The following is a 57671-nucleotide window of genomic DNA, read 5'->3' as shown; positions in this document are numbered from 1 at the left end:
TGGTCATGATCGCAAACAAGGGCAGGGGTGAAGTCTCCTACCTCGGACAACACATCCCTTAACGCCCATAGGATCATGTCAACATCCTCGGCCTCGATGGTCAGCGGTGGGCGGATTTTCAGAATGTTATCCCTGGGTCCTTCGCTGCCGATCAGGATGCGATGATCGCGCATCCGGTTTTTGACATAGCTGCAAATCTCCGTGCCTTCGCTTCCGTCGGGGTTGATCAGTTCCACGCCGAGAAATAGCCCCATACCCCGCACGTCGCCAACGCAACCAAAGTCGGCTTCGATCTGGCGCAGCCCCGCCATCAGACGATCCCCCATCAGGCGGGCATTGTCCTGCAAGCCTTCGTCGTCAACGATATCCAGCACCTCTTTGCCGATCCGGCAGGACAGGGTCGAGCCGCCAAAGGTCGAAAAGAACTCGATCCCGTTGTTGAAGCTGTCTGCAATCTCTCTGGTTGTCACCAGCACGCCCAGCGGGTGCCCGTTGCCGATTGGCTTGCCCATCACCACGATATCCGGAACCGCGCCCTGGTGCTCGAAGCCAAAGTAATATTCACCCAGACGTCCCAGACCTGTCTGCACCTCATCGGCGATGCAAACGCCCCCGGCAGCACGGATTTTCTCGTAAACCGCAGGCAGGTAGCCCTTGGGCGGAACGATCTGTCCGCCGACAGACGGGAAGGTTTCCGCGATGAAACCTGCCACGCCCTGTCCCCTGTCCCGAAGGGCCGCAATCGCCGGATCGACAAGATCAGCAAATCTTTGCGCCCGGTCCGCATCGTCACGCTTGAATGACCCGCGATAGTCATCCGCAACCTCAACCAGTTCAACCCAGTCGGCTTTCCCGATGCCGCCCGGATTGTTGAACTTGTAGGCCGAGATCGCCACCGCAGCGTTTGTGTTGCCGTGATAGCCGTGATCCGGCGTCACGATCCCTTTCGCCCCGGTATGGGCGCGGGCAAGCCGCAGGGCCAGTTCGTTGGCCTCGGTTCCCGAGTTGACGAAGAAGCAGACCTGTAGGTGATCCGGCAGCTTGGACAGGATCTTGTCGGCAAAAGCTGTCTGGGCCGGGTGCAGGTAGCGGGTGTTCGAGTTCATGCGCCTTAGCTGATCCGCAGCCACAGCCTGAATACGCGGATGGGCGTGGCCCACATGCGGGACGTTGTTGTAGGCGTCCAGATAGGGGCGGCCCCATTCGTCGAACAGGTGATGCTTCCAGCCGCGCACCAGCATGACCGGATCGTCATAGGTCAAGGACAGGTTGCCCCCGAAATGCGCCCGCCGTTTGTTCAGGATTTCCGCTTTGTCAGTGGGTTGATAGAACACCTTGTCATCCGGCAGGTTCAGCAACGCTGCCGGGTTCGGGCAGACCGCGTGCCACAGCTCCATCTCGTCCGGATCGCCGACGCCAGGCCAGTCCGCTTCCATGCCATCGGTGGTGAGCGCCAGTTGGAAATGCACATGCGGAGCCCATCCACCATTCTGGCTGGCATCACCCAACCTGGCAAACGCGGCCCCCTGTGCCACCGGGTCGCCAGGTTTCAACCGGTCACAGCATTCCGGGTCCAGATGGCCATAGAGCGTATAGAATGGGTCGCCTTCGGGCGTTTCGTGATGCAGGATGATCACCCCGCCGTAATCAAGATGCTGGTCACGGTTCTCGACCACTTCAACCCGCCCACTCATCGGCGCGTGCAGAACCGTCCCGGCGGGTGCAAACACATCCACCGCCAGATGCACCGTCCGCCTGTCCGAGGCTTTCCACGGACCCTTGCGAAACCCCGGCTCTGCATAGATCAGGCGGGGCTCGTTGTAGTAACCCAGCCACGGGTCTTGCCCGTATTCTTCACCTACACGCGCAGCCTCGGCCAAAGGCATGTGGAACGGGTTTTGGGGCCAGACGCAGTTTTCGACCGAAAGCGAGCCCATGGGCACATCGCTCAGATCCTGGCCGAACAGGTCGGCAAACTGCCCCCGATAATCCTGTAGATAGACGTGGATACGTTCAGCCCCATCAACAACCGGCAACCCGCATGCCGCCCGCAACCGCGCCGACATCAGTCCACCATTGACGGATGCGTTCTCAAGGAACCGCCAAGCGGGAGCCTGAGAGATGGTCACATAGGGATCATCCGGATTCTCGGCCGCCATCAGGGTCGAGTTGACGACCGACACGGCAAGCCGCATCCTCAGCAACGGCCAGATCAGGTCAACCTCATCCGCCCGCAGCCGGTTGGCCGCGTGATAGCCCTTTACCAACGCAGCCAAAGCCCGTTCCGGTTTGGGGTGATCCAGCACGACATAAGCGCCGGCAATCGCCAGATCGCAGATGCGCGGCGCGGCGCACATGTCACCCAGATCGATCAGGCCTGAGATCCGCCGCCGCTCGCTCAGTTCCCCTTCGACCAGAATGTTATAGTCATTGGCGTCGTTGTGGATGGCCTGTTTCGGCAGGTCCGCAAGGACGTCCGCGATTGCAGCGAACGCCTCACAGATCTCCGTTAGCAGCTCCTGTCGCGCGGGATCCGGGATTATGCCCAGCTTGTCCGCAATCCAGCCGGCCTGCATCAGATCCCATTTGAAATCAGGTCGGTGCAATCCCTCATGCTCAAACCCTTCCAAGGCCCGGTCGGTTGCCCCCAAAACGCGCCCCAGTTTCAGGATCAGCTCTTCGGATTTTGGGGCGGCCTTCGCGTAACTTTGCCCCGGCAGGCACTCCAATAGCCAAACCAACCTGCGCTGTCCTTCAGAATCGCCAATCTCGGGCAGCATTGCGCCGGTCAAATCGGGGAACACCTTGGGAAACGGCAACCCCGGTGCAGCTGTTGCGATATGCGCCAGGGCCTTGATCTGGAGATCAACCAGATCGGCATCGCATCCGGCCCGCATGGCCTTCAGCACATAGTCCTGACCATTGGTGGCGTGCACCAGAAAGTTCAGATCATATTCACCATCCAACCGCGTCAAACGGGCGTCCAGCCCCCAGAGCCGCCGCAGCGCGGCCGTCCAAAAAGCATTCAAATCGTCCATTCCCGTCTCCGCTCCGATCACGCCGGAGCCCTCTTCATCTGGCCAAAAATATCCTCGGGGGGAATCGCGCCTTGGCGCGATGGGGGGCAGACAGCCCCCCGCGTTACCCCATGGCACGCAGGCGCTTGATCAACGACGAGGTGTCCCAGCGGCCACCGCCCAGTTTCTGTACATCTTTGTAAAACTGATCGACCAGAGCGGTGACGGGCAGGGATGCACCGGTTTCATTGGCGGTATCCAGACAGATACCCAGATCCTTGCGCATCCAGTCGACGGCAAAGCCATGTTCAAACTGATCATCCAGCATGGTCTCATACCGGTTTGCCATCTGCCAGCTGCCCGCCGCGCCCTGGCTGATCACCTCGACCACGGCCCTTCCGTCCAAACCTGCCTTTTCGGCGAAGTGTAACGCTTCGCTGAGACCCTGAACCAGACCAGCGATCGCGATCTGGTTGCACATCTTGGTCATTTGGCCCGCACCGCTGTCTCCGATCCGGCGGCAGATTTTGGAGTAGACATTCATCACCGATTCAGCCGCATCATAGGCGGCCTGATCTCCGCCACACATAATTGACAGAACACCGTTTTCAGCGCCTGCCTGACCGCCCGAGATCGGCGCGTCCACAAAGGCGATACCCTGTGAATTGCCGGCAGCGCACAATTCGCGCGTGACCTTTGCAGACACCGTCGTGTGGTCGACGAAAACAGCCCCGCCGGACATGCCCTGAAATGCGCCGTCCCCGCCGGTGCAAACCATGCGCAGATCGTCGTCATTGCCGACGCAGGCCATCACAAACTCGGCGCCTGCAGCCGCGTCTTTCGGGGTGGCCGCCATCGACCCGCCATGCTGCTTCACCCAGGCTTCGGCCTTGGCGGCCGTGCGGTTATAGACAGTGACGTCATGACCTGCGCCCTGAAGATGCCCAGCCATTGGATAGCCCATGACACCCAGGCCAAGGAACGCGACTTTTGCCATTTTGTGATCCTCTCCGCTGTTCGGTCGGCATCAGCGGTGCGTGCCTGACCGAATTGTTTGGCGAAGACAAAGCAAAGCTGCGCCCAAAGGGCAACCCCAAGTCAGCCTTTCCCGCCCAGATCCTGCAGGATCGGGCAATCAGGCCGGTCATCCCCGGCGCAGGCGTCGATCAGGTGGCTCAGCGTTTCGCGCATCGCGTTCAGGTCGGCGATCTTGGCTTCGACCTGTGCCAGATGATCCCGTGCGACTTGTTTCACATCTGCGCTGGCGCGGGTTTCATCCTCGTAAAGCGCCAGCAATGTCCGGCAATCCTCGATGGTGAACCCAAGCGCCCGGGCACGGCCCAGAAAGTTCAGCTTGTGCACGTCCTGTTCGCGAAACCGGCGATAGCCGTTGTCATCGCGCAGCGGTTTGATGAGGTTGATATCTTCATAATACCGGATTGTCTTGGCAGGCAGGCCGGTGCGGGCTGACACATCTCCGATATTCATGCGTGCACCTCCTTGGCGGGCGGGATCGGGGTTTCCGGCACGCTGGCTCGGACGCGACGCAGGCGCAGCGCGTTCGAGACGACAAAGACACTGGACAGCGCCATCGCGCCAGCCGCCAGTGCCGGAGACAACAGATGGCCGCCGAACGGGTAAAGGGCGCCAGCAGCGACGGGGATCAGCAGGACGTTGTAACCAAACGCCCATCCCAGGTTCTGGCGAATGTTTCGCATTGTCCGGCGGCTGATCTCGGTCGCATTTGCAACCCCGCGCAGATCACCGGACATCAGGACGACATCGGCCGTTTCGATGGCTACATCCGTGCCCGTCCCGATGGCGATGCCGATATCAGCCGTTGCCAGCGCAGGGGCGTCGTTGATGCCGTCGCCGACGAAAGCCAGCGTGCCGAACTTGTCCCGCAAGGCGATGATCGCATCCACCTTGCCGTCGGGCAGCACTTCGGCGGTGACGTGATCGATCCCCAGCCGATCAGCCAGAGCCTGCGCGGTGCGCGCATTGTCTCCGGTGACCATGGCCACGGTCAGACCCATTTGGTGGAGCCGCTCCAGCGCCTCTTCGGTGCCGGGTTTGATCGGATCGGACACAGAAAACATGGCCGCAGCCTGCCCATCGAGCGCAACGAACAATGGTGTTGCCCCTTCGGCGGCGCGGGCCTCTGCCTCGCTTGCCAGGGGTCCAAGGTCGATCCCGCGTTGTTGCATAAGCCGGTGCGACCCGATCAACGCGTTCCGGCCTTCAACCAGCCCCTGCACGCCAAGCCCGGTCAGGGACCGGACGTCTGTCGCCTTGGGCAGCGTCGCAGGCCCGGCCCGGGTAATCGCCGAAGCTATCGGGTGTTCCGACCGCGCCTCGAGGGCGGCGGCCAGCCGTACAACCTCATCCCTGTCAAATCCGTTCGCCGTCAAAACACTGTCCAATTCCGGACGACCCAGTGTCAGGGTCCCCGTCTTGTCCAGCGCGATGACGCGTGCCTGCTGAAGCTGTTGCAGGGCATCGCCCTTGCGGAACAGAACCCCCAGCTCGGCCGCCCGCCCGGTGCCGACCATGATCGAGGTCGGCGTGGCCAGCCCCATGGCGCAGGGGCAGGCAATGATGAGCACCGAAACACCAGCGACAAGCGCCAGTGGCAGGGCCGGGCTTGGGCCGAAAATTAACCAGGCTGCGACAGTGATCACGGCAACCAGGATGACCGCTGGGACAAAGCGATATGTAATCCGATCGACCAGACCCTGGATCGGCAGCTTTGCCCCCTGTGCCTGCTGGACCATGCGGATGACCTGCGCCAGCACCGTGTCGCCCCCCACGCGCGTCGCACGAACCCGCAAGGCACCGGTGCCATTCACGGTTCCCCCGACAACCGCTGCGCCGGCTGATTTGCCAACCGGTATCGGCTCGCCCGTGATCATGCTCTCATCGACGTAAGAGGTGCCCTCGAGCACTTCGGCATCCACCGGCACACGTTCGCCCGGGCGGATGTGCAGGATATCGCCGACCGCGATCTCGGCGATAGGACGGTCTTCGATCCTGCCATCGACTTCGATCCGCGCGCTTTTGGGCTGCAGACCCACCAGCTTACGGATTGCAGCCCCGGTTTTGCCCTTGGCACGGGCCTCCAGCAGTCGGCCTAGAAGGATCAGAACGACAATTACTGCTGCGGCCTCGAAATAGACATTGGCTGTACCTTGCGGCAGCGCACCGGGGGCAAATGTGGCCGTGACCGAATACAGATAGGCCGCCCCGGTCCCCAGCGCGACCAGCGCGTTCATGTCCGGCGTGCCCCGCAGCAACGACGGGATGCCTTTGCTGTAAAATACACGACCAGGCCCCAGCAGCAGAGCCGACGTCAGTGCGAACTGAATCAACTGGCTGTTCTGCGCGCCGATGGTGGCGTGAACCCAGTGATGGAAAGCGGGAATCATGTGCCCGCCCATCTCAAGAATGAACACAGGCAGGGCGAGTACGGCAGCCAATATTGTAGTCCGGGTCAACCTTTGAATTTCGTCATCTTCGCGGTTTTCAGGTTTCGAAGCGCCTTGCAGCCGCGCCGGGTATCCGACTTCAGTTACCACCTGAGCCAGCGCCTCTGGCGTTGTTGCCCCCGCAGCGTAAGTCACTGTGGCAGTTTGAGTCGCCAGATTGACCTGCGCTTCGACCACACCGGGGCTGGCCGTCAGCGCACGCTCGATTTTGCCCACACATGACGCGCAGGTCATGCCTTCAATGCTCAGGTCCGCCCGGCTGGTCTCAGCCGGATACCCTGCGGCATCCAGGGCTTTGGTCAGGGCCGAAACCGGCCCTTCGAAAGCCACCTGCGCGGACTTGGTTGCAAAGTTGACCGAGGCCGCATCTACCCCCGGCACATCTCTCAACGCTGCTTCAACGCGGCCCACACAGGATGCGCATCCCATGCCGGTGATTTTCAGTTCTGTCAGTGCCTTTTGCCCCATGCGACTCGTCCCGGAGGTTTCTTTACGCTCCAGATGGGGGTTCCAGTGACGGGAAGGTCAAGGGCCCGGGGTAATTTTAGTGTTCTGGGTCGCGCATGTTGCGCTCCATCATGCGCTGATACAGGCGTGGCGAAAGGCGGTTGAGCCACCAGGACAGGCGCGCCACGCGGCCAACCGGGATCATGGACTGCGATTTGTCCAGCCCGCGCAGGATCGTTTCGGCTGCGGCCTCGGGGCTCATTTCGTCCATCCCGTCCTTCGCCGATCCGGGCCGCGCGGTTCCGTCCGTTTGCTCTTGCGCGTTGCCGGGGTTGGTGGCCACAAAGGACGGCGCAGCGATCTGGACCTGAACGCCATGAGGGGCTTCTTCCGAGCGTAGCGATTTGAAGAATCCCTCCAACGCATGTTTCGAGGCAGCATAGGCCGTCCGATGGTAAAGCGGAGCAAAACCGGCCACCGATGAGATGGCCAGATGTGTCCCCTTTGACGCCCGAACCGGGTGCAAAAACGCGCGGGCCATTTCAACGGCCGCAAAGTAGTTGATATCAAACAGTGATCGGTGGCTGGCCGAGTCGGACTTTTCAAAGCCCCGGATTTGCGTGACGCCAGCGTTGTAGATGACCAGATCAATACTGTCGCAAGTCGTGATCGCCCTTTGGCACGCGTTGGCAAGCTGCGCGGGGTCCGTCAGATCACACGCGATTGGAAGCTGGTTCGACCCGGAGTCCAGACCTGAAATATCGAGATCCAGCAGCACCACACGCCACCCGCGACTTTGCAGAGCATGGCTGAGGGCCTGCCCCAAACCGCCCGCTCCACCGGATATGACGGCCGTCTTCATAGCCCGGCCTGCTTTTGCCAGAGCGCGAACACCTGGGCGCTGGTTTTTTCAGGCGTGTAACCGAAGTCGGATTTCAGGGCGGTGTTATCCAGAACCGGTCGATATTGCAGAAATCGCACCTGTTCCGGCCCATAACGGGACAGACCCAGCGGACGCGCAGCGGCCAAAGCCGATTTCAGCGCCCAAGCGGGCAGGCGCAGAACCGGTTTCCCCATGGCGCGGGCCAGATCGGTCACACCCATCGCACCGTCCCCGGCGACGTTGTAAACGCCAATCGGCCCGTCGGTTGCCGCGCGCCGAAGGATACATGCCAGATCATGCGTCCAAATGAATACAAACGGACTTTCGCTGCCGACCACGGCCAGCAGGCGCGGTTTGTGGAACAGGGCGGTGATCTGATTTTCGGATCCAGCCCCCAGAACCGTGCCCACGCGCAGAACAACCTGTTCCAGATCGGGGGTGGTTTTACGCGCTTCGGCCAGGATTTCCTCGACCTGCCTTTTGTGATCGGAATACGGAAACTCGGGGTTGCCTCGCAGCGGATCACCTTCGCGCAGCAGTACTGGGTTGTCTGCGTGATAGCCGTAGGCAGCACCGGAAGACGTGACGACCAACCGGTGCACCCCGTTGGCAATGGCTGCGTTCACCACCTTGCGGGTGCCCTCGACATCAACCGCATATGCCGCCGCACGTTCCATTTTTGGCGGAGGCGTCACGATGGAGGCCAGATGCACTATGACATCCGGCTTCACGTTGCAGATCACACGTGCGGGGGCGTCCGTTGTCACATCCATGGGCAGATAGTGGACGTTTTCCGGCATGCTTTTCGGGTGTTTAAGATCCGTGGCAAAAACCTCGTGCCCCTGAAGTTCGGGCAGCAGCGCCTGACCGACCAACCCGGCGGCACCTGTGATCAGGATACGGGTCATCGCGCGGCCTCGGTTCGGGCCATGACCGACGCCAGGGCAATCCCCGAGATCGCGTGCCAGATGCCCCAGAACGCCGCAACAACGGCCATGCCGCCAAGCCCGTGGAAGAAGGCAAAGATCAACACCAGCCCAAGGCCGGAATTCTGAATGCCGGTTTCGATGGTGATGGCACGGCGATCGAAGGGGGACAGCCGGGTCAGAGTGGCCACAACCCAACCGCCCCCCAGCGCCAGGGCGTTGTGAAGGACCACAAGCCCGGCAACAGCCCCGGCAAAACTGAGGAAAAACCCCCAGTTTGCGGCCAGGGCAAGTAGGATGAAGGCCCCAAAAATACCCATCGACAGGTATTGCAGCGGCGCGCGCAAGCGGGCTGTCAGGGCTGGGCGGCGCTGGTTCAGTGCGATGCCCAGGACCAGAGGCAAGATAAGCATCAGCCCGACAAGGATTGCGATTTGTACCGGATCAATCTGGGTCTGCTGCAGGATTGCGCGTGTCGGCGGATACAGCCCGCCCCAAAGCGCAATGTTGAAGGGCGTCATGAAAACCGCGCCGACGGTTGCAAAGGCGGTCATCGACACTGACAGCGCCGCATTTCCACCGGCGCGGTGCGTAATGAAGTTCGAAATATTGCCCCCCGGACAGGCGGCGACAAGGATCAGCCCAAGCGCGATCGATGGGCGCGGCTCCGTCATCCACACCAAAGCAAAGGTCAGAGCGGGCAAAACGATGAATTGGGATCCCAGTCCGACAAGTACCGGCTTGGGCGCGCGTCGCAAACGTTCGAAATCCCGAGGCGTCAGATCGATCGCGATGGAAAACATCACGATCGCCAGTATCGCGTTCAACAGCGTCAGGGAGGCCGGGCTGAAATTCAGTGTGACTTCGTCGATACCACTCATACGGCGGCTTTCCGCAGCCGTTCGATCCACCCGGAAACGGCCTTTTTGTAAGTGGCCTTGTCCACGTAGTAAGCCATTCGCGGCAGATCGATATAGCTCATGCTTCCGGTGGCGCGCGTATAGTCTTTTTGCTTTTCGGTTTTCAGATCGGCCGCCACCGGGCAACCCTTCTGATGACCTTTTATATAGCGCGCCACCATTTCGGCCTGCTCGTGCCTGCCCTGCCAGCCCAGGCCAGTTGCCTCGACCATGCCCAGCACAAAAAGATCGTCCCGTTCCGGGTGTAGCGCGTTCAGGTACAGATGTGGTGCGTCGCCTTGCCAGTTCAGCAAGTCCTTGTCGATGAACGGGTAGTGCAGCTTGTATCCGGTCGCGGCGAGGATCATGTCATACTCTTCGCTCGAGCCGTCCTTGAAATGCACGGTTTGGCCTTCCAGTCGGTCGATATCGGGGCGAATGCGCAGATCACCATGGCCCGCGTGATACAAAACCAGAGAATTCACCACCGGATGGCTTTCATAAAGCTGATAATCAGGCTTGGGAAAACCGTATTTCTGCGGATCGCCGACAAACCAGCTCAGGATCAGGCCGTCTACCTTACGCTTCAGCCACATGGGCAGGCGGATCTTGCCGCCCATTGTGTCGGCAGGTTTGCCGAAGACGTATTTGGGCACGAAGTAATAGCCGCGACGCATGGACAGATCGCAGCGTTTTGCGTGATGGATTGCGTCAACCGCAATGTCGCAGCCGGAATTTCCCGCGCCCACGACCAACACACGCTTGCCGTCGAACTGGCTGGGGTACCGGTACTGCGAGGCATGGATCAATTCGCCGTCAAACGTACCGGGAAAGCTGGGTACATTCGGCTCTGACAGGGTGCCGTTTGCAATCAGAACCCCTGCGAATTCGGCCTGATGCTCGCCGTCGGCATCGCGCCAGAAAACACGCCAACCGTCACCAGATTCGCCCAGCGGTGTGATCCGGGTGACTTCTGCATTGAACTTGTAACTTTCACGCAGGCCGAAACGATCGGCAAAGGCCCGGAAATAGTCGCGCATCGCCCGGTGCGAGGGGTACTCGGCAACCGCCTCATCCATCGGGAAATCTTCGAATTCAGTCATGCGTTTTGAGGAGATCAGATGCGCTGACTCATACATGGTCGATCTGGGGGCATCGATATCCCACAGACCGCCCACATCCGAGTGCAATTCGAACCCCTGAAAGGCGATGCCCTGTTCCTTCAGCACCTTGGCTGCGGCCAAACCCATCGGCCCCGCCCCGATCAGGGCGAATGCGTTGCGCGTCTGTGTCATGAACCCTCCCGAAGTTCGTGATGCTTAACTTGAACGAACGACCAAAATAAGGCAAGGTGAAAATCATGAGTCTGAAAAACATAGAAAAGCCAAGGCAAAGAGCAGCGTCCAAGCGGTCTTTGGAGACCAAGGCAAGGATCATGGATGCGGCTGAAACCGTCTTTGCCGACCGGGGATTCGAAGGTGCGTCGATCCGGGATATCGCGGCATTGGCGGGGGTTCAGATTGGTCTTGTGCACCATCATGGTGGTGGCAAGGAAGAATTGTTTTACAGAACCGTCGCGCGGCGTGCCGACGAACTGGCGCAGCTTCGGGTCGACGCGTTGAACAGGGCCAGGGCTGTTGCTCCGCTGACGCTTCACAGCATTCTGGACAGCTTTATTCGACCCTATGTGGACCTGGCTGAGACGGGTGGGCCTGGATGGATGGCATATGGACGGTTGGTGGCCCACGTATCGGTTGACCCCAGGTGGCGCGATATCGCAGCAGAGTGTTTCGACCCCACCGCCCAGCTGTTCATCACCGAGATCGCCACGCTTTACCCGGATGTCGATCCAGCCGTTTTGGCAAGTGGCCAAGTTTATTCGGTCTCGGCGATGCTGGCCCATCTCAACAGTGGATGGCGGGTCGAAGCCCTGTCGCAGGGCGGTGACGTGTCCGGCATGGAGCGTCTGGTGGACTTTTGCGCCGCCGGTATCGAAGCAATGGTACGATCCGGTCGTGAATGAACTCTCACGCGACGCGCGACTGTGTGTTCAATCGTTGAGTTGGCGCCCTGGTTTTCCCAATAGCTGTTTCCAGCATCCGGACATTAGGCGCAATTTGGATGATTGTATCCCATTTAGCGCTCTATTGGGCGCCCTCCGCTTTGATTGAGGTGAAAACGTGGCGTCAATGTGGCGCATGAGCTAAAAGTTCAATTTTGTTGTGCTGCTCTTTCACAGAGTGGTTTGTAACAAGTATTTATTCGTAAGGTGGGCACATGACATTCATACGAAACATAGCCGCGATTGCTGTTGCAGGCGTGATGGCTGCAAGCGGTGCTTCGGCGCTGACCATTTCCAGCATCTCGCCCTCTTGGCAAAACGTAAATCCAACGTCCGGCGTTACTGAAAGCACCTCTGGTCCAACGATTTCTCTTCGGTGGGGAAATGGCAGCAGCTCAAGCGGTTACGATTTCACGCCAACAGGCACGCCGATTTCAGGTCTGTTGCCTGATACGGCATTTGCTCTGGGACAGTTCTCGCATCTGAATTTCCCGATCACGGGAACAACGCTGAGCACCGTCGACCTCATTGTCGACATACTGATCAGTGGTGGCCCTCTGGTGTCTTCGTCGTTTGCCCTGACGCACAACGAGACATTGAATCGCCCAAGCAACTGTCCGGCGGATTCTACCCCTTGCGATGACATCGTGACCATTACCAATACTTTGGGCTCACAGAACTTCAGCTTTGGTGGGCAGAATTATGTGTTTTCAGTCCTCGGCTTCTCTCAGAACGGCGGCGGCACTATTTCAAACGGCTTCAGCACAACGGAAAACATGCAAAACGTCGCGACGCTGTACGGGCAATACACGATTGCCCCTGTGCCATTGCCCGCCGCTGGCTGGCTGCTTCTTGGCGGCATCAGTGGCTTGTTTGTGATGGGTCGCCGGAAAAAGCGCAGCATGGCCTGACGGCTTTTTGTGCTCTCTCCATTCTTGTGGTGAGAGCATGCCTGGAATCGGGCTGCTCTGGTGAAGCTAGGAATTCGGTCTTTCAGAGCATGCGCCTCACCGGGCGTGAATTGATGGAAATAGCTTGAAAGGATACGGGCGCTTGCTGGAAGCCTGTCGGAAGGCCGCCCGATCATCACTCTTGCTGCAAATGTTCGAACAAAATCTTGCTGAACACGGATGGCGGTGACGTTCGCACGGCGCTGGGCGAGACGAAAAAACCGAACATGATGATCAGTATGATCAAGGCAGTACCGGCAAGACAAGCCGCCGAGAGGTGAAAGACCGAGCGAACCATTGCGACACTCCCTTCTCTAAATATCCGGAAATTCTGTGAGGTCTGAAACGTCAGCCTGACTTTGCCAGCCCTTGTTTCAGCCTTTGGTTTTCCGCCTGCAAGTCTGCCAACTGCTGCCCCAGCTTGTTCAGATGAGGGCGCAACTCTGCTTCGGTGAAGCGCGGTGTGATGTGGCTTGGGCAGTTCCAGTCCAACGCCTCGACGCGAATGATCGCGGCCCGTTCGGCCGGTGCTTCGGCCTCTTCCGGGTAAAGGGTAGCGGCCGCTGCTTCGCCTTCCGTGAATGCGACGCGCCCAAGGATCTTGAGACGGCGTCGGTTGGCGTAATCCATCAGGATCATCGCGATGCGATCGTTGCCGTCCAGGTTTCCGCGCGAGATGTACTGTTTGTTGCCCGAAAAATCCGCATATCCGATAGTCTGGGGCCCCAGCACTTTCAAAAATCCTGCTAGCCCGCCCCGATACTGCACATAGGGCCAGCCGGTCTCGGACACGGTGGATTGATAGAACCCGTCCCGTGCCTGAATGAACTCTTTCTCGGGGCCGCCGATCAGGTGGCCTTGCTGGGGACCACCTTCAATGAACTTGGTATAGGTTCTGGCCGATCCCATCCTCTCCTGATGAGCGCGGACAGAGGGAGTAAACGTCAGTTCGGCAAAAGCGCGGGGCATGAATGTCCTTTCAAAGACCCAGTTCGGTCAACCCGGGGTGGTTTTCAGGGCGTTCGCCCAGGGGCCAATGGAACAGCCGGTCATCTTCTGCAATGGGAAGATCGTTGAGCGAGGCATGGCGATGTGACATGCGTCCGTCATCGGCGAATTCCCAGTTTTCATTGCCATAGGATCTGAACCACTGACCGCTGTCGTCGCGCCACTCATAGGCATAGCGCACGGCTATGCGGTTTCCGGCAAAGGCCCACAGTTCCTTGATCAGGCGATATTCCAGTTCTTTCCGCCATTTGCGGGTCAGAAAGGCGTGGATGTCGGTTTGGCCGGACAGGAATTCAGCCCGATTCCGCCATTGACTGTCGTCGGTGTAGGCAGGCGTCACGCGGTCGGCGTCACGACTGTTCCAGGCATTTTCGGCCATGCGCACTTTTTGAGTGGCGGTCTTGAAGGTGAACGGGGGCAGTGGGGGTCTGGACATTTTGCAAATGCTTTCAGGTGAGTGAGGCGGCAAGAAGAGCCATGGTCAGAAGGAAGGGGACGTACTGAGGTGGAAAAATGCTGGCGCGACGTTTCATCGGTCAAATCCTCGGGTGTACAGATCGGTTAACTCGCAAAAAAGGTGTACCGATCTGTAAACTTTTGCAAGTAGAAATTTCACGATGAGACTGGGCGTCTGGTAAAATTATTTTAAAACAATGCTTTGGCTTGGGGTCATTGTACTTCACGCTTCATGATAATATGTACAGAACGGTACACCATGGAGCCGAATCATGCGCCCAAACAAACGGGATGAGTTGGTCAGCAAGGCCCTAAAGGTCTTTTACCGCGACGGGTTTCACGCAACCGGCATGGACAAGCTGGTTGTGGAAACAGGCGTGTCAAAGACGTCGATGTACAAGCATTTCCGCACCAAGGAAGACCTGATCGTGGCCGCGCTGCGCCTGCGGGATGAGAACTTCCGCAACTGGTTCTTTCAACGCATCGACGAGATGGCAGAAACACCAGCCGAACAGATCATCGTCAGCTTCGATGCCCTGAAGGAATGGTTTGAAGAGGACGGGTTCCGGGGCTGCATGTTCATCAAGGCCGGGGCCGAGTATCAGGATAAGGATCACCCGATCCATGTGCAGGCCGCTGAGCACAAACAGCTTTTGCTGGAACATTTTACGATCATAGCCCAACAGGCCGGCGCGCATGATCCTCGAAAACTCGCGAGTCAGATCGTGCTGTTGCAAGAGGGAGCAATCGTATCCGCCGTTCTGCTCAAGAACTGCGATCCGGCTGAAGACGCCAAGGATGCGGCCAAACACCTGTTGGCCAAAGAACTGGCTTAACCCCGCTAGTCAAAAGGGATTCTCTGACATTGCAGGCTGAGGAACGTTGCGTTGTTCCTCAAAGGGACGCCGCGTCACAAGGATTGGCGTGAATCGAACACAGCGCTAGCCTTTCCGGAAAGACTGATTGGAGAGCGTACAATGTCACTTTTCACTTCGACTGCGGCATGGGTCACCGATGAACACCGCATGTTCGCGGATATGGCTGGTCGGTTCATGGATGACGAACTGTCGCCCAATATCGAAACCTGGGTTGAAAACGGCGTTGTGGATCGCGATTTCTGGCGCAAGGCCGGCGAAACCGGGCTGATGGCGGGTGCGATCCCCGAAGAATATGGCGGTGTCGGCGGCGGCATGGGCTTTGACGCCATCACGGCTTATGAGCAGGGCGCGCGAGGAGATGCGGGTTGGGGCTATGGCATTCAGTCGATCGTGACCCACTATCTCACCGCCTATGGCAGCGAAGATCAGAAGAAGAAGTGGTTGCCCAAACTGGCGTCGGGCGAATTGGTCGGCGCGCTGGCAATGACAGAACCCAGCACCGGCTCGGACGTGCAGGCCGTGCGGACGACTGCCGAGAAGGACGGGAACTCCTATCGGCTGAACGGGTCAAAGATCTTCATCACGAACGGACAGACTGCGGATCTGATTATCGTGGCCGCCAAGACCGACAAGTCCGCTGGCGCACGCGGCGTCTCATTGATTGTGGTGGAAACTGACGGGTGTGAAGGTTTTCGCCGGGGGCGGAACCTCAAGAAACTGGGCATGAAGGGCAATGACACTGCCGAGTTGTTTTTCGAAGATGTCAAAGTGCCGATGACAAACCTGTTGGGGCCCGAAGAAGGGCAGGGTTTCTATCAGCTGATGAAACAACTGCCCTGGGAACGGCTGAATATCGCTATCATGGCGCTGGGCGCGATCGATTTCGCCATCGCCGAAACAGTGAAATACGTGCAGGAACGCAAAGCCTTCGGGCAGCGGGTGATGGATTTTCAGAATACCCGGTTCAAACTGGCGGAATGCAAGACCAAGGCCGAGGTTCTGCGCAGTTTCATCAATGATTGTATCGGAAAACTGGAAGTGGGCGAGCTGGACGCGGCCACGGCCTCGATGGCCAAATACTGGGGCTCTGAGGTGCAGAATGAGATCATGCATGAATGCCTGCAACTGTTCGGCGGCTACGGGTTCATGATGGAATACCCGATCGCGCGTCTTTACGCGGATGCCAGGGTGCAGATGATTTATGGCGGCACCAACGAGGTCATGAAAGAGCTGATCGCGCGATCGCTCGACGTCTGAGCCCACCACGCGGGTCCTCCCGCCCGGTGTCGTCATTTATGACGGAATGACTCCTCCGGTTGGGCCCGGCAGGCTCGGGCAAAGCCCGTGCCTGCGGAGTCTGTTTCGTTGTCGCAACATTGCTAAATGGAGGCTTGCATAAAGGGAGGTATCGGTAGGATGTTCCGCCGAAAAGACTCAGAGGCCCGACGTGAACGATCCCGAACATACCCTGTGGCGAAGCACTTGCACCGAGGCAGTCACAGCACCGCCCCTGACCGCTGACGCAGCGGTTGATCTGGCTGTCATCGGAGGTGGCTACACCGGGTGTTCAGCGGCTTTGACGGCAGCCTGCGCCGGCGCGTCGGTCTGTCTGCTGGAGGCACGAGAGATCGGGTTTGGCGGATCAGGGCGCAATGTAGGTCTGGTCAATGCCGGGTTGTGGTTGCCGCCGGACGATATCCGCGCGCGTACCGGTGCAGAGCCGGGAGACCGTTTGATCGACTTGCTGGCCAAGGCGCCGTCGGATGTGTTTGCTCTGATCGGTGAATATGACATTGCATGTGAGCCAGTGCGAAACGGAACCCTGCATTGTGCGCATTCCGCGTCCGGGTTGAAGAACCTGCAAACGCGTCATGCGCAGTTGAGCGAAGCAGGAGCGCCGGTTGAGTTGCTGTCCGCAGACCAGGCCGGTGAACGCACCGGCAGCCAAGCCTTTCACGGTGCCTTGTTCGATCCACGGGCAGGAACCATTCAGCCTTTGGCCTATGCGATGGGTTTGGTGCGCGCGGCGTCGCAGGCCGGGGCACGGATACATATGCGCAGCCCAGTGCAGACTATGACATATGAGGGCGGGCACTGGGTTTTGAAGACACCAGGCGGGACGGTTCGGGCAAAGTCGGTCATTCAGGCGACAAATGCCTATCATCATGCGTTGCCGGATACCGCGCCTGCTTTTGTACCGGTCTACTATTTCCAGTACACCACAGCCCCGCTGACTGACAATTTGCGCGCCAATATCCTGCCAAAGAAAGAAGGGTGCTGGGATACCGGACTGATCATGACGTCATTCCGACTGGATCAGGCGGGGCGGATGATCATTGGCGGCATTGGGGATCTGGGACATGCCGGTCGGGTTGCACATTCCGGTTGGGTCCAGCGCAAGCTGGCCGAGCTCTATCCGCAATTGGCCGACCAGCCGTTGGAACACGGGTGGCACGGGCGGATCGCAATGACGTCGGACCATATTCCGAAGATCACGCGGATCGGCCCCAACGCTCTGGCCGCACACGGGTATTCGGGCCGCGGCATCGGCCCGGGCACGGTGTTCGGCCGAATGATGGCCGAGAGTCTTCTTACCAATGATCTCTCGCTTCTGCCGGTTCTCGCCGTGTCGGAATACCGAGAAAGCTGGACACGCGTGCGCCGCGCCTTTTTCGAATCCGGCGCGGCGCTGACGCATCTGATAAAGGCGCGGGTCTGAGTTCAGACAGACCGGGTGATACCGCCGTCCACACGGATATTCTGTCCGGTGATATAGCCGCCGCCTTCTGAGGCAAGCAAAGCGACGACCGAGGCGATCTCGTCATAACTTCGCCCATAGCGCCCCATTGGGATGCGGCTGCGGAACTCTTCCTTCTCGGGCAGGCTGTCAATGAAGCCCGGAAGAACGTTGTTCATTCGGATATTCTCGGCGGCATACTTGTCCGCGTACAGCTTGGTGAAGGCGGCCAGCCCGGCCCGGAACACGCCCGAGGTGGGAAAAACCGGATCCGGTTCGAACGCGGCAAAGGTCGAGATGTTGATGATCGATCCACCCCCCTGCGCCTGCATGATCGGGGTCACAAGCCGTGTGGGGCGCACCGCGTTCAGAAAATAGACATCCATCCCGGTGTGCCAATCCTCGTCCGTCAGTTCAAGGATCGGAGCGCGGGGGCCGTGACCGGCGGAATTGACCAGAACGTCAACGCGCCCCCAATGGGCCATGGCCGCATCGACAAGCTTCTGCAAATCCTCGGTGGACTGGTTCGAGCCGGTAATGCCAACGCCGCCCAATTCTTTCGCCAAAGCTTCTCCCTTGCCCGAGGAAGACAGAATGCCAACCCTGAACCCGCCCGCCGCCAACCTCCGGGCGGAATCCGCACCCATGCCACTGCCGCCCGCTGTAATAAGTGCTACTTTTTCCATCTGACATCTCCGTTTTCAGTTGATCCCAGGATGGAGGTCAGAGAGCGGTTTGACCAATCAGTTCTGCTGGCTCTATGCTGTAGAAAATCTACAGGACAACACTATGGTCGCCCTTCCGCCCCTGAACGCTTTACGTGCTTTCGAAGCTTCTGCGCGTCATTTGAACTTTCGACTGGCCGCCGAGGAGCTTGGCGTTACACAAGGGGCTGTGGCGCAGCAGGTGCGCGGGCTTGAGGCACGATTGGACGAGGTTCTGTTCGATCGCCTGCCGCGTGGGTTGCGTCTGACCGAATCCGGGCGGCGGTTTCACGCGCCCCTGCGTCGTGCCTTCAGGTTGATCGAAGAGGCTGTCGAAGACCTGTCTCCGGATCGCCGGATCACGTTGTCGGTCACGCCCAGCTTTGCCTCGAAATGGTTGGTGCCGCGTTTGTCGAGCTTCACGGACCTGTATCCGGACATCTCGGTTCAAGTGGATGCGCGCGAGCGTCTGGCGGATTTCAAATCGGATGGCGTCGATCTTGCAGTCAGGCAGGGTCGAGCGCCGTTTGCGGCGGAACTGGAGGCGGTGCCTTTGTTCTCGACCGAGTTCATCCCGGTATGCAGCCCTTCTGTTGCGGGCGGAATCAGCACCCCTTCTGACTTGATGAAGCAGGTATTGCTGAACGACACCCACGGATTGTGGCCCTTGTTCCTTGAACGGGTGGGGGTGAGCGGAAAGCCCAGAATGATGAGCTTCAGCCAGACCAGTCTTGCGATCGACGCGGCAGTTTCGGGGCAGGGTATAGCACTCGCCAATGCGCCTCTTGTCGCGCAAGAAGTGGCCTCGGGCCGTCTTGTTCAGCCGCTTGCGGATGTCCTGGTTGAAGATCTGGGGTTTTATGTGGTTGCGCCCCGTAAGCCACGCCAGCCGCAACTGGTCGAGATCATGCGAGACTGGCTGTTGTCTCAGGTCTGAAGAGATGCCGCGATTGCCTCGATCCGGGCACGCAACCAGCGATGTGCCGGATCATTGGCCGACCTCTGGTGCCAGACCATGTAGATCGACACCGGCGCGCATTCGAACGGCAGTGGTGCGTAATCCAGCCCAGCCAGCGGGCCCTGTTTCATCAGCGCCGTGTCGGTTGAGATCAGGTCGCTGCCCTGTATGAAGGCCGGGATTGCGTTGAAATGCGGCAGGGTTACTACCGCTGGCCTGATCTGGCTTTGATCGACGCCTCGCATGACGGCGCGGGCGTTGCGGCCATCGGCAAAACGCACCTCGACATGATCGCAGTTGCAATAGGCTCCCCAACTGTCGGGCGGTGAGTGCTGCGTGGCGTCATAGAACACTACCAGCGGACTGGTCATCAGGTGTTTCTGAAAGATATCCGGCCCGTCCGGCGGCAACGGGGTCAGCATCATCTGGCATCTGTCACTGCGCAGAAGCTCCGGGTCCGGCACGCCTGAAGGAATGAATTCCAGCCGCAGACCTGCGCCTTCGGCACGTGTTTCTCGAAGCAGCTGCGGAAAGATCAACTCGCGCGGCATGTCATTGGTGGCGATGCGGATCCTGATCTGTTCGGACTGCGGGTCGAACGGCCGCCCTTCGGTCAGCGCCCGCATTCCGTCCAGCACCTTTTGCGCGGGCTCCTTCAGGGACAAGGCGCGCTCGGTCGGGGTAAGGCCCTGACCGGACCGGACAAACAACGGGTCGCCCAGCACCAGCCGGAGCTTGGCCAGCGTGTGGCTGATGGCCGATTGCGTGACGCCCAGCCGATCCGCAGCTTTCGAAACCGAGCTTTCCTCGAGTATGGTCAGAAACGTGCGCAGAACCTTGCCGTCTAGATCAGTGAAATCGATTTTCTTCATACCACTTATGATTATGCATGAATGGTTTCGCTGTCCATTACGGGGTAGGGGATGGGTGGCAACAGGAGGCGCATAATGGGAATCCGCTTTTTCTCGGACAAGAACCGGCCCGTTCACATGGGGCGATACCCGTTGGAGCGTTTGACCCGACAAGATACCATGCCGGACTTGTCGCGTGTGCCCTTGATGGGCGAACTGAGTTTCCACCGGCCGGAACGGCCCGACAGCATCGTCAACGCCATGGGCGAATTTCAGGCGATGCTGGACGCGATCCGCGACGGGTTGGTGAACCCGATTGCATCCGAGATCCCATCAGATCCGCAGGAACGCGCCAACCATCTGAAGGCATTCGGATATTTCAACGATGCGTCGATGATGGGCTGCGGGCCGTTGCCGTCAGATGCACTGTTGGACGAACCACGCCGCAACCCCGATATCGACCGGCTTGCCCATGCGCTGCGAACGCGCCAGACCAAGACGCTGGCCTCTGGGATTGATCTCATCATGGCCGATCTGAAAGACAGTATGGAGGCCGCGCCCAAGCCGATTGACGACCACTGTCAAACCATCGTTTTTCTCTATGAACATAACCGCGATCCGGACCCTTCCGAACCCGGTGCGGATTGGATCATCAACGCGCAGGATCATCGTGCCTGCCTGCTGGCAACCGAGAATGCCGTGGTCATCGCCAACTATATCCGTCTGCTGGGTTTTGACGCCCGTGCGCACAGCGTGATGTCGTCCGAAGTCGATCTGGACAGGCTGGCCGTGGCCGCCGGTCTGGCCACGGTCGAGAGCGGTGAACTGGTTGCGCCGTGGCTGGGCACCAGGTTTGGCCTTGCAGCCGTGACGACCGAGATGCCCATCGCGCATGACCGGCCGCTCAGGCCCATGGCGCAACAGTCGTGGTTTTGGACTCAAGGCCCGGCATGGTGGTTGGGAACGGGATTTGCCAAGAACGCCCTCAACCGTGACCCATATGCCAAAAGACGCTATGTGGACGGGGCCCATCCGTTCGAAAAACTCAAACGGGTCGAGACCCCGACAACCTATGTCGACGAGGAAAATGTCGCCCGCGTTCCCAAGCGCGCCGACATGTTCGCCCGCGCCCAGTTCGGCGACATGGGCAAGTCACTGCAGGACGCCGCGAAAGGCGGGTACTACGTGCGCAAGGCTGCGCCCAGCTTTGCCCAGCGCCGCGCGCTGGGTGCATTCGTTCTGTTGCAGGACGGTGAAAGCGCTGACCTGCGTAAGCCTACCGATGCCGGACGCAATGCGGCAAACATCAAAGCGGCGACCTATTTCCTGGGCGTCGATGCGGTGGGTCTCAGCCGCTGTCCGGAATGGGCGTGGTATTCTCATGACGCCACTGGCAAAGAAATCGTGCCGCCTCATGATCAGGCCATCAGCATGATCATCGATCAGGGCTATGAAACGATGGAAGGTGCCAGCGGTGACGACTGGATCAGTGTCGCCCAATCCATGCGCGCCTACCTGCGGTTTTCGCTGCTGGGAGGTGTGATCGCCCAACAGATCCGCAACTTGGGCTACAGGGCCAAGGCGCATACAGTGATGGATGGCGAGGTGCTGCAACCGCCGCTGTTGCTGCTCTCGGGGTTGGGAGAGGTCAGCCGGATCGGAGAAGTAATCCTAAACCCCTATCTGGGTCCGCGCCTGAAATCAGGCGTGGTGACGACCGACATGCCGATAGCGCATGACAAACCCATCGATTTCGGCCTGCAGACCTTTTGCGAGTCCTGCAACAAATGCGCCCGCGAATGTCCCTCGGGCGCAATCACCGCCGGACCGAAGCTGATGTTCAACGGTTATGAAATTTGGAAATCCGACAGCCAGAAATGCGCCACATACCGTGTAACGACGCCGGGCGGCGCGATGTGCGGGCGCTGCATGAAGACCTGCCCGTGGAACCTCGAAGGCATCTTCAAGGAGCGCCCCTTCCGTTGGGCTGCGATGAAAATCCCCTCGGCCGCGCCCGCGCTGGCCAGGCTGGACGATGCGGTCGGCAATGGCGGGTTGAACAACATCAAGAAATGGTGGTGGGATATCGAGTTGCAGCCTGACGGCGCCTATCGCCCCACGACGCACCCGTTGAACCGGCGCGATCTGCAAAAGGATCTGGACCTTAAATATGAGGATCAGACTCTCGCCGTCTATCCCGCTTATCTGGCCCCGCACCCCTGGCCCTATCCCTTTGCAATGGATCGAGAGGCCGGGATCGCAGCCTATGAGGCCATGGTGACGGCCGACGAATACAAGGCGCGCAAGGCAAGCGGGGACATGTCGATCATCCATCGCTATCAGATCGCCGGTGATGCGCCTGTGATGCGGGTCGCCGTGACCAAGGTCGACAAGATGACGGCGGATGTCACGAAATACGAATTCACATCGCTGGACGGTGCGCCCCTGCCGGGATGGACAGCGGGCGCACATCTGGACGTCCTGGTCGCGCCGGAATTTCTGCGGCAATACTCCATGTCCGGCGACCCGTCGGATCGTGCGACCTATCAGATCGGAGTGTTGCGCGAGGATGACGGGCGTGGCGGATCCGCGCTGCTGCATCGCATCTTCACCGAGGGTCGAAAGGTTTTCGTTTCCAAACCGATCAACCACTTTGAATTGGATGAAACGGCAATCAGAACATTCCTCATGGGCGGCGGTATCGGCATCACCCCGATGATCGCCTTTGCCCATCGCCTGCATGCGCTGGGCCGCGAGTTCGAGTTACACTATTCGGCCAGCACACGGGACGGGGCGGGGTATCTGGATGATCTGGCCGCTATGCCTTGGGCAGATCGCGTTCATTTCCATTTCTCGGACGAAGGCACCCGCGCTGATCTGAATGTGATTCTGTCCGGCTACCGGGATGGATGGCATGTCTACACCTGCGGGCCGGATCGTTACATGAACGGTGTGATTCAGGCGGCAGAGCAGCAAGGCTTTCCCGAAGACGCGCGTCATCTGGAATACTTCTCGGTTCCTGAAGCGCCTGAATATGAAAACCACGCGTTTGAACTCAAGCTTGCGCGTTCGGGCCGGATACTGCCTGTGCCCGCAGACAAGGACGCGGCTCAGGTTCTGAACGAATCCGGTTTTCATGTGGATGTGAAATGTGCTGACGGCATCTGCGGCGTATGTAAATGCGGTGTCATTTCGGGCGAGGTCGAGCATCGGGACTTCGTTTTGTCCCGGAAACAGCGCGAAGGGGCCATGATCCTGTGCCAAAGCCGCGCGGCGGAACCTGATGGGGTGATCGAAATCGATCTCTGAACCCTGTCCAAAAGCGACATTTGGAAGTTGAATTTTGGTCGCTCGGCCCATGGACGCCGGACGAGGGGTGAATTAACGTCGCCGCGAACCCAGATATTCCTGACCAACAGGTACGAGGTAGCTTCATGGATTATCACAGCCCCGCCAGCTTTGCCGAAGCTTCGGCTCTGGCCGCGAACGCGACGGGCATCACACGTTTTCTGGCGGGCGGTACGGATGTACTGGTGCAGCTGCGCTCGGAACTCGTGACGCCCGATACGCTGATCGACATCAAGAAAATCAACGGTGTACACGACATTACCCGCAATGCCGACGGTGGCTGGACGCTGGGTGTTGCCGCAACCGGCGCCGAGATGAGCGAGCACACCGAGCTTGGCCGCGACTGGCCCGGTGTCGTCGAGGCGATGGACCTGATCGGTTCAACTCAGGTTCAGGGCCGCGCGACGCTGGCCGGCAACCTGTGCAACGGCTCCCCTGCGGCTGATTCCGTGCCCGCCATGGTGGCGGCAGGCGTGACCGTCACCGTAACCGGCCCCGATGGCACGCGTGACGTTGCAGTTGAGGACATCCCGACCGGGCCCGGCAAGACCTCGCTGGCGAAAGGCGAACTGATCTCGGCCATCAACATTCCTACCCGTGGTGAAAATGGGGGCGATGCCTATCTGCGTTTCATCCCCCGTACCGAAATGGACATTGCGGTCGTGGGCGTTGGTGTGAACCTCCGTCTGGACGGTGACGTCATCACCGAGGCGCGCGTGTCGCTGGGTGCCGTGGCACCGACCGTTCTGTTGGTTGAAGACTGTGCCAACGCGATTATCGGCAGCACTTTGGACGATGCCGCCCTTGACGCACTGGCCGCGGCCGCGTCGGCCGCCTGCAATCCGATTGATGACAAACGCGGTACGATCGCATTCCGCACCGAAGTCGCCGGCGTTCTGGCCAGGCGCGCCGCGAAAATCGCCTATGCCCGCGCGAAGGGAGAAAACGCATGAGCAAGCTCCACGTATCCACCACCGTGAACGGAGACGCGGTTGAATACCTCTGTGACCCGCGCGAAACCCTGCTGGACTGTCTGCGCGACAAGCTGAACCTGACCGGCGCCAAAGAGGGCTGCGGCACCGGTGATTGCGGCGCGTGCTCGGTCACCGTCGATGGCCGTCTGGTGTGCTCGTGCCTGATGCTGGGTGTCGAGGCCGAAGGTAAGCAGATCGAGACCGTCGAAGGGATTGCGGATGGTGACGTCCTGCACCCGTTGCAGAAGAAGATGATCGAATATGCCGCGCTTCAATGCGGCATCTGTACCCCGGGCATTCTGGTGGCGGCGAAGTCTCTGTTGGAGAAGAACCCCAATCCGACCGAGGAAGAAACGCGCTATTGGCTGGCGGGCAACCTGTGCCGCTGCACCGGCTATGACAAGATCATTCGCGCCGTGATGGACACGGCGGCTGAGATGCGGGAGGCGTCATAATGGCTCTGGACGATCGCAAAACTGATTTCACTTTCGTTGGCACCCGCCCCAATCGCCCTGACGGTCTGGACAAGGTGACAGGCCGGGCCAAGTTCGGCGCGGATATCTCGGCCCCCGGCATGTTGCACGGCGCCATCCTGCGCTCACCCCATGCCCATGCCCGGATCGTCAGAATTGATACCTCGAAAGCTGAGGCATCGAAGGATGTCAAAGCCGTCGTGACCCGCGCCGATTTCGCCAATGTCCCGTTCAAGCCCGGACTCGAAGGCGAATTCTGGAACGTGCTGGAAAACGTCATGGCGGGTGAAAAGGCGCTTTATGACGGGCACGCGGTTGCTGCGGTCGCGGCCACATCTGCCTTGGCGGCACGTGATGCGCTGAAACTGATCGAGGTCGAATACGAGGTGCTGCCGCACGTCACCGATGTGGACAAAGCGATGGCTCCGGATGCGCCGGTGATCCGGCAAGGCGCAGCGGACTATTCGGTGCCAGAAGGGATGCACCCGAATGTCGTGCGTTATCACGAAAGCGGTCACGGTGACGTCGAGGCGGGCTTTGCCGAGGCCGATCTGGTTGTCGAAGACAGTTTTGTCACCGAGGCGACCCATCAGGGCTATATCGAACCGCATGCCTGCCTGGGCATGCTGGGCAATGACGGCAAGGGCGAGTTGTGGTGCACAACCCAAGGTCACTGGATAGCGCAAAAAACCTGTGCGGCGCTGCTGGGAATCGAAACCTCTCAGTTGCGCGTCACGGCGTCTGAAATCGGCGGCGGTTTTGGTGGCAAGACCACGGTCTTCATCGAACCCGTCGCGCTGGCGCTCAGCCGCAAGGCCAACCGTCCGGTCAAGATCGTGATGACCAGGTCCGAGGTTTTCCGTGCCACCGGGCCGACCTCTTCGGCGTCAATGGACGTGAAGATCGGCATGAAGAAAGACGGCACGATCTCGGCGGCGCAGGGTGTCTTCCGCCTGCAAGGTGGGGCCTTCCCCGGCGCCCCGGGCGACATGACGGCCATGTGTGCCTTTGCGCCCTACAACCTGACCAACGTCAAGCAGATCGGTTACGATGTGATGTCGAACCGTCCGAAACAGGCCGCCTACCGGGCGCCGGGCGCACCCATGGGTGCCTTCGCAGTTGAGTCCGTCATTGATGAGCTCTGCAACAAGCTGGGCCTCGATCCTATCGATGTGCGCCTGAAAAACGCCGCGCATGAAGGCACGAAGGCCAGCTATGGCCCGACCTACGAGCGCATCGGTCTGGTCGAAACCCTTGAGGCTGCCAAAGCGCATCCCCATTACTCGGCCCCGCTGAAGCCGGGGCAGGGGCGCGGGGTTTCCTGCGGCTTCTGGTTCAATCACGGCGGCGAGACCAGCGTTTCACTGGCATTGTCCGAGGATGGCTCAGCACAGTTGATGGTCGGAACACCCGACATCGGCGGGTCGCGCGCGTCCATGGCCCTGATGGCGGCCGAGGTTCTGGGCGTTCCGTATGAAAACATCCGCGTGACCATAGCCGACACGGCGACACTGGGCTACAACGACGTGAGCCATGGTTCGCGTGTGACTTACGCGTCGGGCCTCGCCACGATCAAGGCCGCAAGACACGCGGTCGAGAAACTGTGCGAACGTGCGGCGGCCAAGTGGGGCATCCCGGTCGATGCGGTGAAATGGGAAGACGGCTGCGCGGTGCCCTCGGGGCCTAATGCCGGCGATTTCGACCCGCTGCCGCTGGCCGATATCACAGCGGATATGGGATCCACCGGAGGCCCGATTTCGGGCCATTTCGAAGCTACCCCCGAAGGCGCGGGCGTATCCTTTGGCACCCATATCGTCGATGCCGAGGTCGATCCGGAAACCGGCAAGACATCGATCACCCGCTATACGGTCATTCAGGATGCCGGCAAGGCGATCCACCCGACCTATGTGGAAGGCCAGTTCCAAGGCGGCGCCGCGCAGGGCATCGGCTGGGCGCTGAACGAGGAATATATCTATGGCGAGGATGGTCGGTTGCAGAACTCGATATTCCTCGATTACCGGATTCCTGTTGCCAGCGACCTGCCGATGATCGACACGGTGATCGTTGAAGTGCCCAACCCCGGCCACCCGTTTGGGGTGCGCGGCGTGGGCGAGACGGGCATCGTACCGCCCCTGGCCGCCATCGCCAATGCAGTGTCCAACGCGGCAGGTGTTCGGATGACGCAACTGCCGATGTCTCCGCCGCGCATCCTTGCGGCGCTCAAGGACAATGGTTGAGGTCCACCTCTGGTCCGGCCTCCGGTCACTGACCGGGGGCCAGCAAGTGGTTAAGGTCGAGGCCAAGACCACCGGAGAGCTTTTACGGGCTTTGGTCCGGGCCCACCCGCAGTTGCAGGCCCCCATTGATGCGGGTGTCTCCATCGCGATCGACGGGCGCGTCATTGCCACCGGGCTTACCGAGCCGATTCCCGAAGGCAGCGAAGTCTATCTGATGCAACGTCTCAGGGGCGGTTAGGCGTCAGGCGACCAGGGCTCGCGTCCGACCATCCGGTCAGCCTCTGCCGTGATGTCGTTCATGTGCTGCTCAAGGCTCAGGCGCAGGGTCTCGATTTCCTCTTCGCTTGCCTTGCGGGGCACTGTTTCAGTCCATTCCCGACACAGAAACACGCCCTCATTGCGCCAGGGGCGGGGCATCAGAAGGTGATCCCAGGTTCCCGCTTCGCGACCATGTTTTGTTGAATAGGTGATACCGAATACACGGATGCCCGAGGTGCGCGCCCATACCAACGGAACCGTCGACAGAACCCGTTCTGGCCCACGCGGGCCGTCTGCCGCGATCCCAATTGAGATACCCTGCTTCATCTTGCCCAGAACCTGGCGTGATAAGGCGACGTGGCGTGTCTTGCTGGCCATGGCAATCGTATCCATGCCAAACAGCTTTTGTACCCTGCCCACCATACTGCCCGCCCGGGCAGAGGAGGTGATCGAACAGATACGCGCCTTGTCCAGCGGAAAGAAATAGGGCGATTGCGCCAGCCGCTGGTGCCAGAGCACAACGATGACCGGCTCACCTTGTTCGGCCAACTGGTCCAGTTCTTCATACCCTATGCGCTGCCAGCGTGTGTTGCGGTTGACCAATCGAATGTAAGTGGCAATCCGTCGGGCCACCCAGTTCAGCACGGCTTCGCTGTCTGCGATCTTCTTGCGGAGGTTCACGCGGGGTTCCTTTTGCTGACCGGACCTTGTCTTAGCGCACTGCACATTTTGCGCAACTTGTTTGTCGGTTCAGATAGTGGTGTGGAATCCGAAAAAGCCTCTTGAGTCCGCCGCGCGGCTGTCATATCTGGGGCGCACTACAGGGGTATAGCTCAGTTGGTAGAGCGACGGTCTCCAAAACCGTAGGTCGCGGGTTCGAACCCTGCTGCCCCTGCCATCCAAATCAAAAACCTAATCGGCAATCGTGTTTGGCGCGGTTCGCGCTTGCGCAATTTTTGAGTGCAGTTGGGGCGAACCGGCAATCAGGACGCGCGTCGTCAGTCTGACGCGAGGTGCAGTTTTGCCAACCCCCGTATGCCAGCAACAAAAAAAGTCCGCAGTGTGAACAGCGTCACTGACCAGTGTTGGGAAATCTGGTTAATTGAGGGTGTTAAAGAGTTGGCGTTCAGGTTCGGTTCAGAACGCATGTTTTCAGTTTCTTCCCTATGACTAGGGCGCGCTTGTGGTTGAGCGCGCCCTTTCTGTTTCTGGCAGGGCGCAAAAACAGTTCAAGAAAAAAGGCGGTTCCAAACGAATGAACGCGGCCGATTGTTGTCAGAATGCGCAAATCAAATGCACTAGGTCTGTATTCGAACAAAACCCGTCCAATCACACCTTGAATCAGGGTCAGAGCGTCGGGCGACCCCTCCGTCAAACCAATAGCGCCAGATCCCCTATATTTGTCTTGTGCCGGGTCGGCATTGTTTTTGCCGGTTGGCCGTCGATCGTCAGTGCAAGGTCTTTGTAAAAACCGTCACTGTCGAACCACCAGCGATGCGACTTCATCATCTTGCGCTGATTTTTCGGCACGTCCCGTTTGTATTGTTCATCACAATAGATGTCCCAATGACCTTTCGAGGTCAGCTTTGGCATCCCAACGCGGCCCGCCCGCTGCCGCCCGCCATGAACAATCCCTCCGGCCAGGGCCAGAACCTTGTCTTTTCGGCTGTAGTAATTGGTGAATCGCTTGCAGCGTTTTTTCAGAACCAGATCGCCCCATGCGCCCTTTTCCAGCCACTCTGAATCGATATCACCCGACGCGAACATGACCTGATCCGCCGACCATATCTTGTTGCCTGGCCCAGCCGAATCCCCGAAGTCCGAGAAAGCGCGAAGTATGACCAGCGCACCCATGGAATGCGCGATCAGGTGAATCTTGGGGCGCGGGGACATTCCCAACAACGGCAATAGCCCATCCCCCACCAGATGCGGGGCCACCGCCTTGGCATCGGACCGGTCCGAGTCATAGGTGTGCACCGATCCGTCACTGGGCCAGTCAAAGGCAACGACGGCTCCCTGATACCCGTTGGCCCTGAGGTTGCCTTCGATTTTCCCCAGCCGGTCCAGCATGTCCTTCTGGCTGGTGTTGAACCCGTGAACATAGATCAGGACGGCCGAATCTCCACCTTCCTGACGCACGAGATCCAACCATTTCGCCTGCTTGACGATGCTGCCCTTGCGAATTTTTCCACCCGGGCTTTGCTGGGTGATGTGAACATATCTGGTCCTTGCCGCCGGCTTTAATGTGAATTTCTTTTTCTGGGCGTTGTAGGTGCGGCGGGAAAAAAACAGTGCCATTCAGGAAACTCCATTCTGATCAATCCTGGAACAGTGCCACGAACTGCCGTTTTCGCAAAGCGTTGGCTCTTGACCTCTTCCTGGGGCAAATCAGCGGCGTTGGGTGAATACGGGTTTGCGCGAAGAGCACGCGCAGGGTCATCCTGTCGTCCAATGCCTGTTTCCTCTGCCGGATTAATGCCCTAGTGTCGGCTGCAAACGAACACACGCACGAGGCCCCATGTCGCGTTTTGATGGATACTTCCTGCGGCAATTGCTGATTCTGTTTGGCTTTTTCACCCTGGTGCTGGTCGGTGTGTTCTGGATCACCCGGTCTGTCAGCCTGTTTGACAGGGTCATCAGCGGCGGTCAGTCGGCGATGGTTTTTCTGGAATTCACCGCGCTGACTTTACCGACCCTGATCCGCACGGTCATGCCCATGGCGGTGTTTGCTGCCGCCGTCTATGCCACAAACCGTCTGAGCCGCGAAAGTGAGCTGACGGTTATGCTGGCCACCGGATCCAGCCCCTGGCGGCTTGCCCGGGCGGTACTGCTGTTCGGTGTGATTGCCGGGGTGATGATGGCGATCATCAGCGTGTTCTTGCGCCCGGCCTCGGTGGAACAGCTGGAAATCCGGCAGGCTGAAGTGGCCGGAGATGTGACGGCCCAGCTTCTGAACGAAGGCGAGTTTCTGCATCCCGCCGAAGGCGTCACGGTTTACATTGGCAGTATCGATCTGGACGGTACACTCCATGAAGTGTTCGTGTCTGACCGTCGCGATCCTGAAAACGCAATCAGTTATTCAAGCGTAACGGCCTATCTGGTCAACAACGACAGCGGCATCCATCTTGTGATGGTTGACGGAGTTGCGTTGCGTATGAACCGAGAGGGCAAGGTCTTGTCATCCACCCTGTTTCAGGACGCCTCCTACGATATCTCGGAACTGACGAATACAAGCCCGATGACCCGTCGCAGTCTTGAAGCTATTCCAACCACCGATCTGATCCGCAACCGAGAAGAGATTTCAGCGACGGAAGGGTTCGGCTCTGGAAAGCTGATCGAGGAACTGCATCAGCGGTTCTCGTGGATCGCGATCTGCATTGCCGTGGCCCTGGCCGGGTATTCCACCCTGATGCTGGGCAGTTTTTCCCGGTTTGGATTGTGGCCGCAGATATTGGGCGCCTTCACCATCCTTGTGCTGCTTGAAGGTGTTCGCGGGTTTGTTTCCCCGATGGTGATCGATGACCCGGAGCTTTGGTTTATGCTTTACCTTCCCGCAATCATAGGGGTGCTTATCTCGGGCCTCTTCCTGCTTGTTGCCGGTAGGCCGCTTATGCGAAAACGGCGGCGAGAGCCCCAGATCATGCCGACACCGGCCTGAGTTCTAGCTGCGAAGATCTACCAAACAGCTGCAAATGTCGTCAAATTCCTCGCGATCACCGCGGACGACCAGATACACGGGCAGGGGCAAGCTGACACTGTCCTCGACCCGCTCCAGAGCACCCGAGGCAAGATGCTCGGAAATGACGTAATCGGGGAAATAGCCGTTTCCGCCCCGCTGCAGGACATATCGCAGCGCCATCATGCAATTGCCAAGAAATACGGTCTGACCTGACGCCCGTCGCGCAGCCGATCTTACATGATCCTGATAGACCTCGCCCAGTTCGAGGTTGACGAAGATCAGGTCATCGTCCGTGCCGTCAGCCTTTGGCGTCCGGACCAGGGACAAGAGCTCTGGTTCCAGCTCGTACCACGTGACGCGCCGGTCGGATGGCTTTTCATGTGTGATCGCCGCGTCCAGCACATGGGTTGCCACCGCTTCTACCATGTTCAGGTCGTGGTCGTAGTTCAGCGTCAACAGCAATTTGCCAAAGCGCTGTTCAAACCGAACCGCCAGGTCCACCAGCAACAGATCCCAAATGCTGAGCTGGCCGCCCAACCGCAGCGCCGGGCGGTTCTGTGTCTGTACCGGCAGGTCGCGCGATGCAAAGCCCCAAAGGGACAACATCTGTTCTGCATAGGGTTTGAACTGCCGGCCGAACTCGGTCAGCGCCGTTCCTCCGGCACCGCGCGTGAACAGCGCCCTGCCGGTTTCCTCCTCGATCAGGCGAATGCGCGCGCTGACGGCAGTCTGCGTCACATTCAACTTGCGGGCGGCGGCATGAAAGCCACCGGCTTCGGCCACGCAGAGAAAGGTTTCCAGAGCCTTGGTTTGCATACTGAAAGTATTTTTTGATCATAGCGATAAAATCAATTCATTTTTTTGAAGGCTGGTTTCGAACTACCCTTCCGCTCAGGACACATGCCAAAGGATAAGCCATGCTGGACAAAAGCCACAAACCCACCTGGACCAGTTTCGAAACAGCCACCAAGGCCGACTGGGACGCCGTGATGGAGTATGAAGAGGCGTATAATGCGGCCCTGCCAGACCGCATCCTTGATGCCATCCGCTCGTTGGACGAAGAATGGACGCCCTATCCGGTCAACCGCTACCAGCACAGCTTGCAAGCCGCGACACGTGCTTATGAGGACGGTGCGGATGAGGAACTGGTGGTGGCGGCGCTGATCCACGATACCGGTGATATCCTGTCGCCCTACAATCACGGAGAGCTGTCAGCGGCGATGATGAAGCCTTACGTCAGCGAAAAGACGTATTGGATTCTCAAGCATCATTGTGTGTTTCAGGGGTACTACTACAACCACCACCTGGGTGGCGACCGCAACGCGCGCGACAAGTATCGCGACAGCCCTTATTGGGAAGAGTGTCGCTATTTCTGCCATGAATACGATCAGAAGGCGTTCGACCCGGACTATCCGACCAAGCCGCTGGAGTTCTTTGAGCCCATGCTGCGCCGCGTCCTGAACAGGAGCGAAGGCCATATGGAGTTGAACGAAACCGTCGATGACGGCAAAACCGACTAAGTACCGGATCAGGCGGGCCAGTCCGGCAAATCTGCCTGTCAGCAGCTTGCCATCAGTCGATAGACGATCTGTGCTGCGGTGAAATCCCAGGCGGCATTGCCGTTGGGTGCCAGTTCAACCACATCGAAGCCGACGCATTTGCGGCCCTTCAATGCATGTTCCACCAGACGAAGCGCCTGATAATAGCTCAGCCCCCCGGGAACAGGTGTGCCTGTGGCGGGCATCTGCGCCGGGTCCAGCCCATCAACGTCAAAGCTGACATAGACCAGTTCGGGGAAGTTCGCAGGCAGATCAACCGAGTGGATGTGACCCGTCACCAGTTCCTCGGCATCGACATGGAAGACGTGGTTTTTCAGACGGCTTTTTGCTTCCTCGGTGGAAAAGGCGCGCACGCCGAACTGGGCCAGTGGGATACCTTCCTCGGCCAGCAGATGCATGACCGAAGCATGAGAGTGTTTTTCGCCCTGATATGCGTTGCGCAGGTCGGCATGCGCGTCGATCTGCACGACACCGACGGGCTGTTCCAGCGCGCGTGCCACACCCATGACCGCACCATAGCTGAGCGAGTGCTCACCACCCAGCGTCACCGGCACCTTGCCGGTGCGGACGGCGGCCTCGGTGCGCCGGGCAAGACGCTCCATGACATCCGGCAGCGGGCCGTCGCAATCCAGCGGGGCTTCGGTAAAGATGCCTTCGACACAAGGCTCAGCGTGGCCGGTTATGCGTTCGAGTTCATTGCTGGCCTCGATGATCGCGGCAGGGCCGTCTGCCGTGCCCGAGCCGTAGGAGACCGTGCGTTCCAACGGCACCGGGATCACGCGGAACCGGGCGTCTTCGCTGCGTTCGGAGTCGGTCAGTTCACTGTCGAGGAAAATGCTCATGAAAGTCTGTCCTTAAAGTCGTCGTAGCCGAACTGCTTGATGATCCTTAGCTCGTCCGTTTCGCTGTTCCACAAGGCGATCGTGGGCAGCGGCACGCCGTTGAACGTGTTGGTCTTGACCATCGAGTAATGCGCCTGATCCAGAAAGGCAAAGCGCTGGCCAATCTCCAGCGGCTTGTCCCATGTATAATCGCCAATTACGTCTCCTGCCAGGCAAGACGGGCCGCCCAGGCGGTATGTATGGCCTGCTTCGGCCTCGTCCATCAGGGCCGGTCGATACGGGGCTTCGATCACGTCGGGCATGTGGCATGTGGCCGAGATGTCAGTGATCGCAAGAGTCATGCCGTTGGTGGGCAGGTCAAGGATTTCTCCGACCAGAATGCCCGCGTCGAGCGCCACGGCCTCACCGGGTTCCAGATAGACCTCGACGCCATACTTGGCGCGGATGTGTTTGATGAACTCCACCAGCCCGTCGCGGTCATAGTCGTCGCGCGTAATGTGGTGACCGCCGCCGAAGTTCAGCCATATCAGGCCGTTCAGGAATGGCGCCAGCGTCCGTTCGACGGCCGCCCAGGTGCGCGCCAGCGGTTCGAACCCCTGTTCGCAGAGCGTGTGCATGTGCAGCCCGTCCACACCTTCCAGAGCAGCGGCGTCCAGTTGGCTGACCGGGGTGCCGAGGCGCGAACAGGGGGCGCAGGGATCATATTTCGCGACCTCGCCTTCGGAGTGTTCGGGGTTGATGCGCAGCCCGACCTGCCGCCCCGCGGCCTGTGCCTTGGCAAGAAAGCGGTCTTTCTGCGCGGGGCTGTTGAAGATGATGTGATCCGAGAGCGCGAGGATTTCGTCAATGTCGGCGTCCTTGTAACCCGCGCAGAAGGTCGCGACTTCGCCGCCATACTTCTCGCGGCCCAGCCGGGCCTCGTAGATACCGCTGGCACATGTGCCGCCAAGGTGCTGCCGGATCAGCGGTGCCAGAGAGAACATTGAAAACGCTTTGAGTGCGCTCAGCACATGCGCGCCGGAGCGGCTTCCGACATCGGACAGGATATGTAGGTTCTTCTCCACGGCCTTTTCATCGACCACGAAGCAAGGCGTGGGCACGCGATTGAGGTCGAAACTGCGGAAGGCTCCGGCGTCGCCGGCCTGTGTGGTCATCATGTCGGACAAAATCGGCGTCTCCTGAATTGGAGAGGCCGGGGGCGCTGCCCCCGAACCCCCGGGATATTTTGGGCCAGATGAAGCAGGGCGGCCGCGCTGACTGCCCCGAGGGTTCAGAATTCGACAGGGCCGTCGAGTTCGTGAACCTGCCAAGGCAGGCCGTGGGTGTTCAGCATGTCCATGAAATCATCGGGGTCCAGCTGTTCCATGTTCCACACGCCGGGCTCTCGCCAGTTGCCTTTCAGCACCTGTGCCGCTCCGATCATGGCGGGGACGCCGGTGGTGTAGCTGACGGCCTGGCTGCCGACTTCGCGGTAGCATTCCTCGTGATCGCAGATGTTGTAGATATAATAGGTTTTCTCGCCCGAGCCGTCCTTGGCCTGACCTGTGGCGATGTCCCCGATACAGGCCTTGCCCTTGGTTTCCGCGCCCAAATCGCCCGGATCGGGCAGCAGAGTTTTCAGGAACTGGATCGGGATGATTTCCTTGCCGTCATGCACTACCGGGTCAATACGGGTCATGCCGACGTTTTCCAGCACTTTGGCGTGGGTGATATAGGCGTCGCCGAAGGTCATCCAGAACCGGGCGCGCTCGATCTCGGGGAAATGGGTCGAGAGCGACTCCAGTTCCTCGTGATACATCAGGTACATGTTCTTGGGGCCGATTGCGGGAAAGTCGAATTCGACCTTGTGGGTCATGGCGGGCGAGTGTTTCCATTCTCTGTTTTCCCAGTGACGCACCTCGGCCAGGACTTCGCGCAGGTTGATTTCCGGGTTGAAGTTGGTGGCGAATTCCTGATCGTTGGTGCCGCCATTTGCATCCAGCACGTCGATCTGGCGGATCGTGTCCAACTTGTGTTTCTTCAGCCATTTGGCGAATACGCTGGTCACGCCCGGATCGAAGCCCGAGCCGAGGATGGCGGTCAGGCCAGCCTCTTTGAATCGTTCCTGATAGGCCCACTGCCAGTGGTATTCGAACTTGGCCTCATCTTCGGGCTCATAATTCGCTGTGTCGAGATAGTGAATACCCGCCTCAAGGCAAGCGTCCATCAGTACTAGATCCTGATAGGGCAAGGCGAGATTCACGAGGATTTCGGCACTGGTTTCCTTGATCAGCTTGACTGTATCCTCGACCTTATAGGCGTCCAGTTCGGCCGTCGCGATGTCTACACCTACACGGTCCTTCACCGCTTTGGCGATGGCGTCGCATTTCGATTTCGTGCGACTGGCCAGAGTGATTTCGGTGAAGATGTCCGAATTCATCGCCATCTTGTGCACGGCGGCGTGGGATACGCCGCCCGCGCCGACAACCAGTGTTTTGCCCATGGGGTAGTCTCCTCTCAAGGGGTTATTCGTAATAGGTGTAGCCGTTGATCGAGTCGCGATAGGCGCTCATCAGGGTTTTGCGGTCCTTAGCTTTCAGAGTACCGGTCGAGATCGCCTCGTCCACCATTTTGCGGAAGGCGGCGACGCAGTCGGTCGGATCGAACTCGACATAAGACAGCACCTGGCTGATCGTGTCGCCTTCTTGCTCGTGCAGCAGATCAAAACCACCGTCGGAGCGGAGGTCGATTGTGACAACGTTGGTGTCGCCAAACAAGTTGTGCAGATCGCCGAGTGTTTCCTGATAAGCGCCGACGAAGAAGACGCCCATGAAGTATTCATCCTCTTCCGGCAGGGAATGCACCGGCAAGCTGGGCGAGACGCCATCAGCCAGAATGAACCGGTCGATCTTGCCGTCGCTGTCGCAGGTGATGTCGGACAGAACCGCGCGGCGGTCTGGCGTCTTGTTCAGCCCCTGCAACGGCACAATTGGGTGCAGCTGGTCGATCGCCCAGACGTCGGGCAGGGATTGGAACAGCGAAAAGTTGCAGTGGTAGATATCGGCCACTTTCTCGAGCTGGTCGTCCACGTCGGTTTCCAGATCGTCACTGGCTGCCAGTGCCTTGAGGCGGGCCATCAGCGACAGATAGATCCGTTCGGCGCGGGCCATCTGGCGCAGGTCTACGTACCCACGGCGGAACAGGGCGCGCAATTCGTTGCGGTAGAAATTGGCGTCGTTCCAGCATTCCTGAAGCCGATCTTTGCTGAGATAGCCGTGCACCGCGGCAAGGTCCGAAACCATGTGATGATCGTCGGGTTCAACCTCCGGGCCGTTGGGCGCATCGTACAATGTGCTTTCCAACACGTTGAACACCAGCATCGACGACGTCGCCACCACAGCACGACCGCTTTCGGTGACCAGCGTGGGGTGGTCGATCCCGGCCTCATCCATCGCGTAGGCCACGGTTTCCACGACATTGGCGCAGTATTCCTCGACCGTGTAGTTGATCGAGTTTTCAGCCGCCTTCTTTTCACCGGTGTAATCCACCCCCATGCCACCGCCCAGATCCAGATGGGTCAGTGGCACGCCCTCGCGGGTCAGTTCGGTGTAATAGCGGCAGGCCTCGCCCACCGCGCGGCGCACGTCGTTGACGTCCTGTACCTGCGATCCCAGATGCGAGTGCTGCAATTTCAGGCAATGCAGTAGGCCCGCGTCGCGCAGCTTGTCCACAGTGGTCACCAGTTGATCGGTGTTCATGCCAAAGGCTGACCGGTCACCCGAGCTTTCTTCCCATTTGCCACTGATCTGGTTGGTCAGTTTCACCCGCACACCAATCAGCGGTTCGATCCCCAATTCCTTGTAGACTTCGATCACCGTGTCGGCCTCTTTCGGGCTTTCCAGAACGATCACCGTGTTGAAGCCGATCTTGCGGGAAAGGGTTGCCAGTTGGATGAACTCGGCATCCTTGACCCCGTTGCACACGATCAGCGCTTCGCTGGCCAGGCGATGCGCCAGCGCGATCACCAATTCGGGTTTGGACCCGGCCTCGAGCCCATAGTTGTATTTCTTGCCGAATTCGACGATCCGGTCGACGACCTGTGCCTGCTGGTTCACCTTGATCGGGAACACACCGCGATAGCTGCCCCTGTAGCCCACGCGGGCGATAGCATCCCGGAAGCTTTCGTTCAGATGCGCGATCTCGTGTTCCAGGTAGGAAGAGACGCGCAGAACCATCGGGGCCTTGATGCCGCGGTCGTCCAGGTCGCTGAGAATGCCGGGCAAGCTGATCGCATCAACGTCGGGCGCCAGGGGATTCCGCAGACCGATTTCGCCCCGCTCCGTCACCTCGATGAGGCCTTTGCCCCATTTTTCAACCCCGTAGATGGAATGCGGTGCGTCCGGCGTCTGTTTCAATCAAGTCGGTCCTTAACCTAGGAGTGCCAGTTTCGCGACCGCCAATACGGCAGCTGTTTGATTCTTCCAAGTGTAAACTATGTGCCAGAGAAAACCGAGTTTTACGCAGGGCGACGGATCGGGATCAGGTGGTTGTCCCACTGACACTTCGCGCGGGACCGGATCACAGGGGGCGCAGTGGTCAACGCGCCAAACACACCGGTTCCGGTGGTGAAAACCAAACCGCTGATGCCGGATCCAAGACCGCAGACATCCTGAAGTTCGAATGCATCCCTGAATGTGCCACTGGCCACATCGAACCGATGCAGCGCGTTGCCGCGCGGGCAGGTGATGGCGATAGTTGCGCCATCCGCCGAGAACGCGATGCTGCCCGCATAACCCTGTAGCGGGCTCTGATCCTGCACAGGCGCTGACAGAAGGTGCGGGGTCTCCCCCTGACGGTGCAGACCCAGCAAAGGCGGATGTTCGGCTTTGCTGCCCTGCCACTGCATCGCAAAGCCCACCAGCCCGTCGCGACGGACCGCCAGATGGCGGATCGAGTTCTTGTGAAGCGCAGGCGTAAGCGACACCTGTTCCTGAACCAGGCCCGACAGGGAAAGGTATGTCAGATTGGGCCCCATCGTCGGCAGGTTCAGCTTCGTGCGCCCGGTTTCGGGGTGGGTTTCGATCCCGCCATTGGCAATCACAAGCGTTTTTCCCCCCGGCATCAGCCGCATGTCATGCGGCCCGACCCCGCCGGACGGGAATTCGCCCAAGCGCGCAAAGGTTTCTGCGTCCCAGACGCCTATGATACCTTCTCCAGCCTCGTAATCGTTTTCCGTGGCGAAGAAAATCGCGCCATCGGCTGAAAAAGTACCGTGACCATAGAAATGCCGACCTTCCGGCGTCATCAGCCGCGCGACCGGTGATCCCGTCACGCAATCAATCACCACGGCAAAGGTGCCCGGACGGCGCGCAAAGGCAACGGCCTGTGCCTTGACCGGATGCGCCGCCGCCGCATGCCCACGCGCGGGCAGGGGCACGGAAAAGAGGAGTGTTCCCAGTGCATCCAGCCCGGCCAGTCGATACGAATCATCCGGAAACAACCCTGCGGCCAGAAACTCCGGCCTGCCCACCGAGGCCCATCCATGGATCGGAGGCAGAGAGGTTGCGGCAAGCCCTGCAAGGAAGCGGCGACGCGATGTCATTGTTCAGTCCCCATCCAGCGAATTGAAGCCTGCGCTGATGCCCAGTGTCGGGCCAAGTTCGGATGAAGCAATGGCACGGATGTCATGGATAGACTGTTGCAGGGCCTCGATTCGGACCCGGGCTTGTGGGTCCGCGACTCCGGCCAGAGCAGGGTCTTCGATGGATTGGGCGTTCTCGATCGCGCGCGCAAAGGCGGCATCCAGATCGGCGGCAATTTCGGGGTGATCAAAGGCCAACCGCGCCGCAAGATCACGAAGGGCCATCAGCGAAAGCTCGACATGGCGCAATGACCGCTCCGACCGCCACGCTTCGGCGCGGTTGGGGCGCGGGCGATCGAACGTGCCCAACGGGCGACCAAGCCGTGTGTCGGCCGTGAATTCAAGACCCGTGGACAAAGCCTTGAACAGCTCCTGCATGGCTTCGTCCTGTGTTCGGTAGCGGCTGTTCTCGTCGGGCCGCGTCAGGCTGGGGGCATAGCCTTGCCAGTCCTCGGCCATCGCCCGGGCATTGGCATCAATGTCTGCCGAGATCGCCTGAATCAGCGCGCAGCGGTATTCCGTGTTGCCCTGGTCTGCAAAGACGGGATCGAACAGCATCCGTTCGAGCGCAAAGAATCCGCGCCCCGCTATGGATGTCTCGGCATAGGCTTTCGGGTCTTGCACGGCGTCATCCTCGGCCGCGATATGCTGGGACAGGGCCTTTGAGGTGAACCCTTTCGTATCGGGCCAGAACGCCATGGCAAACGCACGATCGTCGACCTCGGTTGGACCGAACCGCAGGTGGCTGGCGGAAATCCAGCTGTCGAAGGCCGCATCATAAGCAGCTCGCAGCGCCGGTGAGGTCGGATCGCAATCCACCCGTGATGCACTGACCAGAGCACCGGCTGTTTCCGGCAGTTTGCCGAACCGGGGCAGGATATGTGTCTCCGTCACGTCCATCAGAATCGGTGCATGATCCTGCGCTTGGGTGGCAAGCGGCATCATCAACGCGGCAACAAGGGTAAGAATACGCATGGGTCAGAGGCTCTCCAGAAAACGGATTAGGGCGTCGCGGTCAGTTTTCGGCATTGACACAATTGCATCCCGCGCGGCCTGGGCTTCGCCCCCGTGCCACAGTATCGCCTCGAGCAGATTGCGTGCTCGCCCATCATGCAGAAACTGCGTGTGGCCCGAGACGCGTTTGGTCAGACCTATGCCCCACAGCGGCGGCGTCCGCCATTCGCGACCCGTCGCGCGGGCCTCGGGGCGGTGATCCGCCAGATCTTCGCCCATGTCATGCAGCAGCAGGTCGGTATAAGGCCAGATCAGCTGAAAACTGTGCTCGGGCCGATCTTCCAGCCGGTGGGTGACATGGGCCGGAGTATGACACGATGCGCAGCCAGTGGTGTGAAACACCTCTTTGCCGCGGAGCACGTCGGGATCGTCTACGTCTCGGCGACCGGGCACACCCAGATTTCGGCTGTAGAAATCCACCAGGTCCATGCTCTGCTGATCGATCTCGAACTCGCGGGTATCGGTGTCGCCATGCGGGGCCTCGACGCAGTTCACCTGCAAGTTCGTGCAGTCCCCCTGAGGTGCCGGGTAAAGCGGGCTTGAAATACCGATATCCCCGGCAAAGGCTGCGGCAGATAGCTCCATGACTGTCGGCATGCCTGCCTTGTGCCCAAACCGTCCCATCATGGGCGCACCGTATTCAACAGACCAGACGATGTTCGGACGGCCCGAGATGCCATTCCCATCCACGTCATCGGGGTCAGCCTTGGCCAGCAGGTCGTCGACCGGGATCGCCTCCAGCAGCCCAAGCCCGATCATCTGCGGTGCGACCCGCGGGCTCAGCATCGCATCGGGGTGCAGCGGGCCATACCCCAGCTCATCCGCCCGATAGGTCGGGCGGCGCAGAGCGGCGGTTTCACCGTCAGAAAGCTCGATGCGGATTTCCTCATACGAAATACTCAGCCGATATTCCGCCGGATGCCCGGCCAGCGCGAAGTCCTGCATCTGCCCGCCATAGTTGGGTTCGGGCAGGGTGGCGATGTAATCATCTATGCCGGCATACCCGTCTTCTGGCGTGTCGGGAATCGAGACCCGAAGAAACATTGAGACCGCGTTGTCATCAGGTCCGTTTGGGGTGTGCCCGCGCCCATCCTTGATGTGGCAACGCTGGCAGGATCGCGCGTTATATAGCGGCCCCAAGCCGTCAGAGGCCAACGTGGATGATGGTGACGAAACCCAGATTTTCTTGAACAACCCGTTGCCGACTTTGAACTCCAACTCCTTTTCGAAGCTCAGGTTGCCTGAGGGTTGTGAAAACGCATCCGCGTCGTTGCGGACCCGGACAGTCGCCGCCCCGGCAGAGAGTTCTTCGAACGGCTGCGACACGCCATAATCCTGCGGGGGCGCGGTCACGGCCGCAATGCGGGCGCGTTCCTCGTCGGTGCGGGGGGTGAAATTCAGATGCAGGTCCCGCAGCTCGGCTGACAGGGAAGGGGTGGCCGCGAGGGCGACCACCGACAAGGCAAGAAGGCTACTCGCCTTCGTCCATTTTCGATGCGTTGAGTTGCGCATAATTGGCTTCGCCGATCCTTTCATACAGGTCGAGCTGCGTTTCGAGGAAGTCGATATGTCCCTCTTCATCGGACATCAACTGTTCGAACAGCGACATGGAGACATAGTCGCCGGCCTCCCGACAATAGTCGCGCGCTTCCTTGTAAAGAGCCCTTGCGTCAATTTCGGCGGCCAGGTCGCATTCCAGCGTTTCCTTCGGTGTCTGACCGATCCGCAATGGGTCCAGCTTCTGAAGGTTGGGGTGGCCTTCCAAAAATATGATCCGTTCGATCAACTTGTCCGCGTGGCCCATCTCTTCGATGCTTTCCTCGCGGCTTTTCTTGGCCATATGGCCAAGCCCCCAGTCTTCCTGCAGGCGGTAATGCAGCCAATACTGGCTTACGGCCGTAAGTTCATGCCGCAGAGATTTGTTCAGATATTCGATGACCTTTGGATCGCCCTTCATCAGCTTTCTCCTGTGTTGCTCCGGCACGCAATGTGCGGAGTTGCATCGGTACGTCCAGATTACTGGCTGCCTGCATTGTGTCTAGGAACAGCGGCATGCACCCGCCGCAATCCGCCGACTTCCCAAGGGCATGGTAGATTTTGCCGGGGGTGATGATGGTTCGCGGGTCTGCTCTGCGCATCCAGTCAATGGCTGCGCGGATGTCGTGATCGGATATGTTGGTACAGTGGCAGACAATCATTGGTCTTGGCTCGTTTCGCCGCCTTTACAGACGATCAGAAAGGGTTGCTCGGGCCGGAAAGCAACCCCCTCCGGCCCGCTTGGGAATCAATGGAAGACGGCGTCCGGGTTATCCAGGCTGTCTGACCCTTCAAACGCAACCCCGTCCAGCTCCAGCGCGGTAACGATGCGCTCGATGGTCTTGGTCTGATCGACCAGACCGTTGACGCCGCCCATAATCAGGGCCTCACCGCCTTTGTTGCCGCGCTCAAGCATCTGGTCGTAGGCAAATCCTGCCTCGGCTGTTGTCTTGATCTTGCCCAGGGCCTGCATGGTGGCGGCCAGTTTCGCTTTCATCTCGGTATCCAGCGCCGGATCGGTGGCGATGACCAGATCGGCCAGAGACGCGCCCGAAACCGGGGTGCCATCGATGCGGGTATAGCTGCCCAGATAGACGTTCTGAATGCCCAGGCCGTCAAAGTAATGGCTGTTATGTGTGTTGTCCGAGAAGCAGTCATGCTCCTCCTCGGGATCGTTCAGCATCAGGCCAAGGCGCATGCGTTCACCGGCTTGCTCACCATACGACAAAGAGCCCATGCCGGTCAGGATCGCGCTGACACCTTCTGCTTCGTTCTCCATCAAGGCTGCGCGTGCCGCACCGCCGTCTTTCCACTGATCCGCCATCCATGCCAAGTCGCTGACCAGCAGTTCGGTCGCAGCGCTCAGGTATTGTGCACGACGGTCACAATGGCCGCCGGTACAGTCCTCGTCCTGCGCGTAATCGGTGGCCGGGCGGTTGCCGGCACCGGCGCCATGGCCGTTCATGTCCTGGCCCCACAGAAGGAATTCAATGGCGTGATAGCCGGTTGCGACGTTCGCCTCGATACCATCTGCTTCGTGCAACGTGTCACTCAGCAGTTCGGGGGTAATTTCGCCGGCATCAATGGTCTCGCCCGACAGTTGGAAGCTGGGATTGGCGATGACGTTCAGCACAGCAAACTCGTTTTCGTCCGTCGCGCCGCCATAAGCCGCGTCAACATAGTCGATCAAACCTTCATCCAAAGGCCAGGCGTTCACCTTGCCTTCCCAGTCATCAACGATGGCATTGCCGAAGCGATAGACTTCCGTTTGCTGATAAGGGACACGCGCAGCAACCCAGGCCGCGCGCGCCGCGTTCAGCGTTGCGTCCGACGGATCGGCGATCAGTGCGTTGACCGCATCCTGCAACTTCCTGGCTGAAATCAGGCTGTCTTCAAATTTGGCTTCCGCAATATTGGCATAGGTGTTCAGTACATCCGCCTTGGTGGGGGCATCACCCGAGATTGCGGTGGTTGCCATGAAAAACGTCAGAGCGCTGGCAGTGGTGAATAACTTGGTCATAGGAGTTTGGTGCTTTCCTGTCAGAACTGTCGGATCGTGCGGGAATACCCCGCGGTTTTCGCGGAGAAATAACTGAGTTATTTAGTCAATAATGTCAACCTGAGTTTTATTGTCGGATATAAGTGGGAGCTGTTGAACCCAGCAAGCCTCCCCATATCTGGCGGGCTCCGATCCGAGGGTTAACATTGCGTGGCGGGTGATTCGCGTTAAAATCACTGTTGTGATTCTGTTCTAGGCGGTTGTTGGTTAATGAAGTGCTCTGTTCTGGCCTTGTCTCTCTTCCCGGCAGCTCTTGCTGCTCAGGAGACGCAGATCACGTCCACCCATCACCATGGGTCCGGCCAATTGGATATCGTGCTCACAGATACCGATTTTTCGCTGTCCCTCAGGGTTCCAAGCATTGATATCATCGGGTTCGAAACCCCGGTGGCAAATGACGACGAGCGTACACGAGTCGCCATCGCGATTTCCGAACTGTCCAAGCCGCTGGATCTGTTTGTCGTCCCGTCCGAGGCTGTGTGCTTTACCGTTTCCGCCAATGTTATCCTGACGCATGATATCTCGGGGAGCCAGGACACCGCGGGTGAAGGGGTCGCGTCATCCGCGCCGGATGAACATTCGGAATTCCAGGCCGATTACGTTGTTCAATGTCAGAATATGGATGCGCTGAACACAATAGAATTTGCGTATTTCCAGCGGTTCAGCGGGACAAGGAAGCTGAACGTTCGCGTCGGATCAGACGCAGCGACCAGCACCCACGAAATCACCCGTGCCGCGCCTAGTCTGGATGTGGCGCAGATCCGCTAGAGATGGCACTTGGACGCCTGTTTGGCGTTTCAAATGCAGAACCGATGTTGTTGACCCAAGACTACCCCGTCCATGTCCGGGACGCCGCGCGGAAATCGAACACGCCAGATTGAAACCAGAAAAGCTGGTCCCCGGCGCGGGCCTGAAAGCAACAAAGGAACGAAGTCCATCATTTGTAGTTTTGTTGCAATTGGTTATGGTCTTCGTGGGTGCCGGATTTCGCTGAATCAGCAGTCTCGAATTGAGGCAAAGATTAACGAATAAGGGCACAAGAAACTCATGTATGACAAGTTCTCGCAAAACTTATGCCAATATCCAGATCTATAGGTTCATCATCCTGCCGATCTGTTGACTAGTCCGGTTTTAATGAGGGGGTATCTCGGCAGGGTTAGGGGGATGCCCGTTCAGGCCCGTTATAGGCCGATGAAGCGCGGCATCCCCTGCCGTATCGGTCGGGGCAAATCCACCACCAGACAATGTCAGTCGATCTTGTTGCGCTGCGCGTGCGGGGTAACGCCAAAGCTTGACCTGTAGACACGCGAAAAATGGCCCGGGTTTTCAAATCCGCAGGCCACGGCGACCTCGGTGACGGACGCTTCGGTCTGAAGCAACAGTTTCTGGGCGCGCTCCAGCCGCATTTCCATGAAGTACTTCTTGGGTGACGTGTTCAGGTATTTTCCAAACAACCGCTCAAGCTGCCGCGTTGAAATGCCAAGCTTTTCCGCGATGAACGAGGGGGAAACCGGGGTTTCAATACTGCCCTGCATGATGGTGATCGCCTTGGCGAGGTGCGCATTGCGCATACCGTTGCGTGACTGAAGGGAAACCCTTTGTTTGGCCGTGGCATTGCGTACCGCGTTATAGACCATCTGATCCGCCACATCGATGGCCAGTTCCTCGCCGTGATCGCGTTCGATCAGATGCAGCATCAGGTCAGCCGTTGCGGTCCCGCCAGATGCGGTAATGTGCTTTTCATCGGCCACGAACACGCTGCGCACCAGATTGACCTCGGGAAAGGCCTCCATGAACGCGTCGTGGTACTCCCAGTGGATCGCTGCCTGCATTCCGTCAAGAAAACCAGCCTTGGCCAGCACCCATGCCCCCGAGCACAGGGCGCCGATTTTCGTACCGCGCGCGCGTTCGCGGCGCAGGGTTGCAAGCAGAGGGCGTGTGACGTGGTCACGCATGTGAATGCCCGACAGGACAAACAGCTGATCACATTTGGCCAGACCCTGAAGACCGGAATGCACCAGCGTGACGGATCCGTTCGAGCACACGGCCTGCTCGCCATGTTCGGACACAATAGACCAGCGGTACAGTTCTTCACCACTCACCAGATTGGCGATCCGCAACGGTTCGACCGCGCATGAAAACGCAAGATGCGAAAACTCCTCGACAAGGATGAATGTGATGTGCCGCGTCTGAGGCATGAGCAATACCGTTTGCAAGCTGGGACAACGCCCAAAACATGAGTCTATTTCGCCGGCTTCCATGCTGCACGAATTTTAATTGTATACAAGTTGTATTTTTATAGAATACAAAACTGTGACCGCACGCGATTCGACCGCAGACGCCGAACAGAAGGATGAGGCCAAAGCATGAAAGACGAAGCCAAGTCTCGCAAAAGCGCGCTAAGAGAGCACCTGAAAGTGTCCATCCTGACGCTGCGCCTGCGCCCGGGCGCCGATCTGGACGAGGCGCATCTGTCGGACGAATTCGGACTGTCGCGCACGCCGCTGCGCGAGGTGTTTCGTCAGTTGGCTGGCGAGGGTTACCTGGACTTGCGGACAAACCGCAGCGCCCGGGTTTCGGAGATGTCCTACACCACCCTGCGCGACTTCTTCCTTGCCGCGCCGATGGTATACGGAGCGATCCTGCGTTTGGCGGCTTTGAATGCGACGAACGCCCAGATCAATGATTTGAAAGAGGCCCAGCAGGCTTTCAAGGCGGCCCTTCGGTCCGGGTCCGGCGAGGACCGTGCCTTGGCCAACAACCGCTTTCATGACGTGACGGGCGAAATGTCCGGAAATGTCTACCTGCTGCCTTCGTTCAACCGGCTGCTGATCGATCACGCCCGGATCGGTATGACGTTTTATCGGCCACAGACTGGTGAAATGTCGGAAAACCTGTCGCTGGCCAGCCAGCAGCATGACGCGATTATCGCAGCCATCGAGGCGCGCGATGAAGCGGCGGCGGCGCAGCTGGCGGAAGATCACTGGAACCTGTCACGCGATCAGATTGAATTGTTCGTGATGCCTGACGCGCTGGATGTCCCGATGGGCGTCCCGCCCCTTTCGAAACCTGCATGAGGACGGAATGAACCCGATTTTCAAGTTTGAGGGGATCTATACCCCTGTGGTCACGCCTTATCACGACGATGGCAGCGTGAATTGGGACGCCTTGTTCGACGTGATCGAATACCTGATCGAGAATGGCGTGCATGGCCTGATCTCGGGTGGTTCGACCGGCGAGAACTATGCCCAGACTGTGGAAGAACGGCTGGAACTGGCCAGATTCACGCATGAGCAGTTGAAGGGCCGGTTGCCATTGGTGGTTGGCACAGGCGCGATGCTGACGCCGGATTCTATTGCTCTGGCTTCGGGCGCACGTAAGATCGGCGCAGACGCAATCCTGCTGGCCAGTCCGCCATATTCAGTGCCAACCGACCGCGAGAATGCGTTGAACGCGCTGGCTATCGACAGGGCCGCCGATCTGCCTGTGATGCTGTACAACTACCCGCACCGCACCGGTACGATAATGGGCGAAGAGTTCCTTGACCGTGTGGGCCGCAGCCGGAATTTCTGCGGCATCAAGGAAAGCTCGGGCGATATCAACCGGGTGCATTTGCTGGCCCGCGACTATCCACATATCCAACTTGGTTGCGGTATGGATGATCAGGCGCTCGAGTTCTTTGCCTGGGGCGCGCCGTTCTGGGTGTGCGGCGGGTCGAACTTCCTGCCTGCTGAACACGTGGCTCTGTATCGGGCCTGCGTGGTTGAAGGCAATTTCGCGAAAGGTCGCCGGATCATGTCCGCGATGATGCCGCTGATGCGGGTGTTGGAACAGGGTGGAAAGTTCATCCAGACCATCAAGCATGGCGTTACCATGAACGGGATTGACGCGGGCGCGATGCGGCCTCCGCTAAAAGGTCTGAACAAGGATGACAAGCGCGCGCTGGAACAGGTGACCCGTGTGCTCAAGAAGACAATCGCTGACATTGTGGCTGAGGGGTGAGAGATATGGATCTGCTGACACAGGACGAATACAAATCCATCGCCGCAGGCCTGAACCTGCCGACCGGGGCGTTCATCGACGGGGCATTCCGCCCGTCGATCACGGGTGAAACCTTTGAGACAGTGAACCCGGCTACGGGCGGCAAGCTGGCGGATATCGCATCCTGCGGTGCAGCGGATGTCGACTTTGCGGTCGAAAAGGCGCGTGAAGCGTTTGACGATGGGCGCTGGAGCAAAATGCACCCGTCCGAGCGTAAGGATGTGCTGATCCGGCTCTGCAAGTTGATGACCCGCAACGCCCGTGAACTGGCGGTGATGGAAAGTAAAGACAGCGGTAAGACCATCTATGACTGCGAAACCGTGGACGTGCCCGAAACCATCCACTGTCTGAAATGGCATGCCGAAGCGATCGACAAGATTTACGATCAGGTCTCACCAGCCAGTGACGACCATATCGCCATGGTCGTGCGTGAACCCATTGGCGTTGTAGGGTTGGTCCTGCCGTGGAACTTCCCACTGCTGATGCTGGCGTGGAAGATAGGACCTGCCTTGGCGGCGGGATGTTCAGTGGTTGTGAAACCCGCGGCTGAAACCACGCTGACCGCGCTGCGCCTGGCCGAACTGGCAATGGAGGCTGGCCTTCCCCGCGGCGTACTGAACATCGTACCGGGCGGAGGGGCCGATGTGGGCGAACCCATCGGGCGGCACATGGATATCGACATGGTTTCCTTCACCGGCTCGACGGTGACGGGCAAGCGGTTCCTGACCTATTCGGCGGAAAGCAACGCCAAGGAGGTGGTGCTTGAGATGGGCGGCAAGAACCCCGCCATCGTCATGGACGACGCCGAAAACCTCGACCGGGTGGCGGCGCATGTGGTGAATGGTGCGTTCTGGAACATGGGCGAGAACTGCTCGGCCTCGTCGCGCCTGATCGTGCATAAAGACGTGAAAGCCGAACTGCTGAAACGCATCACGCATCACGCCAAACAGTGGAACATCGGTGACCCGCTGGACCCTGAAACCCGCATGGGCGCGCTGGTCAGCGAAGGGCATTACAACAAGGTCTGCGGATACCTCGATCAGGCTGAAAACGTGGTGATCGGCGGCAAGGCGGACAAGGGGTTTGTCGAGGCTACCGTCGTCGAAGTGCCGGCCAATGACACCGTGCTGGCCCGAGAGGAGATCTTTGGCCCGGTCCTGTCCATAATTGAAGTCTCGGGCTTTGACGAAGCGATCAGGATTGCCAATGACACTGACTACGGCTTGTGTGCCTCGATCTTCACCGCCAACGCCAAGCGGGCCATTCGCGGTGCGCGAGCCATTCGGGCAGGGACTGTTACGGTAAACAGTTTCGGCGAAGGCGACATCACCACGCCGTTTGGCGGCTACAAGCAATCGGGCTTTGGCGGTCGCGACAATTCGATCCATGCGCATGATCAGTACACCCAGCTGAAAACCATCTGGATTGATCTTTCCGACGACGCCGACGAGGCCGTCGATTGACGCGCTTTGAGGCCAAAAGACTGCCCCGGCAGACGGGCCCGGCGGGATGGAATGCCATCCTGCCGCCCCAGGAGCCCCTGCCAGAGCTCGAACAGAACCTGACCGCCGACGTCACCATTGTCGGTGGTGGGTTTGCCGGGCTGACGACGGCGCGGCGGTTGCAACAGCTGGACCCCTCGTTAAAGATCGCTCTATTGGAAGCGGGTAGATTTGCGGATGGTTCGGCGGGGCGGAACTCGGGGTTCATGATCGACCTGCCGCATGATCTGGCCTCGGACAACTACGCAGGCGATGGGTTGGAAGCGGACCGCGCCGCCATTGCACTGAACCGTAAGGCCATCGCATTCGCAACCGAGGTCGCCGCCGATTGCGACCTGCCGCAAGAGATGTTCGACCCTTGCGGCAAACACAATGCAGCCGCCACAAAGGCAGGAGACGCCCATAACCGCGCCTTTGCCGGGCATCTGACCAAACTGGGTGAGCCGCATACGCTGTATGACCAAAAGCAGATGCAAGAGATCACGGGCAGCTCGCATTATGTTTCGGGGCTTTTTGCGCCGGGGACGGTCATGATCCAGCCGGCAGCTTATGTGCGGGCGCTTTCGAACCGCCTGGCCGGTCAGATTGACGTGTTTGAAAACTCTCCTGTCACCAGCTTTGAAAAGCAGGGCACAGGCTGGATCGTCAGCACCGACAAGGCCAGGGTCAGCACCGGGCGGATCATCCTGGCCAACAATGGCCATCTGGAAAGCTTCGGGTTCTACCAGAGGCAGTTGATGCATATCTGCCTCTACGCCTCGATCACGGCCCCGCTGACCGAGGCGCAGATCAAGACACTGGGCGGACAACCGCGCTGGTCGGTGACCCCGGCGGATCCGATGGGCACCTCGGTCCGGCGCATTTCGGGCAGCTACGGGGATCGCATTCTGATCCGTACCGGATCCAGTTTTCACCCGACGATCGAAACCAGCCGGATGCGGTTGCGCAATGCCGGCTGGGTGCATGACCGCAAGTTCCGGGAACGCTTTCCACATCTGTCGGATGTGCAGATGAAACATCGCTGGGCCGGGATGCTGTGCCTCAGCCGCAACGGATCCGCGGCGTTTGGCGAATTGGAGGAGGGCGTGTTCTCGGCCTGCTGTCAGAATGGCCTGGGCATCGCCCGGGGCACTTTGCAAGGCATGGGCATCGCGGAACTGCTGATGCAGGGCGGATCAGAGATCGCGGATCACTTTCTGACGCAGCCGGACCTTCCGCGATTGCCGCCCGAGCCCTTCGCCTCGCTTGGGGCGAACAGCTATTTGATCTGGAAAGAGTGGCGATCTGGTAAAGAGTGAGGTCAAGGCAAGCTCAGCTTGGCCATGCGTCCACCATCTATCGTAAAGACCTGCCCGGTGATGAAACCCGCATCCCCAGACGCCAGAAACGCGACGAGCGCGGCAACTTCTTCAGGCCGCCCTGTTCGGGCCACCGGGTGGATCTTGGCGATGTCGCGACGGAACGCGGACGGGTCGGACATGGATTCGATGAAATCCTCGTTCAACTCGGTATCGATCCATCCCGGCGCAACGGCGTTACAGCGGATATCCCCGGCCCCGTGATCCACGGCAACGGCGCGGGTCAGGCCGTGCAACCCTGCCTTTGAAGTGCAATAGGCGGCGTGACCGGGATTGCTGCCCAAGCCTTCGATGGATCCGATGTTGACGATCGTGCCCTTGGTGTCGCGCAGATACGGCAGCGCAGCTTTGATCATCAGGAGCGGGGTGGTCAGGTTCACCGTCAGAGTGCGGTGCCAGTCCTCAAGACTCATCCCCTCGACCGAGGCTTCCTGCATCATGCCGGCGTTGTTGACCAGCACGTCAAGACGCCCGGCCAGGTCAGTCACTTTGCTGACCACCTGCGCGTGGCTGTCGGTAAGGGTGAAATCCGCAACGACGCCGTAGAATTCCGTGTCTTGGCCACGTTGGGCAGTGAAGTCATGCGCCCCTTCGTCCTGCAAACGTTGGGCGATGGCCCGGCCAATGCCGCTGCGCCCACCCGTGCCCCCGCATTGTGCGGGCGTTGAACGATTGACGCCCCGATGCCACCGGTTGCGCCAGTGACCAAAGCCGATTTTCCATTCAGGTTCGTAAGGTCATCCATTGCTGGACCGATGCGACAGGTGCTCCGATCAGGCCTTCAACAGGAACCACGCCCAGCCCCGGCCCGATTGGCAGTTCGATATGCCCGCCTTTGATTTGGATACCGTTTTCGGGATCGTAGTTGCCTTCGATATATATGGCGAAGCCAGCCAGACACCTTCCAGCAGGTCGGGCCGAACGGTTGCACCGTTATCAGCGACGGTTTTGACCAGCGTGAAATCCAGCGCCCGGACCTTGGCATTGGCCATGGTTTAGGGTCCGTTTTTGACCGGCAGGTCGTGGCTGTGGATGTGCAGTTCGGCAATCTTCATCTTTTGTACTTGTCCTGACCGAAAAAAAACGGCCCACCCGAAATGCGGGCGGGCCAGTAAGGGGAGTGTATATCAGTATGTCTGGTTCAACTCATCCGCCGCCGGGATTTCCCTTTCACGGCGGGCGATATAGTCCAGAAGCGCTTCGTTCCTGGCTTCGTCCAGTTTGGGTTCTTGGTATTCGGCCAGCAATTTCCGTGCATGTTTCAGGGCGCGTTCAGTGATTTCAATTTCACCTTCGGCAACCCATTGTTCGATCGAGTTGTTGTCGAACAGTTCCGGCATGAAGAACGCGGTCTGGAAGTTGTCCTGTGTGTGCGGATGACCCAGATAATGCCCGCCGGGTCCCACATCCGGAATCGCTGCCAAAGCCTCATCGAAGTCGTGCCATTTCGGCCCTTCGGCCATGCGGTAAGCCATCGCGCATTGTTCCGCATCCACGACGAACTTGGCGACCGAGCAATGCATGCCAGCCTCGTTCCAGCCTGCCGAATGCCAGATATAATTGGCCCCGGCGTGAATGACCGCGCTCAGCGTCGTGGCGGATTCGTAGCCTGCCTGCGCGTCAAAGGTCTTGGCCCCGCCCAGCGTGTTCGAGGTGCGCCACGGAACATCGTAAAAGCGCGCCATCTGGCCGATCATGAAGTTCATCAGGCTGATCTCGGGCGTGCCGGCCATGGGTGCTCCGGATTTCATCGAAACGGTCGACAGGTAATGCCCCCAGATCGCAGGGCAGCCCTTGCGGATCACCTGCGTATAGGCCAGCGCCGACAGCGCCTCGGCAGTCAGCTGTGCCACGGTTGCGGGCACCGATGCCGGGGTGTTCGCGCCACCCAGAACAAAGGGCGAGCACAGAACCGGCTGATTGCGGCGGCAGAAGGCCCGCATCGCACCCAGCATGGTTTCGTCCCAGACCAGCGGGCTGTTGCCGTTGCAGTTGCCGGTGGTGACCGGATGATCGTCAATGAAACCTTCGCCGAACAGGATATCGCACATATCCATCACATCCTCGGCGTTCCTGGGCGAGGTGGTCATACCCATGAAGGTCTTGTCCGAATATTTCATCGACGAATAGGTGATGCGCAGATGCCGCTGGCTGATCGGGTGATCATAGGGCTCGACAATGTGATGGGCCGAGCTGTGCAGCGCGGGCATCATGTGCGATAGCTTGTGGAACATCGCCAGATCATCCAGCGTCGGGTTGCGGCGCACATCGTCCAGATCGCGTAGGAATGGCGCCCCGGTCATCGGTACGAAGATCGCGTGCTTGCCCCCCAGCGCCAGGTTCTTTTTCGGATCGCGCGCGTGATAGGTGAACTGCGCCGGAATGCTCGAGATTAGGTCGCGCACCATGTGGCGATCCAGAAAAACCAGCTCTCCATCAACCTTGGCTCCGGCTTTTTTCCAGTCTTCCAGCGCGACGGGGTCGCGGAACTGAACACCGACGTTCTCCAGAATGTCCATCGCCGCATTGTCGATGCGCTCAACCTGGGTCGCGTCCATGACCTCGCACAGCGGGATGCCTCGGGTCAGGCCCGGCAGCATGTCAAAGTTCGGAGCGGAGCGTTTGGCACGGCGGGCAGAACGTCCGCCGGAACGCGTGGCAGTGCGAGTGGTCAAGGGGCAATCCTCCAATTTTGAAACAAACTGACGGATTCGCGGCGCGCCCACCTCTCTGATTGCGATATGTGCTTGCAAGAAGCGACAAAGGTTAAGCCAATCCATTTTTTCATCCATTTGTAACGAAAGGACGCCCGGTCATTTTCCCCTGTGTGACCTACTTCACAGCCAATCAAGTGCATACATCTGCAACAGATAAACGTAAGGTTGATTCTGAAGGCACTCACTCATGCACCACAAAACAGAGATGCTGATCGTCGGCGCGGGGTTTGCCGGGCTGACGATGGCGCTTGAGGCCCGCAAACGCGGTATCAAGGATATCGCGATTTTGGAAAAGGCCGATGATATCGGGGGGACATGGCGCGAAAACACCTATCCCGGTGTCGCCTGTGATGTGCCATCGCATCTGTATTCCATGGCGACCCACCTCAACCCGCATTGGAGCCGCGCGTATGCCGGTGGCGCAGAAATACAGGCTTATCTGCAAAAGGTCGCGCGTCAGGAAGGGTTGTATGACCTGTGCCACTTCGGGCAGGAGCTGAAATCGGCTAGGTGGGATGGAACGCGCTGGCAAGTTGAAACGATGGATGGTCAGCACTGGTCGGCCCGGTTTCTGGTCTCGGCCATTGGTGCACTTCATTATCCCAGCATTCCGGACATCCCCGGCGCAGACAGGTTTCCCGGCCCCAGTTTCCACTCTGCCGAATGGAATCACGATGTCGATCTGACCGGCAAGAGCGTTGCGGTCGTCGGTACCGGGGCGTCCGCTGTTCAGTTTGTACCCGAAATCGCCAGAATTGCAGGCCACGTCACGATCTTTCAGCGCAGTGCGCCTTACGTGATGCCGCGCCCGGACGGCCCGATTGCGCCCTGGGTGCGCAGCCTTTACGCCCGGTTTCCCATTTTGCCGCGCATTCGGCGCAAGTTGATATTCATGATCTTCGAATTTCGCCACCGCGTGTTTCGCGGTGAGGAACGTGCGGTGAATTTTGCCTTGAAAATGTGGCGAAAGGCATTGGAGCGCGCCATCACCGATCCGGCCGAACAACGGATTCTGACCCCCGACTACCGGATCGGCTGCAAACGAATCCTGAGCTCGAACGATTGGTACCCGACCCTGGCCCGCGACAATGTCAGCGTTGTTCCGAAAGGCGTCGCCCGAATTGAAGGTGACACAGTCATCGCGGCGGATGGCACCCAGACCAAGGCGGATGCCTTGATCTGGGGCACGGGGTTTCACGTAACCGACGTGGTCGAGCGTCTGGACATCACCGGCACAGACGGGCTGACGTTGCGCTCTGCCTGGTCGGATGGCATGTGCGCGCATCTGGGTACCGCAATTGCGGGTTTCCCCAATTTCTTCCTCCTTCTGGGGCCGCATACCGGGCTGGGGCATAACTCGGTCGTGCTGATGATCGAGGCCCAGGTTGGCCATATCGGCCGGGTCCTGAGCGAGATGCAGCACAAGGGTCTGTCCGCGATTACTCCTGACTCAGCCAGACAGGCGGCGTTCACACGGGAAATGCACGACCGCCACTCGGACGGCGTCTGGCAGGCCGGGGGCTGTTCATCGTGGTACATGGATGCGGAAGGGCGGAACACGACCCTTTGGCCCGGCACGGTTGCCGAGTTCCAGAAACGCATGGCACAATCGGGGTTGGAACAATACAGACCCGCCGCCCTTGGCAATGGAGAGAGTTGAATGACAACCGTTCTGATCGTGATCGCCGTCTTTGCCGTGGCCCTGTTTGTCACGAACCTGTGGACCCGGAGGATAACACGCCACGGTCTTGAAACCGTGCCACAGCTGGGTCAGATCACACCCGTTCGCGGCGGCAGCATTCACTATGTGGAAAGGGGAAACCCCGACGCACAGACCATCGTCATGATCCATGGCCTGGCCGGGCAGTTGCAGCACTTTACCTATGCGCTGGTGGATCTTCTGGCCGACGACTACCACGTTATCGCGCTGGACCGGCCGGGATGCGGGTATTCAACGCGCGATACGGCCGAGCTGGCGCAATTGCCCCACCAGGCTGGCATGATTGCTGAGTTTCTGGACAAAAAAGGCGTGGACCGCGCCGTTCTGGTCGGCCACTCGCTGGGGGGCGCGGTTTCATTGGCGATGGCACTGGACCATCCGGCCCGGATTGCCGGACTGGCGCTGCTGGCACCGCTGACTCACAAACTGCCCGAAACCCCGGCGATCTTCAAACCGCTCGAGATCCGCTCCGAATGGCTGCGCAGTCTGATCGGCAACACGCTCGCCGTTCCTCTGGCGTCCAAAACCGCGCCGCACACGCTGAGCGCAGCGTTTGACCCAGAGACCCCGCCTGATGACTTTCTGGACCGAGCAGGCGGCGCGCTTGGCCTGCGGCCTTCCGCCTTTATCACAGCGTCTCAGGACGTTGCCGGTGTCGATGCCAGTATAAACACGCAGGTCGCGCGCTATCCGAAACTGACTGTCCCCGGGGGCATCCTGTATGGTCGTCAGGACGCGATACTGTCGCCGCCGCTGCACGGGCCGACAATGGCCGAATTCGGGCTGAGTTATGAAGAGCTGGACGCGTTCGGTCACATGATTCCGATTACTGAGCCCGAAATCTGCGCTGCCTTCATCCGCAGGATGACGGACGCAACCACATCCCCCCGGATGTCCTTGAAGAACAAGCCATCTGGGCACGCGTGAAAGAAATCTTCGGGCTGGTTGATTTCCCTCTTGACCCTCCCGGGCCCCTCGCTTACATCGCCTCTCACTCAAGGCGGAGTAGCTCAGTTGGTTAGAGCAGCGGAATCATAATCCGCGTGTCGGGGGTTCAAGTCCCTCCTCCGCTACCAAAATTCACCTAAGTTGTTGTTTTTATTTAATAAATTTCGATTTAGACCCTTCTTTTCTCTCCCCACCGAAACTCCTAACTCATTGTTTTGCAAGTATATCGCTAAGTATCGGCTAAATTGCCACCGTTTCACACCCCCCGAAAAAGTTGACCAACCAACTTAGAAGTAGGTCAATTGCACTCATTCGTAGATGGGAGGAGCGGAGTGAGATGAAGATAAGAAAAAACTATGTTTGCGTCGGTAATGAGGAAAAAAACCTCCGAACATACCGATCAGAAAGAGCTATTGCTGGAACTGGTCCGTTCGATAGCCAGAGATGAAGCCCGTCGAACTGTTAAAGCTCAGGTGAGAAAAAAATTTCGCAAGCGCCATCTGAAACCTCCAGGCTAATTTGAACATGAGCTCCCCTCAATATTTGTTGGCTATGGTTGACTGAGGCGGGAGTATTAAAGCGCCTCTGTGGTTTGGGCGTCGTCTATAAGTGGACTTCGCAGGCAACGGCCAATGTTGCTAGCAGCAGAAAAGTGTTCACGGAAATCACGCCGAAACTTGAAGATTGGGATGGGGGAACCGCTATCAAATCAAGGGACAATATATGTGTTCCCTTGAGACGCCTGTCTTTAGAGTGTCGCTGGCGATTACTTAGTGCCTTTGAAAGAAAAAACCCCGCCGAAGCGGGGTATTCTCTAGTCCAAAGGGCATCATTCTAGGCAGCAATCAGCTCGTAACGCCCATCATCGGCTTGAATATTGATAGGCTGGTTTTCGTCACCCTTCTCCGTACTCCGGACCAATTTCTCAAGGCCCTCTTCGTAAGGGATTAGTAGCTTCTCTACGGCCAGTTGCCTGATGACGGTTTCAGCCAATGGGTCGATGGCGAATTCGCCTCGCTCCCACCTACCAATTGTTTGTCTTTCGGCGTGAATGAGCCCTGCTAGTTCTACTTGCGTATAGCCCATTTCTGACCTCAAGAAGCGTAACTCCGCACCGCTCATTGCGGACGGGTGTCGAATTATACCCTCGGCAATAGCATTATGCAGATAATTGATGGCAGGAATCTCTATGCAGAGATCGCCATCAGCATCTACCACGGGTTCCAAACCCTTGATGAAAACGTTTTGCAAGCCGCACTCAGTGTAGTGATACTCGCTCATTTTGTTTCCTCCATTAAGGTCCCTGCTCTAGCATGGGCTTCGTCGGCCCACATCACAGTAACCATCTTAACTTTTCATGTGCTGGCATTTGGGATCACCACCAAACGCACAATCCGTCCTTCGCTGTTAGGCGACATACATTCTATGGCGTATTTATAGTAACCGAATGTCCGTCGTCAGGGATTTTGGGACAGATGGCGGCGTAATCTAAGAGAGGATCTGGCTCATCTGTCTGGATTGATTA

At 59.0% G+C, this 57671-nt stretch carries 50 protein-coding genes and 2 tRNA genes (1 of these 52 running past the window's edge); 22 read left to right on the top strand and 30 right to left on the bottom strand.

Going from position 1 to position 57671, the window contains the following annotated elements:
* From AC2FJB_RS12985 to AC2FJB_RS12950, 8 genes are all read right to left on the bottom strand, one after another.
* A protein-coding gene (locus AC2FJB_RS12985; RefSeq protein WP_496718776.1) for an aminotransferase class III-fold pyridoxal phosphate-dependent enzyme crosses the window boundary here: on the bottom strand, positions 1-3038 show its 5' portion. Its footprint begins 28 nt before the window's first position; the window shows 3038 of its 3066 coding nt (coding positions 1-3038); its start codon is at positions 3036-3038; the stop codon falls past the left edge of the window.
* 103 nt (positions 3039-3141) lie between these two features.
* Positions 3142-4014: an NAD(P)-dependent oxidoreductase gene (locus AC2FJB_RS12980; RefSeq protein ID WP_496718777.1), complete on the bottom strand. Its 873-nt coding sequence runs from the start codon at positions 4012-4014 to the stop codon at positions 3142-3144.
* Between the two features lie 101 nt (positions 4015-4115).
* Positions 4116-4505, bottom strand: a complete 390-nt coding sequence (gene cueR / locus AC2FJB_RS12975; RefSeq protein WP_117868001.1) for a Cu(I)-responsive transcriptional regulator — start codon at positions 4503-4505, stop codon at positions 4116-4118.
* A complete protein-coding gene (locus AC2FJB_RS12970) occupies positions 4502-6970 on the bottom strand; it encodes a heavy metal translocating P-type ATPase (RefSeq protein ID WP_496718778.1) in 2469 nt (822 codons plus the stop codon). Before AC2FJB_RS12970 ends, cueR begins: the two co-directional genes overlap by 4 nt.
* A 76-nt stretch (positions 6971-7046) precedes the next feature.
* Positions 7047-7811, bottom strand: a complete 765-nt coding sequence (locus AC2FJB_RS12965; RefSeq protein ID WP_496718779.1) for an SDR family NAD(P)-dependent oxidoreductase — start codon at positions 7809-7811, stop codon at positions 7047-7049.
* On the bottom strand, positions 7808-8740 hold the full coding sequence (locus AC2FJB_RS12960) for an SDR family oxidoreductase (RefSeq protein WP_496718780.1): 933 nt from the start codon (positions 8738-8740) through the stop codon (positions 7808-7810). Before AC2FJB_RS12960 ends, AC2FJB_RS12965 begins: the two co-directional genes overlap by 4 nt.
* Positions 8737-9639, bottom strand: a complete 903-nt coding sequence (locus AC2FJB_RS12955) for a bile acid:sodium symporter family protein (RefSeq protein ID WP_496718781.1) — start codon at positions 9637-9639, stop codon at positions 8737-8739. The genes AC2FJB_RS12960 and AC2FJB_RS12955 overlap by 4 nt, the downstream gene beginning before the upstream one ends.
* Entirely contained in the window at positions 9636-10952 is a 1317-nt protein-coding gene (locus AC2FJB_RS12950; protein WP_496718782.1) for a flavin-containing monooxygenase, read from the bottom strand. The genes AC2FJB_RS12955 and AC2FJB_RS12950 overlap by 4 nt, the downstream gene beginning before the upstream one ends.
* A gap of 65 nt (positions 10953-11017) precedes the next feature.
* Between AC2FJB_RS12950 and AC2FJB_RS12945 the strand changes: the two genes are divergently transcribed.
* Positions 11018-11680: a TetR/AcrR family transcriptional regulator gene (locus AC2FJB_RS12945; protein ID WP_496718783.1), complete on the top strand. Its 663-nt coding sequence runs from the start codon at positions 11018-11020 to the stop codon at positions 11678-11680.
* A gap of 254 nt (positions 11681-11934) precedes the next feature.
* Entirely contained in the window at positions 11935-12630 is a 696-nt protein-coding gene (locus AC2FJB_RS12940; protein ID WP_496718784.1) for a THxN family PEP-CTERM protein, read from the top strand.
* Positions 12631-13017: 387 nt separating this feature from the next.
* Here AC2FJB_RS12940 and AC2FJB_RS12935 read toward each other — a convergent pair whose 3' ends face one another.
* Together AC2FJB_RS12935 and AC2FJB_RS12930 are read right to left on the bottom strand one after the other, a co-directional pair.
* Positions 13018-13638, bottom strand: a complete 621-nt coding sequence (locus AC2FJB_RS12935) for a pyridoxamine 5'-phosphate oxidase family protein (RefSeq protein ID WP_496718786.1) — start codon at positions 13636-13638, stop codon at positions 13018-13020.
* A gap of 10 nt (positions 13639-13648) precedes the next feature.
* Positions 13649-14113, bottom strand: a complete 465-nt coding sequence (locus AC2FJB_RS12930; protein ID WP_496718787.1) for a nuclear transport factor 2 family protein — start codon at positions 14111-14113, stop codon at positions 13649-13651.
* Positions 14114-14405: 292 nt separating this feature from the next.
* On the opposite strand from AC2FJB_RS12930, the gene AC2FJB_RS12925 reads away from it, so the two are divergent.
* The 3 genes from AC2FJB_RS12925 to AC2FJB_RS12915 all read left to right on the top strand — a co-directional run bounded on the left by AC2FJB_RS12925 (position 14406) and on the right by AC2FJB_RS12915 (position 17730).
* Positions 14406-14969, top strand: a complete 564-nt coding sequence (locus AC2FJB_RS12925) for a TetR/AcrR family transcriptional regulator (protein WP_496674419.1) — start codon at positions 14406-14408, stop codon at positions 14967-14969.
* Between the two features lie 141 nt (positions 14970-15110).
* A complete protein-coding gene (locus AC2FJB_RS12920; RefSeq protein ID WP_496718788.1) occupies positions 15111-16268 on the top strand; it encodes an acyl-CoA dehydrogenase family protein in 1158 nt (385 codons plus the stop codon).
* 190 nt (positions 16269-16458) lie between these two features.
* Complete coding sequence (locus AC2FJB_RS12915; protein ID WP_496718789.1) at positions 16459-17730, top strand: NAD(P)/FAD-dependent oxidoreductase; 1272 nt, start codon at positions 16459-16461, stop codon at positions 17728-17730.
* 2 nt (positions 17731-17732) lie between these two features.
* On the opposite strand, the gene AC2FJB_RS12910 is transcribed toward AC2FJB_RS12915, so the two are convergent.
* Complete coding sequence (locus tag AC2FJB_RS12910) at positions 17733-18434, bottom strand: SDR family oxidoreductase (RefSeq protein WP_299895275.1); 702 nt, start codon at positions 18432-18434, stop codon at positions 17733-17735.
* A gap of 103 nt (positions 18435-18537) precedes the next feature.
* On the opposite strand from AC2FJB_RS12910, the gene AC2FJB_RS12905 reads away from it, so the two are divergent.
* Positions 18538-19389, top strand: coding sequence for a LysR substrate-binding domain-containing protein (locus AC2FJB_RS12905; protein WP_496718791.1), 852 nt, complete (start codon positions 18538-18540; stop codon positions 19387-19389).
* Here AC2FJB_RS12905 and AC2FJB_RS12900 read toward each other — a convergent pair.
* Positions 19380-20282, bottom strand: coding sequence for a LysR family transcriptional regulator (locus AC2FJB_RS12900; RefSeq protein WP_496718792.1), 903 nt, complete (start codon positions 20280-20282; stop codon positions 19380-19382). The two genes, AC2FJB_RS12905 and AC2FJB_RS12900, sit on opposite strands and share 10 nt — an antisense overlap.
* Before the next feature lie 75 nt (positions 20283-20357).
* Here AC2FJB_RS12900 and AC2FJB_RS12895 point away from each other — a divergent pair, with 75 nt between their 5' ends.
* From AC2FJB_RS12895 to AC2FJB_RS12875, 5 genes are all read left to right on the top strand, one after another.
* On the top strand, positions 20358-23570 hold the full coding sequence (locus tag AC2FJB_RS12895) for a reductive dehalogenase (protein ID WP_496718793.1): 3213 nt from the start codon (positions 20358-20360) through the stop codon (positions 23568-23570).
* Positions 23571-23695: 125 nt separating this feature from the next.
* Positions 23696-24562 (top strand): FAD binding domain-containing protein, encoded by an 867-nt coding sequence (locus AC2FJB_RS12890; RefSeq protein ID WP_496718794.1) that lies wholly within the window; start codon positions 23696-23698, stop codon positions 24560-24562.
* Positions 24559-25038, top strand: coding sequence for a (2Fe-2S)-binding protein (locus AC2FJB_RS12885; RefSeq protein ID WP_117868038.1), 480 nt, complete (start codon positions 24559-24561; stop codon positions 25036-25038). Before AC2FJB_RS12890 ends, AC2FJB_RS12885 begins: the two co-directional genes overlap by 4 nt.
* Positions 25038-27293, top strand: a complete 2256-nt coding sequence (locus AC2FJB_RS12880; RefSeq protein WP_496718795.1) for a xanthine dehydrogenase family protein molybdopterin-binding subunit — start codon at positions 25038-25040, stop codon at positions 27291-27293. The genes AC2FJB_RS12885 and AC2FJB_RS12880 overlap by 1 nt, the downstream gene beginning before the upstream one ends.
* Positions 27286-27531 carry a MoaD/ThiS family protein gene (locus AC2FJB_RS12875; RefSeq protein WP_117868042.1) on the top strand — a complete coding sequence of 82 codons (246 nt, stop codon included), beginning with the start codon at positions 27286-27288 and terminating at the stop codon, positions 27529-27531. The genes AC2FJB_RS12880 and AC2FJB_RS12875 overlap by 8 nt, the downstream gene beginning before the upstream one ends.
* On the opposite strand, the gene AC2FJB_RS12870 is transcribed toward AC2FJB_RS12875, so the two are convergent.
* Complete coding sequence (locus AC2FJB_RS12870; protein WP_117868045.1) at positions 27528-28232, bottom strand: lysophospholipid acyltransferase family protein; 705 nt, start codon at positions 28230-28232, stop codon at positions 27528-27530. The two genes, AC2FJB_RS12875 and AC2FJB_RS12870, sit on opposite strands and share 4 nt — an antisense overlap.
* 141 nt (positions 28233-28373) lie before the next feature.
* Between AC2FJB_RS12870 and AC2FJB_RS12865 the strand changes: the two genes are divergently transcribed.
* Positions 28374-28449, top strand: a tRNA-Trp gene (locus AC2FJB_RS12865).
* Between the two features lie 473 nt (positions 28450-28922).
* Here the strand turns inward: AC2FJB_RS12865 and AC2FJB_RS12860 are convergent.
* Complete coding sequence (locus tag AC2FJB_RS12860; RefSeq protein WP_496718796.1) at positions 28923-29849, bottom strand: alpha/beta fold hydrolase; 927 nt, start codon at positions 29847-29849, stop codon at positions 28923-28925.
* Positions 29850-30069: 220 nt separating this feature from the next.
* On the opposite strand from AC2FJB_RS12860, the gene lptF reads away from it, so the two are divergent.
* Complete coding sequence (lptF, locus tag AC2FJB_RS12855; RefSeq protein WP_496718797.1) at positions 30070-31209, top strand: LPS export ABC transporter permease LptF; 1140 nt, start codon at positions 30070-30072, stop codon at positions 31207-31209.
* A 3-nt stretch (positions 31210-31212) separates the two neighbouring features.
* On the opposite strand, the gene AC2FJB_RS12850 is transcribed toward lptF, so the two are convergent.
* The gene (locus tag AC2FJB_RS12850; protein ID WP_496718798.1) at positions 31213-32046 is read right to left on the bottom strand and encodes a LysR family transcriptional regulator; all 834 of its coding nucleotides are present in this window, start codon (positions 32044-32046) and stop codon (positions 31213-31215) included.
* 101 nt (positions 32047-32147) lie between these two features.
* On the opposite strand from AC2FJB_RS12850, the gene AC2FJB_RS12845 reads away from it, so the two are divergent.
* Entirely contained in the window at positions 32148-32750 is a 603-nt protein-coding gene (locus tag AC2FJB_RS12845) for an HD domain-containing protein (RefSeq protein ID WP_496677030.1), read from the top strand.
* A gap of 38 nt (positions 32751-32788) precedes the next feature.
* On the opposite strand, the gene speB is transcribed toward AC2FJB_RS12845, so the two are convergent.
* The 10 genes from speB to AC2FJB_RS12795 all read right to left on the bottom strand — a co-directional run bounded on the left by speB (position 32789) and on the right by AC2FJB_RS12795 (position 43821).
* Positions 32789-33631, bottom strand: coding sequence for an agmatinase (gene speB, locus AC2FJB_RS12840; RefSeq protein ID WP_496718799.1), 843 nt, complete (start codon positions 33629-33631; stop codon positions 32789-32791).
* Entirely contained in the window at positions 33628-34797 is a 1170-nt protein-coding gene (nspC, locus tag AC2FJB_RS12835; RefSeq protein ID WP_496718800.1) for a carboxynorspermidine decarboxylase, read from the bottom strand. Before nspC ends, speB begins: the two co-directional genes overlap by 4 nt.
* A gap of 104 nt (positions 34798-34901) precedes the next feature.
* On the bottom strand, positions 34902-36113 hold the full coding sequence (locus tag AC2FJB_RS12830; RefSeq protein ID WP_496718801.1) for a saccharopine dehydrogenase family protein: 1212 nt from the start codon (positions 36111-36113) through the stop codon (positions 34902-34904).
* A gap of 22 nt (positions 36114-36135) precedes the next feature.
* On the bottom strand, positions 36136-38025 hold the full coding sequence (gene speA, locus AC2FJB_RS12825; protein ID WP_496718803.1) for a biosynthetic arginine decarboxylase: 1890 nt from the start codon (positions 38023-38025) through the stop codon (positions 36136-36138).
* 101 nt (positions 38026-38126) lie between these two features.
* Positions 38127-39212, bottom strand: coding sequence for a DUF1513 domain-containing protein (locus AC2FJB_RS12820; RefSeq protein WP_496718804.1), 1086 nt, complete (start codon positions 39210-39212; stop codon positions 38127-38129).
* 3 nt (positions 39213-39215) lie between these two features.
* On the bottom strand, positions 39216-40226 hold the full coding sequence (locus AC2FJB_RS12815; RefSeq protein WP_496718805.1) for an imelysin family protein: 1011 nt from the start codon (positions 40224-40226) through the stop codon (positions 39216-39218).
* Positions 40227-40229: 3 nt separating this feature from the next.
* Positions 40230-41777: a di-heme oxidoreductase family protein gene (locus AC2FJB_RS12810; RefSeq protein WP_496718806.1), complete on the bottom strand. Its 1548-nt coding sequence runs from the start codon at positions 41775-41777 to the stop codon at positions 40230-40232.
* On the bottom strand, positions 41737-42222 hold the full coding sequence (bfr, locus tag AC2FJB_RS12805) for a bacterioferritin (protein WP_117868071.1): 486 nt from the start codon (positions 42220-42222) through the stop codon (positions 41737-41739). The genes AC2FJB_RS12810 and bfr overlap by 41 nt, the downstream gene beginning before the upstream one ends.
* Positions 42170-42463: a (2Fe-2S)-binding protein gene (locus AC2FJB_RS12800; protein ID WP_496683471.1), complete on the bottom strand. Its 294-nt coding sequence runs from the start codon at positions 42461-42463 to the stop codon at positions 42170-42172. Before AC2FJB_RS12800 ends, bfr begins: the two co-directional genes overlap by 53 nt.
* A gap of 86 nt (positions 42464-42549) precedes the next feature.
* Complete coding sequence (locus AC2FJB_RS12795; RefSeq protein WP_496718807.1) at positions 42550-43821, bottom strand: imelysin family protein; 1272 nt, start codon at positions 43819-43821, stop codon at positions 42550-42552.
* A gap of 249 nt (positions 43822-44070) precedes the next feature.
* Between AC2FJB_RS12795 and AC2FJB_RS12790 the strand changes: the two genes are divergently transcribed.
* Positions 44071-44628, top strand: a complete 558-nt coding sequence (locus AC2FJB_RS12790) for a ZrgA family zinc uptake protein (protein WP_496718808.1) — start codon at positions 44071-44073, stop codon at positions 44626-44628.
* 479 nt (positions 44629-45107) lie between these two features.
* On the opposite strand, the gene AC2FJB_RS12785 is transcribed toward AC2FJB_RS12790, so the two are convergent.
* Positions 45108-46058, bottom strand: coding sequence for a GlxA family transcriptional regulator (locus AC2FJB_RS12785; RefSeq protein WP_496718809.1), 951 nt, complete (start codon positions 46056-46058; stop codon positions 45108-45110).
* Positions 46059-46226: 168 nt separating this feature from the next.
* On the opposite strand from AC2FJB_RS12785, the gene AC2FJB_RS12780 reads away from it, so the two are divergent.
* Genes AC2FJB_RS12780 through AC2FJB_RS12765 form a run of 4 tightly spaced genes read left to right on the top strand, consistent with a single transcriptional unit; the run spans position 46227 to position 50701 of the window.
* Positions 46227-46937, top strand: a complete 711-nt coding sequence (locus AC2FJB_RS12780; protein ID WP_496683481.1) for a GntR family transcriptional regulator — start codon at positions 46227-46229, stop codon at positions 46935-46937.
* A 7-nt stretch (positions 46938-46944) separates the two neighbouring features.
* The gene (locus AC2FJB_RS12775; protein ID WP_496718810.1) at positions 46945-47862 is read left to right on the top strand and encodes a dihydrodipicolinate synthase family protein; all 918 of its coding nucleotides are present in this window, start codon (positions 46945-46947) and stop codon (positions 47860-47862) included.
* Between the two features lie 5 nt (positions 47863-47867).
* Positions 47868-49364 carry an aldehyde dehydrogenase gene (locus tag AC2FJB_RS12770; protein WP_496718811.1) on the top strand — a complete coding sequence of 499 codons (1497 nt, stop codon included), beginning with the start codon at positions 47868-47870 and terminating at the stop codon, positions 49362-49364.
* On the top strand, positions 49361-50701 hold the full coding sequence (locus tag AC2FJB_RS12765) for an NAD(P)/FAD-dependent oxidoreductase (protein WP_496718812.1): 1341 nt from the start codon (positions 49361-49363) through the stop codon (positions 50699-50701). The genes AC2FJB_RS12770 and AC2FJB_RS12765 overlap by 4 nt, the downstream gene beginning before the upstream one ends.
* A gap of 2 nt (positions 50702-50703) precedes the next feature.
* On the opposite strand, the gene AC2FJB_RS12760 is transcribed toward AC2FJB_RS12765, so the two are convergent.
* The 3 genes from AC2FJB_RS12760 to AC2FJB_RS12750 form a co-directional block, all read right to left on the bottom strand.
* Positions 50704-51363: an SDR family NAD(P)-dependent oxidoreductase gene (locus AC2FJB_RS12760; protein WP_496718813.1), complete on the bottom strand. Its 660-nt coding sequence runs from the start codon at positions 51361-51363 to the stop codon at positions 50704-50706.
* A 171-nt stretch (positions 51364-51534) separates the two neighbouring features.
* Positions 51535-51753, bottom strand: a complete 219-nt coding sequence (locus AC2FJB_RS12755) for a hypothetical protein (RefSeq protein WP_496718814.1) — start codon at positions 51751-51753, stop codon at positions 51535-51537.
* 135 nt (positions 51754-51888) lie between these two features.
* On the bottom strand, positions 51889-53436 hold the full coding sequence (locus tag AC2FJB_RS12750) for a trimethylamine methyltransferase family protein (RefSeq protein ID WP_496718816.1): 1548 nt from the start codon (positions 53434-53436) through the stop codon (positions 51889-51891).
* A gap of 229 nt (positions 53437-53665) precedes the next feature.
* On the opposite strand from AC2FJB_RS12750, the gene AC2FJB_RS12745 reads away from it, so the two are divergent.
* From AC2FJB_RS12745 to AC2FJB_RS12735, 3 genes are all read left to right on the top strand, one after another.
* Complete coding sequence (locus AC2FJB_RS12745; RefSeq protein ID WP_496718817.1) at positions 53666-55138, top strand: flavin-containing monooxygenase; 1473 nt, start codon at positions 53666-53668, stop codon at positions 55136-55138.
* Positions 55139-56125, top strand: a complete 987-nt coding sequence (locus AC2FJB_RS12740; RefSeq protein WP_496718818.1) for an alpha/beta fold hydrolase — start codon at positions 55139-55141, stop codon at positions 56123-56125.
* A gap of 72 nt (positions 56126-56197) precedes the next feature.
* Positions 56198-56274: transfer RNA gene (locus AC2FJB_RS12735), tRNA-Met, on the top strand.
* A gap of 706 nt (positions 56275-56980) precedes the next feature.
* On the opposite strand, the gene AC2FJB_RS12730 is transcribed toward AC2FJB_RS12735, so the two are convergent.
* A complete protein-coding gene (locus AC2FJB_RS12730) occupies positions 56981-57427 on the bottom strand; it encodes a helix-turn-helix domain-containing protein (RefSeq protein WP_496718819.1) in 447 nt (148 codons plus the stop codon).
* Between the last annotated feature and the right edge of the window lie 244 nt (positions 57428-57671).

It is taken from the genome of Ruegeria sp. CDSC085, assembly GCF_059610465.1.
This window is presented reverse-complemented; position numbering and strand designations above follow the sequence as displayed.

Coding starts and splice junctions, on each gene's coding strand:
- AC2FJB_RS12905 (WP_496718791.1), top strand. CDS start 18,538: ATGGTCGCCCTTCCGCCCCTGAACGCTTTACGTGCTTTCGAAGCTTCT.
- AC2FJB_RS12795 (WP_496718807.1), bottom strand. CDS start 43,821: ATGACCAAGTTATTCACCACTGCCAGCGCTCTGACGTTTTTCATGGCA.
- AC2FJB_RS12800 (WP_496683471.1), bottom strand. CDS start 42,463: ATGATTGTCTGCCACTGTACCAACATATCCGATCACGACATCCGCGCA.
- AC2FJB_RS12890 (WP_496718794.1), top strand. CDS start 23,696: ATGGATTATCACAGCCCCGCCAGCTTTGCCGAAGCTTCGGCTCTGGCC.
- AC2FJB_RS12775 (WP_496718810.1), top strand. CDS start 46,945: ATGAACCCGATTTTCAAGTTTGAGGGGATCTATACCCCTGTGGTCACG.
- AC2FJB_RS12940 (WP_496718784.1), top strand. CDS start 11,935: ATGACATTCATACGAAACATAGCCGCGATTGCTGTTGCAGGCGTGATG.
- AC2FJB_RS12930 (WP_496718787.1), bottom strand. CDS start 14,113: ATGTCCAGACCCCCACTGCCCCCGTTCACCTTCAAGACCGCCACTCAA.
- AC2FJB_RS12965 (WP_496718779.1), bottom strand. CDS start 7,811: ATGAAGACGGCCGTCATATCCGGTGGAGCGGGCGGTTTGGGGCAGGCC.
- AC2FJB_RS12845 (WP_496677030.1), top strand. CDS start 32,148: ATGCTGGACAAAAGCCACAAACCCACCTGGACCAGTTTCGAAACAGCC.
- AC2FJB_RS12745 (WP_496718817.1), top strand. CDS start 53,666: ATGCACCACAAAACAGAGATGCTGATCGTCGGCGCGGGGTTTGCCGGG.
- AC2FJB_RS12885 (WP_117868038.1), top strand. CDS start 24,559: ATGAGCAAGCTCCACGTATCCACCACCGTGAACGGAGACGCGGTTGAA.
- AC2FJB_RS12880 (WP_496718795.1), top strand. CDS start 25,038: ATGGCTCTGGACGATCGCAAAACTGATTTCACTTTCGTTGGCACCCGC.
- AC2FJB_RS12780 (WP_496683481.1), top strand. CDS start 46,227: ATGAAAGACGAAGCCAAGTCTCGCAAAAGCGCGCTAAGAGAGCACCTG.
- AC2FJB_RS12875 (WP_117868042.1), top strand. CDS start 27,286: ATGGTTGAGGTCCACCTCTGGTCCGGCCTCCGGTCACTGACCGGGGGC.
- bfr (WP_117868071.1), bottom strand. CDS start 42,222: ATGAAGGGCGATCCAAAGGTCATCGAATATCTGAACAAATCTCTGCGG.
- lptF (WP_496718797.1), top strand. CDS start 30,070: ATGTCGCGTTTTGATGGATACTTCCTGCGGCAATTGCTGATTCTGTTT.
- AC2FJB_RS12935 (WP_496718786.1), bottom strand. CDS start 13,638: ATGCCCCGCGCTTTTGCCGAACTGACGTTTACTCCCTCTGTCCGCGCT.
- AC2FJB_RS12740 (WP_496718818.1), top strand. CDS start 55,139: ATGACAACCGTTCTGATCGTGATCGCCGTCTTTGCCGTGGCCCTGTTT.
- AC2FJB_RS12770 (WP_496718811.1), top strand. CDS start 47,868: ATGGATCTGCTGACACAGGACGAATACAAATCCATCGCCGCAGGCCTG.
- AC2FJB_RS12925 (WP_496674419.1), top strand. CDS start 14,406: ATGCGCCCAAACAAACGGGATGAGTTGGTCAGCAAGGCCCTAAAGGTC.
- AC2FJB_RS12950 (WP_496718782.1), bottom strand. CDS start 10,952: ATGACACAGACGCGCAACGCATTCGCCCTGATCGGGGCGGGGCCGATG.
- cueR (WP_117868001.1), bottom strand. CDS start 4,505: ATGAATATCGGAGATGTGTCAGCCCGCACCGGCCTGCCTGCCAAGACA.
- AC2FJB_RS12730 (WP_496718819.1), bottom strand. CDS start 57,427: ATGAGCGAGTATCACTACACTGAGTGCGGCTTGCAAAACGTTTTCATC.
- AC2FJB_RS12790 (WP_496718808.1), top strand. CDS start 44,071: ATGAAGTGCTCTGTTCTGGCCTTGTCTCTCTTCCCGGCAGCTCTTGCT.
- AC2FJB_RS12755 (WP_496718814.1), bottom strand. CDS start 51,753: ATGGCCAATGCCAAGGTCCGGGCGCTGGATTTCACGCTGGTCAAAACC.
- AC2FJB_RS12895 (WP_496718793.1), top strand. CDS start 20,358: ATGGGAATCCGCTTTTTCTCGGACAAGAACCGGCCCGTTCACATGGGG.
- AC2FJB_RS12830 (WP_496718801.1), bottom strand. CDS start 36,113: ATGGGCAAAACACTGGTTGTCGGCGCGGGCGGCGTATCCCACGCCGCC.
- AC2FJB_RS12920 (WP_496718788.1), top strand. CDS start 15,111: ATGTCACTTTTCACTTCGACTGCGGCATGGGTCACCGATGAACACCGC.
- AC2FJB_RS12810 (WP_496718806.1), bottom strand. CDS start 41,777: ATGCGCAACTCAACGCATCGAAAATGGACGAAGGCGAGTAGCCTTCTT.
- AC2FJB_RS12785 (WP_496718809.1), bottom strand. CDS start 46,058: ATGCCTCAGACGCGGCACATCACATTCATCCTTGTCGAGGAGTTTTCG.
- AC2FJB_RS12815 (WP_496718805.1), bottom strand. CDS start 40,226: ATGCGTATTCTTACCCTTGTTGCCGCGTTGATGATGCCGCTTGCCACC.
- AC2FJB_RS12970 (WP_496718778.1), bottom strand. CDS start 6,970: ATGGGGCAAAAGGCACTGACAGAACTGAAAATCACCGGCATGGGATGC.
- AC2FJB_RS12945 (WP_496718783.1), top strand. CDS start 11,018: ATGAGTCTGAAAAACATAGAAAAGCCAAGGCAAAGAGCAGCGTCCAAG.
- AC2FJB_RS12955 (WP_496718781.1), bottom strand. CDS start 9,639: ATGAGTGGTATCGACGAAGTCACACTGAATTTCAGCCCGGCCTCCCTG.
- AC2FJB_RS12910 (WP_299895275.1), bottom strand. CDS start 18,434: ATGGAAAAAGTAGCACTTATTACAGCGGGCGGCAGTGGCATGGGTGCG.
- AC2FJB_RS12900 (WP_496718792.1), bottom strand. CDS start 20,282: ATGAAGAAAATCGATTTCACTGATCTAGACGGCAAGGTTCTGCGCACG.
- AC2FJB_RS12820 (WP_496718804.1), bottom strand. CDS start 39,212: ATGACATCGCGTCGCCGCTTCCTTGCAGGGCTTGCCGCAACCTCTCTG.
- AC2FJB_RS12860 (WP_496718796.1), bottom strand. CDS start 29,849: ATGGCACTGTTTTTTTCCCGCCGCACCTACAACGCCCAGAAAAAGAAA.
- speB (WP_496718799.1), bottom strand. CDS start 33,631: ATGAGCATTTTCCTCGACAGTGAACTGACCGACTCCGAACGCAGCGAA.
- AC2FJB_RS12960 (WP_496718780.1), bottom strand. CDS start 8,740: ATGACCCGTATCCTGATCACAGGTGCCGCCGGGTTGGTCGGTCAGGCG.
- AC2FJB_RS12980 (WP_496718777.1), bottom strand. CDS start 4,014: ATGGCAAAAGTCGCGTTCCTTGGCCTGGGTGTCATGGGCTATCCAATG.
- AC2FJB_RS12850 (WP_496718798.1), bottom strand. CDS start 32,046: ATGCAAACCAAGGCTCTGGAAACCTTTCTCTGCGTGGCCGAAGCCGGT.